This is a genomic window from Cellulomonas pasadenensis (assembly GCF_047229365.1).
In the GTDB taxonomy this organism is placed as follows: domain Bacteria; phylum Actinomycetota; class Actinomycetes; order Actinomycetales; family Cellulomonadaceae; genus Cellulomonas.
On sequence record NZ_JBFTEP010000001.1, the window covers coordinates 54,980 to 99,465 of the forward strand.

The window sequence follows — 44,486 nt, forward strand, 5'->3', positions numbered from 1 at the left end:
TCGCGCCGCGCGGTGGCGCGCGTCGGCGTCGGGGCGTCCGCACGTCAGCCCGTCGGGGGTTCGGCACGCCGGGGCGTCGGGGCGTCGGGGCTTCGGGACGTCGCGGCGTCGGCACGTCAGGATGAGCGGATGGACCTGGCGATCGCGCTGCGGGTGCGCGGCGAGCTGACCGACGCGGAGCTCGAGGCCCTGCACGCCGCGGCGTTCGGGCACCCGGTGACACGCACGCCGTGGCGGCAGCGCCTGGCCGACCGCAGCCTCGCGTGGGTCACCGCGCGCCTCGACGAGCGGCTCGTCGGGTTCGTCAACGTCATCGGCGACGGCGGGGTGCACGCCGTGCTGCTCGACACGTGCGTCGCCGACGACCTGCGAGGACACGGCATCGGGCGTGGCCTGGTCGCCGCCGCGGCCGACGCGGCGCGCGACGCCGGGTGCACGTGGCTGCACGCCGACTACGAGCCGCACCTCGTCGACTTCTACGAGCACGCCTGCGGACTGCGACCGACGGCGGCGGGCCTCCTCCGCCTCACCTGACGCCACCACCGGCCACCCGAACCGGCCGTCGCGCAGCACGCGGACGCCCCCGACCCGCACGACGGCCGCCTCGCCGCCGCCGACGCCCGCCGGCGACGGGCGTCACCGACGACGCGCCGGCGGTGAACCGGCCGTCGTGCAGCATCACGGCCGCCGACCGCTGCACGACGGCCGGTTCGGGCGGCCGGTGGCTACCGTGGGGGCGTGCGCAGGAAGCCCGATACGACGTCCTTCGCGGAGGTGGTGCGGGAGGTGCGGGAGCAGCCGCCCGTCGCCGCGCCCGAGCCGTCGGGCGTCACCGACCCGGACGGCAACCGCTGGCGTCCGGGCACGGGCAGCATCACTCCCGGTCAGGCGCACGCGCTGCTGGAGCAGGGCGCGCGTGCGGCCTGGGACCCGTGCGGCTGCGGGGGCGGCTGCGGGTTCACGTGGTTCGGGCCGCAGGAGACGACACGCCTGATCGCGTCGGGGACGCCGACGGTCCGCAGCACCAAGCGACACCGCGGGAACCTCAGCGTCTGGACGACCGACGACGGCCGGGTCCTCGTCGTGGCGGAGGACGCCGTCCGCTGGGCGGACCTCATGGCGTGAGCGACGCGCGCCCACGGTGAACCGGCCGTCGTGCAGCATCACGGCGACGCGGCGCTGCACGACGGCCGGTTCGACGCGGCGTGTGGGTGGCGGTGCCCGGGTGCCGACGTGGTCGGCGCACCGGCGCGCGTCAGGGCCGTCGGCCGCCGCGCGCCGGCGCGCCGGGCACCACGAGCCCCGCCTCGTAGGCGAGCACCACGAGCTGGGTCCGCGACGTGCAGCCCGTCCGGTGCAGCAGCTCGTGCACGTACGTCTTCGTCGTCGCGAGCGTCAGGCCGAGCGACACGGCGGCCTCCTGGTTCGACAGGCCGCGCGCCACGGCGAGGAGCACGTCCCGTGCGCGCCCGTCGACGGCACCGAGCGCGGCGACGCCGCCCGCCGCCCCGGGCACCGGCCCGGACGACGGCGACGCAGCCGCCGCCGACGACGACGCGACGGACCACCGCCGCCACTGGGACAGCACCAGCGGCGTCACCGCCGGGTCGAGCACGCTGCCGCCCGCGCGCACCCGGTGGACGGCGGCCACGAGCGACGCCGGGTCGGCGTCCTTGAGCAGGAACCCGTCGGCGCCCGCCCGCAGCGCCGCCGTCACGTACTCCTCGTCGTCGAAGGTCGTCAGGACGAGCACGCGGACGTCGGCGAGCGCGGCGTCGGCCCGCAGGCGACGCGTCGCCTCGATGCCGTCGGTGCCGGGCATGCGGACGTCCATGAGGACGACGTGCGGCGACGTGCGCCGCGCGACCTCGACCGCCGCCGCGCCGTCGCTGGCCTCACCGACGGTGACGACGTCCGGCTCGTGGTCGAGGATGAGCCGCAGGCCGAGGCGGATCGTCGGCTGGTCGTCCACGACGACCACGCGCACGTCGTCACCGCTCACGGGACCGGCACCCGGAGGGTCACGGCCCACCCGCCGGCGGCGGTGGGCCCGGCGACGACGTGACCGTCGCACGCGGCCGCCCGCTCGCGCATGTGCACGAGGCCGTGCCCGCCGTCGGGGCCGCGGGTCCCGCCGCGCGCCGGCCCGGGGTCCTCGACGCGCAGCGTGAGCGCGCCGCGCGCGACGGTCAGCGCGACCCGTGCCCGGCCCGCGGCCGAGTGCACCGACACGTTGGTGAGCGCCTCCTGCGCGACGCGCACGACGGCGAGCCCCGTGGCCGGCGGGCAGGGCGGCAGCGCGGCCGGCAGGTCGGCGTCGACGACGAGACCGGCGTCGCGCACCCGGTCGAGCACGCGGGGCAGGTCGGCGAGGTCGGGCAGCGGCGTGCGGGGCGCCCCGGACCCCGGCCCGTCGGCGTCCCGCAGCACGCGGACGACCGAGCGCATGGCCGTCAGCGCCTCCTTGCCGGCGGGCGCGATCCAGCGCACGGCGGCGCGGTACTCCTCGGGGCGGTCCCCGCCGACGCGGTCGGCGGCCTGCGCACGCACGACCATCGCGGTCACGTGGTGCGCGACCACGTCGTGCAGCTCGCGCGCGATCCGGGTGCGCTCGGCACGGACCGCGTCGCGCGTCCGTGCCTCCTGCAGCGCGCGCAGCTCGGCGTTGCTGGCCTCGAGCGAGCGCGCGGTGGCGGACAGCCGCGCGACGACGGACCCGAGCGCCGTCGCCGCCGCCAGCAGCAGGAGCAGCAGCACCGTGCGCGACGGGTCGGGCGGCGGCCACAGCGCCGACGGGGACTGCAGCCGGTACGCGCCGAGCAGCAGGACGCCGAGCGACGCCGCGGCGGCGGCCCCGGCGGGCACGGGCCGGACGGCGCCCCCGCGGGTGGCCGCGTACACGGCGAGCACCACGGGCGCCGCGTGGATCTCCGCCACGAGCGGCGCTCCCCCGGTCAGCGCGACGTAGCCGACCGGGTACAGCGTCGCCGTGAGCCCCAGCGCGACGCCGGGGGCGGACCGGCGGAGCGCGACCGGCACCGCCACCCACAGGCCCGCCCACACGTAGGTGTCGAGCGACCGCGGGTGCCAGTAGCCGGAGCGGACGAGCAGGGCGAGCGCCAGCAGCCACGCGCCGAGCACCGCGAGCGCGACCACACCGTCCCGGGCGGCGTCCCGCGTGGGCACGCCCCGCCCCGCGCCGCCCACCCCGCCCCGCACCGTGGCCGGCGCGGAGCCGTGTCGGCCGTCGGGGGTCGTGAGCATGCCTCGAACCTACGAGCGCCTCCCGTCCCGGGGATCCACCGCTGGGCGGCCGCGCGGGCGGTACCGGTCGTCCCGGGGTCGGACGCCCGCCACCGGACGGTGAGGGCGCGCACCGGGCGGGAAGCGCCCCGGGGGACGACGCCCGCGGCGGTGGCCGCCGCGCACGGTGGACGCATGACGACGACCACCGACCTGCGTCCCCCGCGGACCGGCCACCGCGCGCCCCGACGCGCCGGGCTGGGCGCACTGGCCGTGCTGCTCGCCGGCGCCGCCGGCCTGGCGTACGGGCTCACCGACCTCCCCGGCTCTGCCGCGGACGACCCCGGCCGTGCCGCCGCCGGCGCACCGCCCTCCCCCGCAGAAGCGAGCCGGGAAGGCACGGCGACCGGCCTGCACCCGGAGCTCGAGCGCCGGTTCCTGGCGGCCCAGCGGGCGGCCGCGGCCGACGACGTGCCGCTCACCCTCACGTCGGGACTGCGCACGGCCGCCGAGCAGCAGGAGCTCGTCGACGAGGCCGTCGCCCGGTACGGCGTCCCCGAGGCGTACCGGTGGGTGCTGCCGCCCGAGCACTCCGCGCACGTGCAGGGCCTGGCGGTCGACGTCGGCCCGACCGAGGGTGCGTACTGGCTCCAGCAGCACGGGCCCGACCTCGGCCTCTGCCCCACCTACACCAACGAGGTGTGGCACTTCGAGCTCCTCCCCGAGGGCGCGGCCGCGTGCCCGGAGCCGCGGCCGGACTCGTCCTGGGCGTGGTGAGGCGGCCGCCCCGAGCGTCCGCCGCGGCGTGGCACGCGTCCGTCGTCAGGCGGCGGCCCGCCCGGCCGCGGCGCGGGCGTCCGCCAGGACGAGGTCGACGTTGATCGCCGTGGCGGCGGCCATCCCCTGCGCCGCGGCCGCCATGACCTGCGCCGTGACGTCGCCCGCGTTGCCCGCCACCCAGACCCCCGGCGCGGTCCGGCCCGTGGCGTCGGCGGGCACGCGCGTGCCGCGGACGGCGCCGTGCACCACCTGGTCGACCGGCTCGACGCCGAGACCCAGCAAGAGCTCCGCGTTCGCGCGGAACCGCGGCGCCACGACCAGCGCCTGGCGCGCCACGACCTCCCCGCTCGCCAGCCGGACCCCGGAGAGCGCCCCGTCGGCGACGTCGAGCGCGGCGACCTCGCCCTCGACCACCCGGACGCCGCGCGCGGCGAGCAGCTCGCGCTGCTCCGGTGCCGGCGGCGGACCCGTGTGGGTGAGGAGCACGACGTCGTCGCTCCACTGCCGCCACAGCAGCGCCAGGACCGGACCCTGCGGCCCGGGGCCGAGCACACCGACCGCGCGGTCCCGCACCTCCCAGCCGTGGCAGTACGGGCAGTGCAGGACGCTGCGCCCCCAGAGCTCGGCCACGCCCGGCACGGCGGGGAGCTCGTCGGTCAGGCCCGTCGCCACGAGCAGCCGGCGCGCCCGCACGGTCCGCCCGTCGGTCAGGTCGACGCCGAAGTCGCCCTCCTCGCCGCTCAGCGCGGCGACCCGGCCGTCAACCACCTCGCCCCCGTAGCCCTCGGCCTCGCGCCGGCCCGCCGCCAGGAGGTCTGCGGGCGGAGTGCCCTCGTGCCCGAGCACGTTGTGCACGTGCCCCGCGGGCGCGTTGCGCGGCGTGCCGGCGTCGACCATCAGTACGCGGCGCCGTGCGCGCGCCAGGGCGAGCGCCCCGCTCAGTCCGGCGGCGCCCCCGCCGACCACCACCACGTCGTACCGCTCGTCCGGTGCCATCTCGTGCCGTCCTCTCGTCGCAAGGGGGGAAGGGGCCGCGCACCCTCCGGCGGGAGGGCGCGCGGCCGGGTGCCGTGGGGTCAGGCCGTGGCGCGTGCGGCGTCGTCGATCAGGCGGGCGACGACGTCGGGCCGGGAGACGGTCACCGCGTGCGAGGCGTCCACCTCCACGGCGTGCGACGACGCGCGCTCGGCCATGAAGCGCTGGGCCTCGGCGGGGACGGCCAGGTCCTGGAGCGTGACGAGGGTCCAGGACGGGATCGTCCGCCACGCGGCCTTCGTCGCCTTGTCCGCGAGCGCGTCGCCGATGATCGGCCGCTGGGTGACGGCCATCAGCGCGGCGACGTCCGCCGGCACGTCCGCCGCGAAGACGGGGTGGAACTTCTCCTGCTCGATGTACAGGTCGTCGACTGTCCGGCCGTCCGGGCCGGGGACGGGCACCGGGCGCAGCGCCGAGCCGAGCTCGTTGCCGGGGAAGCGCCCGGCGAGGTCACCCGTGCTCTCCCCCTCCTCGAGCAGGAAGCTCGCGACGTACACCAGGGCCGTCACCCCGGGGTGCCCGTGCGCCGCCTCGCTCATGACGCTGCCGCCGTAGGAGTGCCCGGCGAGGACGATCGGCCCGTCGATGTCGTCGAGGACGGCGCGCAGGAGCTCCGCGTCGCCCTGGAGCGACCGGAGCGGGTTGGCCACCGCCACCACCGGGTAGCCGTGGCGCCGGAGCTCGGCGACCACGCCGTTCCAGCTCGACGAGTCGGCGAAGGCCCCGTGCACGAGCACCACCGTGGGGCGGGCGTCGGTGCGGGGCTCGAGCGTGCTGCTGGTCATCGGTCTGTCCTCTCTGTCGACGGGCGACGCTCTGCCGCCCGGGCCGTGCCGTGCTGCCGTGCTGCCGCTGCAACGCCCGCGGTATGCGATATATTGCATGCAGCGCAGGTACGCTGGCAAGAGTCCTTGTCGCCGGGCACGCTCGGGCCCGGCGACCGCCACCCAGGAGAGGTCCCGCCCGTGCCGATCCCCCCGACCGATCCCGGCGTCGACCGCAGCCTCCTGCGCGACGACGTCTACCGCCGCCTGCGCAACGCGATCGTCGACGGCACGTTCGCCCCCGGTGAGCAGCTGCGGGACCACGAGCTGGCGGCCTGGCTGGGCGTCAGCCGCACGCCGGTCCGCGAGGCGCTGCTGCGCCTCGCGCAGGGCGGGCTCGTCGTGGCCCAGCCGGGCCGGTCGACCGTCGTGAGCCCGCTCGACGTCCGCGGGACCCGGGACGCCCGGGACGTCGTCGCGGCGATGCACGAGCTGGCCGCGCGCGAGGCCGTCCCCGCACTGTCCGACGCGGACGTGACCGCGATGCGCGACGCGAACCGCCGGTTCGCGGCCGCGGTCGCGGCCGACGACGTCGAGGCGGCCCTGCGCGCCGACGACGAGCTGCACGCCGTGCTGGTGCGGCTCGCCGACAACCGCGCGCTCGAGACGGTGCTGGAGCTGTTCACGCCGCTGGTGCGCCGCGCGGAGCGGCTGCGGTTCGGCTCGCAGGACGGCCACGCCTCGGTCACCCAGCACGACGAGCTGATCCGGCTCTGCGCCGCCGGCGACGCCGAGGCGGCGGCCGCCGTCGCCTACGACACCTGGCACAGCCTGCCGAGCGCCGAGGGCTGACGGCCGCCGCCGCCCGGCGTCACGGCGCGATGACGAGCTCCGCGACCAGGTCGCCCGCCATCGTGAAGCGGTAGGCGAGGTCGACGACCCCGCCGGGGAAGTCCCCCTCGAGGCGGTGCGTCGCGACCCAGTGCGTGCCGTCGACGCGCTCGGCGGCGAGGAGCTCGGTCGTGTACCGGTACCCGGTGCCGGCGCGGGAGAGGAACCGGCGGACCTCCTCGGTGCCGCGGTAGGTGGTGCCGTCGTCGACGACCACGGCCGCCGGGGTGAACGCGCGCAGCGCGGCGTCGACGTCCCGGGCCTCGTGCGCGGCGAGGTAGCCGCGGATCGTGGCGGGGAGCTCGGTGGGCGGGATGCTGGTCGGTGCGGTCATGGGTCGACCGTGCGTGCTCCCGTGCGGGGAGGCGCAAGCGCTGGACCCTCTCCCCGGGGGAGGGTGCACGATGGCGTCGTGCTGGCCATCGGCGAGTTCTCCCGCCTCACCCACCTGAGCGTGCGGACGCTGCGCCGCTACCACGACGCGGGCCTGCTCGAGCCGGCGACGGTCGACGACGCGACCGGCTACCGCTGGTACAGCCCCGACCAGATCCCGACCGCGCAGGTCGTCCACCGGCTGCGCGAGCTCGACGTCCCCCTCGCGGACGTGCGGCGCATCCTGCGCACCTCCGACCCGACCGCGCGTGCCCGCCTCGTGGCGGAGCACCTGGAGCGCCTCGAGCACGAGCTCGCCCGGACGCGCGCCGCCGTCGCGTCGCTCCGCCGGCTGCTGGCGCCCGAGCCGCCGCCGCTGCACGTCGAGCTGCGCACCGTGCCCGCGACCACCGTGGCGGCGGTCGAGGGCGACGTCGCGCACGACGACGTCCTCGCCTGGTACTCCGGCGCGATGGCGGAGCTCGACGCCGTCGTCGACGCCCCCACCGGCGCCCCCGGTGGGCTGTACGACGACGCGCTGTTCGCGCACGGGCACGGGCACGTGCTCGTGCACCGGCCGACGGACCGGCCCGCGCACGTGGGCCGCGTGCACCCGGTGACCCTGCCGGCGGTCGAGCTGGCCGTCGCCACCCACGTCGGCGAGCACGACGACATCCAGGTCACGTACGGGGAGCTCGGCGCGTGGGTGGTCGCCAACGCGCTCACCGTGTCCGGCCCGGTGCGGGAGACGTACGCGGTGGGCCCCCGGGACACCGCGGACCCGGCGGCGTGGCGGACGGAGATCGGCTGGCCCGTCTTCCACGTGTCGCCGCGCTGACACGTCCGCCCGTCGGCGCGCCGACCACCGGCGTGACACCGGCGCCGGCCCGCGCCGGCCCTTGACAACATTCGTTGTCAAGGGCCACGGTGGACACATGCACGACGTCGAGGTCATCGAGGACGCCGACGCGGCCGCGGCCGCGCTCGACCCGGTCCGGGCCCGCCTGCTCACGGAGCTGGCGGTCCCGGCGTCGGCCGCCGGGCTCGCCGCACGGGTCGGCATCGCACGGCAGAAGGTCAACTACCACCTGCGCACGCTCGAGGCGCACGGCCTCGTCCGGCTGGCCGAGGAGCGCCGGCACGGCGGCATCACCGAGCGGGTGCTCGAGGCGTCGGCGGCGTCGTACGTCGTGTCGCCGGCCGCCGTCAGCGCGTCCGCCGCCGACCCCGACGCCACAGCGGACCACCTGTCGGCCCGCTACCTCGTCGCGCTCGCCGGCCGGCTCGTCCGCGAGGTCGGCGCCCTGGCCCGCCGCGCGAGCACGTCCGGAGGCCGCCTGCCGACGCTCACGATCGACACGCGGATCGGCTTCCGGTCCGCCGCCGACCGGGCCGCCTTCGCCGACGACCTCACCGCCGCGGTGCTCGACCTGGCCGCGCGCTACCACCACGACGACGGGCGCCCGCACCGGCTCGTCGTCGCCGCCCACCCCGTCCCCGAGGAGGGACCATGAGCACCGCACCGCACGTCCCGTACCGCCTGGAGTTCAGCGTCGAGGTGCCCGGCACCCCCGAGCAGGTGTGGCAGGCCGTCGCCACCGCCGCCGGCATGAGCGCGTGGTTCCTGCCGACGCAGCTGGAGGAGCGCGAGGGCGGGGCCCTGCACTTCTCCATGGGCCCGGACATGGGCTCCGACGGCCACGTCACGCGGTGGGAGCCGCCGCACCGCCTCGTCTACGAGGAGGACTGGGCCGCGCTCATGGGCGTGGACCCGCAGGCGCTCAGCCCGCTCACGTCGGAGTTCGTCGTCGAGGCGCGCTCGGGCGGCACGTGCGTCGTGCGGGTGACCAGCAGCGGGTTCGGCACCGGCGCCGACTGGGAGCAGGAGTGGTGGGACGGCATGGGCCCCGGGTGGCTGCCGTCGTTCGACGTCCTGCGGCTGTACCTCGCGGACTTCGCCGGCCAGGAGGCGACGCAGATGGAGGTCTCCGCCACTCACCCCGGCGACGCCGCGACGCTGTGGTCGACGCTGCGCGACGCGCTCGGCCTGCACGCGGAGGGCGCGACGGTCGAGGCGCGCGGCGTCGCCGGCACGGTCGTGCGGCTCGGCGAGCGGCACGCGCTGGTCCGGCTCACCGCACCGGTGCCGGGCATGCTCACCGCGTCGGTCTACGCCGAGGACGACGGGAAGGCCGCGGCCGGCGTGCGGGCGTTCCTGTTCTCGCCCGACGCCGCGGACGTGGTGCGGCGCGAGGAGCCGGGCTGGCGCGACTGGCTGCAGGGCCTGTCCGTGCCCGTCTGACGCCGCGCACGGCGGCCGTCCCCGGCGCGCGGGGTGCGGGCGGTCACGACGGCCGCCCGCACCCGCGTCCCCCGGGCCGTCAGGCCGGGGCCCGACCGGACCGCGGCCGGGTCACGACCGCGGCGCCGCCGGCACCCACAGCACGCCGCGCTCCGCGAGGAAGTCGCCCGTGACGGTGAGGACGTGCCCCTTCTCGCTGAGGTCGACGACGGTGACGTCGTCCTCGGTGAGCGCGCCGAGCGGCACGAGACGCCCGTCCTGCCACACGAACGGCTGCGCGACCTCGGCCCCGCCGGCCGTCGTCGCGCCCAGCTGGCCGGCGACCTGCCCGCGCTCGTTGACGTCGCTCGCGAGGCTCCACCCCTCCCCGACCACGCCGAGCGGCACGGGCACGCCGTCCCGCCAGACGACGCCCGTGCCCCGCTGACCGGGCGCCGGCGCGCTGACGCCGACCACGAGCCCCGCGTCGTTGAGCGCGAGGGCGAGGGACGTCTCGTGCCCCGGCAGCACGCCCAGGCGCCGGATCGCACCGTCCCGCCAGAGCGCCGCCTCGCGGAACCAGCCGGTCCGGCCCACGGACCCGGCGACGTGCCCGCGGTCGTTGAGGTCGACCCCCCGCAGCCGGGCGCCCGCGTCCCGCAGCTCCGTGAACCGGCCGCGCGACCAGACGTAGACGAGGTCGGAGTCGTCGGTGTACTCGCTGGCCGCGAGCACCTCACCGCGGTCGTTGAGGTCGAGGAGCGACGCGCTGGTGCGCGCGTCGGGGAACGGCGGAGGCGTCAGGTCGGTGCGGGTGCCCGCCGTCCAGACGAAGGGGTTCTCCGACCACGTCGCCGGCTGCGCGACCGAGCCGCCGACCTGCCCGCGCTCGTTCACCGCCAGCCCGTAGCCGTCCTCGGCGAGGACCGTCGTGGTGCCGCCCCGCCACAGGAACGCGTCGGACGCCTCGCCCGGCGCGGGCTGCACGTAGCCGGTCACGTGCCCCCTGGTCGAGATGTCGGTCGCCGTGGCGGACTGCGCGTCGGGGGTCAGGTCGGTCATGACGCCGCGGTCCCACAGGAACGCGTGCCACCGGCCGTCGGCCGTCTCGGACGTGCCGACGACCTGGCCGCGGTCGTTGACGGCCGTGGGCGTCGTGCGGGCGCCGCCGAGCGTGCCGAGCTCGACCGGGGTCCACCCGGCGGGTCCGCGCGGCTCGGCGTGGGCGGGCGTCGTCGACAGCGCGAGCGCGGCGGCGAGGACACCCGCGGCGAGCGCGGGACGGAGTCGTGCGGTCATGTGGGAACCCCCCGTGGACGTCCGGCACCGCGTCGGTCGCGGTGTCCGGTTCGTCCGTCTTATGGGCACCGCCGCGTCGCGGGCAAGGAGACCACGGGGTGAATGCGCGGCGCCGGCGCTCAGGCGCCCTCGACCGGCAGCCAGAGCTCGACCGTCGCGGTGCGGAAGTCGTCGGCGCGGTCGAGCACCGCGACCACCTCCGGACCGGGCCGCAGCCGCCACGGGTTCGACGGGAACCACTCGGTCGCCGTCGCGGCCCACACCGCCTGCAGGGCGTCCGGGTAGGCGCCCGCGGCGCGGAAGACGGCCCACGAGCCGGCGTCGACGGCGACGACGTCGAGGTCCTCGGGCACCTCGACCGCGTCGCTGACGGCCACGCCGTGCAGGTACGTGAGCTCGCTCCCCTCGCGGCGGTCCGGGTCGAGGTCGGTGCTGACGGCGAGCAGGCCGCGCGGCTCCGTGTCACCGAGGGCGCGCAGCCGCACGTGCTCCTGCGGGTCGAGCGCCGCGACGTGCTGCTGGATCGCGGGGTTGACCCCGTGGTGGACGAGGGGGACGCGGGCGGCGTGGCCCACGAGGCGGAAGGCGGGCGTGGTGACGAGGCGGACGTCCATGGCCGATGCTCCTTCGACGGTCAGGCGGAACCTGAGGCGGGGCTGGGTGCGGAGGGGGCCGCCGTCACGCCGGGCCTGTCCCGGGCTGACGCCGTGCACCGCCCGGAACGCCCGCCCGAAGGCCTCGGCCGAGCCGTACCCGTGGCGCACCGCGACGCCGAGCAGGTCCCCGCCGGCGACGACGTCCGCCGCGGCGAGGGTCATGCGCCGGCGGCGCACGTACTCCGACAGCGGCATGCCCGCCAGCGACGAGAACATCCGGCGCAGGTGGTGCTCGGTGGTGCCCGACCTCGCGGCCAGGCCGGCGACGTCGAGCTCCTGCGCGAGGTCCTCCTCGACGACGTCCACGAGCCGGTTGAGCCAGGCGATCACGGTGCTCCCTCCCGCCGACCACCCTGGTACGCCGGCACGTGCCGGCGCCCGACCGTCCCGGACCGGTCCGGTCAGGACGCCGGGCGGACCGGCACCTCGTCCGCCGGGTCGACCGGCGCCCCGTCCGGCGGACCGCCGCGCAGCCCGGCGCGGACCGTCGCGTGCCGCAGCAGGAACGCCCGCTCGTCGAGACGCTTGCGCCGCAGCCACGCGGTCACCTCGGTGTTGCACTTGCTCGCGTTGCACGACGCGCACGCCGGCACCACGTTGTCGACGGTGTAGCGCCCGCCGCGCGAGATCGGGAGCACGCAGTCGCGCTGCAGGGCGCGGTCGGCGGCGCCGCAGTAGGCGCAGCCGCCCCAGGCGTCGACCAGCGCGGCCCACTCCCGGTCGGTCAGGTCGTTCTCGACCCGCCCGAGCCGCCGCGCCCGCCGGCGCGCGGCGCGCTGACGACGGATCCCGGTGGCCACCCGACCAGCGTAGGAGGCGACGCGGCGGCCGGGCGGGCGCCGCGCCCGTGGGCCACCGGTGCGGGCGGACGACGCCGCCGGTCAGCGCCCGACGTCGACGATCCCGTTCTGGTACGCCCACACGACGGCCTGCAGCCGCGAGCGCACGCCCAGCTTCGGCATGACCCGCGCCAGGTGCGACTTCACCGTCGACACCTCGAGGTACAGCTCGCGGGCGATGTCCTCGTTCGACATGCCCTGCGCCAGCAGCAGGAGGATGTCGAGCTCGCGCGGGGTCAGCAGCTCGCTGGCGCGCGCGGCCGTGACGGGCACGGTCCGGCGGCGCGTGACCACCTCCCGCAGGACGCGCCGGGTCAGGGCGTTCGCGAGCATGCCGTGCCCCGCGGCCACCGAGCGGACCGCCTCGACGAGCGTCGCCGGCTCGGCGTCCTTGAGCAGGAACCCGGACGCGCCCGCCTCGAGCGCGCCGAACAGGTACTCGTCGACGTCGAAGGTCGTCAGCACGAGCACCGGGACCGGGTCGGCGACGTCCGGGCCGCAGAGCGCGCGGGTCGCGGTGATGCCGTCCGTGCCGGGCATGCGGATGTCCATGCACACGACGTCGGGACGCAGGGCGCGCGCGAGCTCGACGGCGGTCGTGCCGTCCGCTGCCTCGCCGACGACCTCGATGCCCGGCTCGGTCGCGAGCATGGTGGACAGGCCGGCGCGCACGAGCGGCTGGTCGTCCGCCACGAGGACGCGCACGGGCGGCGCGGCGGGGTCGGCGTCGCTCATCGGTGCTGCTCCTGGGTCGTCGCGGGTGCGGCGGTGGTGGGGACGGACAGCGCGACCTCCCAGCCGCCGTCGTCGGTCGGCCCGTACCGGAGGGTGGCGCCGGTCAGCTCGGCACGCTCCCGCATGCCGACGAGGCCGTAGCCGGGATCGTGCCGGGCGGGCGTGCCGCCGGGTGCCGGCGCGTCGTTGCGGACGACGACCTCGACCCGGCCGTCGGCGCGCGCGTCCAGGGCGACCTCGCAGCGCGCACCGGTCGCGTGCCGGGCCGCGTTGGCCAGCGCCTCCTGCACGACGCGGTACGCCGCGAGCTGCGCGAGCGGGCCGACCGCGCCGGACGCGGCGAGCTCCGCGACGGGGCCGGCGGTGCGCAGGTCGACGGCCAGCCCCGACGCCCGCGCCCGCGCGACGAGGTCGGAGACGCCCGCGAGCGTCTCCATCCGCACCGGCGCGGCCGGGTCCGACGGGGAGTCGACGTCGCGCAGCAGCACGACGAGGTGCCGCAGGTCGCGCAGCATCGCGGTGCTCTGCTCCCGCACCTGCGCGACGGCCCGCTTGGCGCCGTCCGGGTCGACGTCGATCTGCCGGCCGATCGCCGCCGTCATCACCGCGATGCCGGACAGGTGGTGCGCCGCGATGTCGTGCAGCTCGCGCGCCATCGCAGTCCGCTCCCGCTCGACGGCGACCTGCACGAGCGCGTCCCGGGCCCGACCCTGCGCCTCGACCGTGCGGGCGAGGGCCGCCACCGCGTCCCGTCGTGCCCCCACGACGCTGCCCAGCCCGAGCGGCAGGCCCACGGCCGCCACCCCCTGCAGCGCTCCGGCGACGACGGCCGGCCACCCGCCGTTGCCGACCCCGGTCTCCGCGGCCGCCACGCCCACGGCGACCAGCACGCCGGCCGCCAGCAGCGTGGGCGTCAGCCGGCGGGCGGGTCGCGCGAGCACCGCCCGGTACACCGCGACGACCACCGCCAGGAGCCCGACCCCGACCACCTCGCCGAGGCCCAGCAGCGCGGGGACCAGGGCGGCGGTGACCAGCACCGCGGCGCGCGGGCGCGCACGGGCGACGCCGAGCGTCACCGCCTGCAGGGCCAGCACCAGCACCGCCCACCACCAGGCCGCGGTCCCGGACCCCGGCACGCCGACCGCGGGGGCCTGCCCCGCCCCGGTGGCGATCGTCGACCCCGCGAGCAGAGCGGTCGCGAGCAGCCAGCAGGCCGCCGGTACGACCGAGGTCGTCCGGCGGCCGCGCTGAGCGAGTCGCTCGATCACCGTGGTCACGATAGACGCGCCGCCTCGCGCGCGAGCCCGGTCGTGGCGGCCGGCTGCGGCGACGGCTGACCGTGCACGCCGGGCGTGACGTCCGGCCGGTACCCGAGGTCGCCGCGGCTGCGGACGAGCACGACGACCGCGCCGACGCCGGCCGCGACCAGCAGCGCGCTCTGCACCGTGTCGCGTCCCATGCCCGGGAACACGTCGGCCCACGCGACGGACGCGAAGTTGTTGATGCTGACGTGCAGCAGCATCGACATCGGCAGGCTCTGCCCCGTGCGGTTGAACACCCACGTCATCACGACGCTGAACGTGATGCAGAAGGCGACGAAGGCGACCGGCCGGAACCACGGCACCTCCGGGTACCCGCCCCACGAGGTCAGGAACAACGGCAGGTGCCAGACGCCCCACAGGACCCCGACGACGAGGGCCGCGCCGAGCCCGCCGATCCGGCGCTGCACGCGGGGCAGCGCGAAGTCCCGCCAGCCCGGCTCCTCGGCGAGACCCGTGGTGACCATCTGCATGAGGAGCCCCGGGACGAGCGCCGCGAGCACCGCCGCGGACGGCACCTGCACCTCGCCGCCGGAGAACAGCAACCCGGACAGCACCAGCGCGAGGGGGACGCCGGCGAGGATGCCGACGTACCAGCGCCAGCTCACGCGCCACCGCCACAGCCGGCGCGCCCACGCGCGCAGCCCCGCCCGCCCGTCGGCCACGGCGGTGACGAACAGGGCGGCGCCGATGGGGCCGAGGTACGCGCCGGGGAGCATGCCGAGCAGCTGCCCGCCCTCGTCCCCGGGGAAGCGGAGGTCCCACACGCCGAGGCCGTGCAGCGACAGGACGTACGGGATCCACGCGATCCAGCTGGCGGCGATGGCGAGCACGAAGAACGACAGGACCGGACGGCGGCGGACGACGTCGAGCACGCCGCCGCGCCGCGAGGGTGCGGCTGCCTGAGCAGGGAGGACGCTCATCGGAGTTCCCTTTCGTCGGAGTCGGTGTGACGTGACTCGACGCTAGGAACCGGGGACCTCGCACCGCGCCGTGCGGAGGGTGGGACGTGCGCGCTTGCATCGAAGGGTGGAGGCGCGCGCCGGGTGGCGCGCGCACGGCGTCAGCCGCCGACCGCCGGCGGGTCGACCGGGGCGCCGTCGCCGTGCGGCGGCAGGTCGCCGCGCTCCACCGGGGGGCCGACCACGGGGGCGTCGCTGAACAGGTGGCCGAGCTCGCCCGCGCGCGGCACCCGGACCGCCGCGGCGGCCGCGCGCAGCGTCGCGGGGTCGACGCCCTCGCCCTCGAGCACGACGTGCACGTCGTCGTGCACGAGGGAGCACCGCAGGACCTCGTCGGGCGAGCCGGCCAGCTCGCCGCACGGGACGGCGGTCGGGTCGGGGTACCGGTCCGCCCGGAGCAGCACCGTGTCGAGGGTGTCTCCGTCGGTGCGCGTGTACACGGCCGCCATGCCGTCCCCGCCGGAGACCCCCACGGACTGCGTCGCGAGCCCGAACCCGTCGAGCTCCGTGACGCGCACCAGCTCGGGCGCGATCCCGGCCGGCTCGGCGCGGGCCGCGAGCGCGGCGCGGTCCGCCGGCTCCGTGGACGACGCACCGGCCCCGAGGCCCGCGCACGCGGCCAGCACGAGCACCGGGGCGGAGACGGCGACGGCGGTCCGGGTGCGGGTCACAGGGGCAACCTACGTGCGCGGGACGCCGCTCCGTGGGCGTCCGGCCCGGCGTCGACGGAGCTGCTCGCCGCCAGGGCGTGTCTCCCGGTCGGCCGCCTTCGCCTCGCACGTCAGAGCAGCAGCTTGGCCATGAAGAGGCAGGGAGTGCCGGGCCAGAGGTCGGGGAGCTCCTCGAGGCGGACGAAGCCCTGGTCGCCGTAGAACAGCCGAGTTCGGCGGTAGCCCTCGTCGGGGTCGGCCTCCCCGAGTGTCTTCACGGTGAGCATGCGCGTGCCACGCGAGAGGAGATCGCCTTCGACCTCGGTGAGCAGAGCCTTGCCGACGCCCTGGCGGTGCCAGGCGCGCTTCACGGCCATGAGGTGGATCTCCGCCGTCTCGGGAAAGTGCTGCTCGATGAGCACGACGCCGATCTGCTCACCGGCCGGCGTGATGGCGACGTAGTTCGGGAGCGTGTCGGCGGCGGTGACGTAGGCCTCGGTGGCGTCAGGACGGCCGAACCACTGGGGCAGGTCCTCCAGGATCGTCCGGACCGCGTCCCGGTCGCCGGACGCGTGCCGTTCGATCCGTAGGCGGGGCGACTCCATGCGTGGAGGTTAGGGGACGAGGCTCAGCCCCGGAGCCAGGCCAGGACGACGCCGCCGCGGTAGGTCTGGGCGCGCTCGTCGTGACGGGGCGCGGAACCCGAACCGCGTCCGGCACCGGCAGACACATCGGCGTCCCGCCCTGCCCTGGTCCGATCAGGACGGCCGGTGGCCGCCCTGGTCCGTCGACGGCGTGGTGGACCTGCGCCGGGCCGCGGCCGACGTCCCGAGGAGGGCGGCCGTCACGGCGGCCGCCACCGCGGCGAGCCACGCGGCCGCGGCGGCGTCCGCGGCGCTGTCGTACCCGCTGACGCGCACCACGTCGGGATCGGCGACGGCGAGGTCGACGCGGACGTCGCCACCCACCCGCAGGTCCTCGTCGACGTCCTCGAGCGCGGCGTGGTGCGTCCGGCCGTCGACGGCGAAGGTGACGTCGTACGAGTCGGGACCGCGGAACCGCTCGTCGTGGCGGTCGACCGTCGCGGTGGTGGTCACGTACCCCGCCTCGAACGCGGCACGCTCCGCCGCCGCGTCCCGCCACATGACGGCGCCGACGACCGTGACCAGGGCAGCCACCAGCGCCCACCGGAACGCGCGGCCACCCGGGCCCGTCCACGGCAGGCGCCGCACCGCGTCCTGGGCCCGCTGCTCGGCACGGTGCCGCTCGGCGTCACGCCGCTCCCGACGCCGCGCCGCGTGCTCGTCGCAGAGGACGTCGCGGTACTCGGGCAGGCGCACGTGGCACCCGCACGGTCGTGCGCTGCCCGGCACGACGCGGTGCGGCGCGGCGTCACGCCCCACGCCACCGTCGACACCCATGGCGGCACCCTAGGAGACGCGGCCGTCCGCGGGCCGACGTGCAACGCCGCGTACGATCCCCCGGGCCCGCGATCGCGTCGGCCCTCCCCCACGCAGGACGGACGGCGCATGAGCGCGCACACCCCCACGTCGGTCGCCCCCGCCGACGACTCCCTCCACCGCGCCCGCGCGAGCGGCGCGGCACCGGAGCTGCCGGGGGTGAACCCCGCCGACTTCGCGACGTTCCTGCGGGTCGTCGACCAGGTGGCCGTCCTGCCGCAGGACCACCCGCAGCACGCGTCGGCCCGTCGCGCCGCGTCCGGGCTGTTCAAGGCGGCGAAGAAGCACCGCCGTGGCGAGAAGCGGCGCATCATCGCGGCGGCCGACGCGGCCGTCGTCGCCGCGACCGCGACGGGCAGTCCCGGGCGCATCGACGACGAGACCAACGGCCTGCCGCTGACGTCGGCGACGACGGGCGCGACCGCCGGGACGCTGCTGCGCGCGCGGCCCTGCTACGTCTGCAAGCAGGACTACACGGTGGTCGACGCGTTCTACCACCAGCTCTGCCCGCCGTGCGCGGCGCTGCACCACGCCAAGCGGGACGCCCGCACGGACCTGACCGGCCGGCGCGCGCTGCTCACGGGCGGCCGCGCGAAGATCGGCATGTACATCGCGCTGCGCCTGCTGCGCGACGGCGCGGACCTCACGATCACGACCCGGTTCCCGCGGGACGCGGTCCGCCGGTTCCGCGCGATGCCGGACGCCGAGGAGTGGCTGCACCGCCTGCACGTGGTCGGCATCGACCTGCGCGACCCGTCGCAGGTGGTGGCGCTCGCGGACCACGTCGCGGCGGAGGGGCACCTCGACGTGCTCGTCAACAACGCCGCGCAGACCGTGCGCCGCTCCCCCGGGGCGTACGCGCGGATCGCCGACGCGGAGTCGGCGCCGCTGCCCGCCGACGCGGCGCGGATGATCACGACGTTCGGGCAGACGAGCGACGCGCACCCGCGGGCGCTCGCCGGGTCGGTGAGCGATCTGACGAGCCCGGCGCTCGCGATCGAGCGGGCGGCGCGCGCGGCCGCGGACGAGCTGGTCGCGCAGTCCCTGACGGCGGAGGCGGCGAGCCTCGAGCGGCTCGTCGCCGGCACGTCGGTCGACGCGGGCGGGCTGGTCCCGGACGTCGCCGGGACGAACAGCTGGGTCGCGACCGTGGAGCAGGTCGACCCGATGGAGCTGCTCGAGGTGCAGCTGTGCAACCAGACGGCGCCGTTCCTCCTCATCAGCCGCCTGCGACCGGCTCTGGCCGCGTCGCCGGCGCGCCGGACGTACGTCGTCAACGTCTCCGCCATGGAGGGGGTGTTCGCGCGCGGCTACAAGGGCCCGGGGCACCCGCACACGAACATGAGCAAGGCCGCGCTCAACATGCTGACGCGCACGAGCGCGGCGGAGATGCTCACCGACGGCATCCTCATGACCGCCGTCGACACCGGCTGGATCACCGACGAGCGCCCGCACCCCACCAAGGTGCGCCTCGCCGAGGAGGGCTTCCACGCCCCGCTGGACCTGGTGGACGGCGCCGCGCGCGTGTACGACCCGATCGTGCGCGGCGAGGCGGGCGAGGACCTGTACGGCTGCTTCCTCAAGGACTACGTGCGCGCGGCCTGGTGACGCGCGCGGCTGCTCACCAGTCGGCGCGCCGGGCGGTCTCGCGCATCTCCTCCGGGACGGCGACCGCCCGGCCCGGGTCCGGCGGCCAGTCGGCGACGACGCCGGTCGCCCAGTCCGCCCACTCGGCGACGAGCCGGTAGTAGTCGGTGAGGAACCGCCCGACCAGCATCGTCTGCGCGGCGCGCTCCGGGAACGGCCCCGCGTCGGCCTCGTAGGCACGCGCGGCCGCGAGGTTCTCCTCGTTCTGGGCGCGCGCCCACGCCCGTGCCGCGGTGAGCGTGGCGAGCGCGTCGTCCGTGGTGCCGTGCTCGGCGAAGGTGATCTTGAGCAGCTGCTCGAACTCGAGCACGGGGCCCGCGCCCGGCTCCCGGTGCCAGCGCGCGAGGGCCTCGCGGCCTGCGTCGGTGATGGCGTAGACCGTGCGGGCGCGGCGGCCGGTGCTCTCGGCCGTCGCCTCCGCGAGGCCGTGCGCGACGAGCTTCTTGGGCTCCTCGTAGAGCTTGCTCTGCGCGCGCGGCCACATGCGGCCCACGCTGCGGTCCATCTGCCGGGTCAGCTCGTACGTGCTCCAGGGACGCAGCGCGAGGAGGCTGAGCACGGCGTACGACGTCGTCGACAGGGCCGGAGTGCTTGACATGGTCCTCCCTTCGGGACTATTAAGGAATAGTCCCAAAGGGACTATAGCAAGAGGAGGCGGGACCATGAGCGAGGACGTCACGGTGCGGGGCGCCGAGCGCCTGCGCGTCGCCGAGGGGAACGTCGCCCAGCTGCGGGCGTGGGACGGGCCCGAGGGCGACCACTGGGCCCGCCACGCCGACCAGTACGACGCCGCGCTGCAGGAGTACGACGACCCGTTCCTCGTCGCCGCCGGCCTCACCGCCGCCGACCGGGTGCTCGACGTCGGCTGCGGGGCGGGGCGGACGACGCTCGACGCGGCACGCCGGGCGACGTCCGGCTCGGCGCTGGGTCCTTCTGGGTCGGCGTCCCTGGGTTGGTCAACGCCCCGCTGGCGGTCGCCACGCTCGCGGTCCTGCGCCGCGGCCGCCGCCCGCGCACCGTGCGGTGCGCCGTCAGCGGGCCAGCACGGCGGCGCACATCGCGTCGCCGATCCAGGCGGCGTACTCGTCGTGCGACCAGCCGCGACCCGCGACCAGCAGGTGCCACACCTGGACGCTGTTGAGGGTCCAGATGCGGTCGCGCGCCGCCTCGGCCGTGAGGCCGGGCGCCAGGGCGCCGAGCTCCTCGACGCGCCGGGCGACCATGAGGGTGCCGACGGCCCGCTCGCCGTCGGTGACGCGCACGTGCTCGACGAGGTCGGGGTCGCCGGCGGCCGCGCCGTTCGCGAGCCGCAGCATGAGCGGCCCGACGCGCTCGAGCAGCTGCCGGCCGAGCTCGGCGTAGCCGTGCAGGAACGCCGCCGGGTCGGTGAGGGCGTACAGGCGCCGCACCTCGGGGCGCTCCGCCATCGGCACGGGCTCGTCGTCGCCCGCGAGCGCGACGTCGTAGGCCGCCTTGAGCAGCTGCGGCTTGCCGCTGACGGTGTTGTAGACGGTCTGCGTCGACACCCCGGCGCGCGCGGCGACGGCGGCGACGCTCGTCGCGGCGTACCCCTGCTCGGCGAACAGGTCGGCCGCCGCGGCGAGCACCGCCGCGCGGGTGGCGCGCGCCTGCTCGGCTCGTCCCGACCCGATCCGCCACGCGCGCGCTGACGTGGCGCGACTGGACGCTCGGCGCCACCGCCGCGCTCACCGTGTACTCCACGGGCGTCGCCTGGCAGGCCCAGGCCGTGTCGTACCCGCTGTTCGGGGACGTCGGTGCCGCGGAGTTCGCCGCCTACCACCTGGCGTACGGGGCGGCGATCCCGTGGGTCGTGGTCGTGCCGGGCTTCGTCGGCTTCCTCGCCGCGGCGGCGCTGCCGTGGACGCGCCCGGCCGACGTCCCGCGCCCGCTCGCCGCGGTCGCCGCCGCCGGTGGGCTCGTCTCGATCGGCGTCACCGTGCTCTGGGCGATCCCGATGCACGACCGCCTCGACGCGGCCGGGTTCTCCCCCGACGTGCTCGACAGCCTCCTGCGGGCGAACGCCGTGCGCACCGGCGCGCTCACGGTCGCGGCGGTCGCGCTCGTCGGGGCGCTGCTGCGTCGCCGGGCGGCCTGAGGCGGTCCGGCGGCGACGGCCCGCACACCGCGGCGCACCGCCGCCGTTCGAGATGCTCAGCATGCTGAGCACTGGCACGCTGGGGGCATGGAGACCATGACCGCGGCCGTCGGCCGCCCCGCCACGTCCCGCGACCGGGTCCGTCAGGTCACGGTCCTCGTCGGCGCCGCCGTCGCGATCGTCGGCGCCGCGATCGGCTCCGGCGCGTTCGGCGGCCAGCCGGTCGCGGAGGCCGCCGGCGGCGCCCTGTCCGCCACCGCCACGCCGCTCGCACCGGACGGCCCCGCGTTCTCCATCTGGTCGGTCATCTACACCGGCCTCGCGGTGTTCGCCGTCGTGCAGGCGCTGCCGCGGCAGGCCACCGACCGTCGGCTGCGCGCCGTCGCGTGGTGGGTGCTCGCGTCGATGCTGCTCAACGCGCTGTGGATCGCCGTGGTGCAGGCGGACTCGGTCGGCGGCAGCGTGCTCGTCATCGTGGCCCTGCTGGCCGTGCTCGCGACGACCTACGTGAAGCTCGTCCGGCTGCCGCACACGGGCCGCGCCACGTCGCTCGTCACCGACCTGACCGTCGGGCTGTACACGGGCTGGGTCAGCGTCGCCACGCTCGCCAACACCGCGGCGTTCCTCGCCGACGCCGAGGTCGGCGAGCTCGGCCTCGGCGCGACCGGGTGGTCCGTCGTCGTGCTCGCGGCCGCCGCCGCGCTGTCGGTCGCGTACGCGGTGTTCGGGCGCCGCCGACCGACCGTCGTCGTGCCGATCGGGCTCGCCATGGGCTGGGGCCTGCTGTGGATCGGCCTCGGCCGCTCGAACGGCCCGCTGCTCGACGGGACCGTCGCCACGGCGGCGTTCGTGGCCGCCGGGATCGCGGTGCTCGCCCCCGTCGTCGCGACGGTCACCGCGCGCCGGCGCTGAGGCGGCCGCCCGGTCCGGGCGACGGTCAGCCGGCGGACGCGCCGGCCGCCGCCCCGCCGGCCACCACGGCGGCGACGACCGCCGCCTCGACCGCCTCGACCGCCTTGCGCGCCGCCTCGCCGCCGACGTCGCCCGCGGCGACGGCCTTCGCGCGGGCCCTGAGCTCGCGGTTCGGCACGCCTGTGCCCCGCAGGACCTTCGGCACCGCGTCGACGGCGGACAGCAGCGCGACGAGCGACGCCTCACGCGCGGTGGGCGCGCGTCCCGCGACCAGCACCTCGTGCAGGCCGCGGCGCACCGCGGCCTCGTGCGACGCGTCGACGGCCGGCCACGACGTCGTCGGGAAGATGCCCAACACACGGCCGTGGTCGGCGCGGAGCAGCCCGCGCGCGACGAGCCGCTCGTAGAGGCGCTCGCGCAGGCCCTTGCGGATGTGGTCGAGCACCGCCGTCGGCGACGCTGCGCCGCGGGCCGCCGCGCGGCGCAGCGCCTCGTCGAGGACCTCCTCGCCGAGCGGCGTCGGGTCGACGACCTCGAGGGTCGTGCGGCCGAACAGGCCCGGCGACCTCTGCGCGGCCAGCCGGCCCTCCGTCGCGAGCTCCGCGATGACGGCGCCCGCGACGGCGATGTCACGTCGCGTGCCGTCCAGGACCGCCTTCCCGGTCACGTCGTCGGTCAGCAGCAGCAGGACGTCCTCGGCCACGATCATGAGGTCACCGTAGGAGCCGGCGGTCCCCGCGGGGATCGGTCCAGGGGACGACGCGTGCCGCGGCCGGGGCGCGCCCGCGGCACCCGGCGGGCGGGACGTCGGCTACCTTCTGCGCCGGAGGGCCCGGCGACGGGCCCCGGACGGGAGGACTGCGCGTGCCCCGCTCCCCCGCCGGTGGCGACGCGCTCGTCCTCCTGGTCCTCGACGCCGCATCGGGGGGCGAGGTCGCGGGCACCCTCGACGTGGCCGGCGGCCTGCTCACCCCCGCGCGCCGCACGTGGACCGTCCGCCCGGTCGTCGCGGAACGGCGCGCCTACGTCGACCTCGAGGTGCACCGCACGGGCGTCGACCTCTCGCTCGAGCGCCTCAACGGCTGGCACCGGGCCGTCGTGCCGCTGATCCGCGTGCAGAAGGGCCACGACGCGAGCCAGTCGGCCGAGCTGTTCCGGGCCCTGGCCGCCGTGCTGGAGCGGCACGGCCCGCGCGATCCCGGGCGTGCGATCCCCCGGCTCGCGGCGCAGGGCCGCCACCTGGCCGAGGGCGGAGCGGTGCGGTCCTCGCCGCTGACCGCCCTCCCGCGCGGTGGCGCGTTCGGGTTCCTGGCGACCGACTGGTCGTGAGAGGCCGCCGGCTCCTCGCCGCGTCGCACCACCGCGCCGCGGCGACGGGTCCGCCGCCCCGGCCGTCGGCGACGACGTGGGACGACGGACCCGCGGGCCGTCAGGGGGTGCTCACTCCGTCGGCGGCTCGTCCTCGCCGGACTCCTCGGCGGCGTCCGCCTCCTCCTTCGTGGCGTGCACGGCGCCGTCGGCGTGCTCCGGCGGGCCGTAGACCGTGTAGAGGATCAGCGGGTTCTCGCCCGTGTTGACGAAGTTGTGCTTCTTGCCCGCCGGGACGACGACGAGGTCGCCCTGCGCGACGTTCTTCTCCCGCCCGGAGACGATCGCCTTCCCCGTCCCGGAGACGAACGTGAGGATCTGGTCGATGTCCTCGTGGACCTCCTCGCCGATCTCACCGCCCGGCGGGATCGTCATGACGACGAGCTGCGTGTGCTGCCCGGTCCACAGCACCCGCCGGAAGTCCGCGCTCTGCTCGGCGACGGTCGCGATCGTCCAGTGCTCCATGGGTGTGCTCACCTCTCGGTCGGGGTCGACGTCCTGGTCATCCTGCTGCGCACCGGCCGGATCCGCCTGCGGACACCTCGCCGCACCCGACGGCTACCGGCAGCCGACCCGCTCGGTGTCGAACGTGATGTCGTCCATCCACACGTCGAACCGCTCCGGCGTCGTCCCGCCCTGGTAGAGCTGCCAGCCGACCTTGATCGTGTCCGCGACGGGCAGGACGAAGTCCGTGTCCGCCCCGCCGTGGTCCGTGCCGGTGACCGTCAGGTCGGGCTGCGCGACGCCGTCGAACCACACCGAGACGCGGTCGTCCGGCGCGGACCACTCGAACTCGACGCACTGCCACCGGTCCTCGACGGTCGGCGCGGACTCCTGCCAGCGCGTCCAGTCGCCGGTCGGTCCGCCGTCCGCGCCGACGCCCCAGAACGTCGCGTCCGGGCCGACGGTCGGCGCGAACTGCCCGCCCAGCGGCCGGACGATCTCGGGGCTGCCCGAGCCCGTCACCTCGACGAGCGTGAAGTGCGCCCAGTCCGGCGCGGTCGGGAAGTCGTCGACCTTCAGCCGCAGCCGTCCCCAGAAGCTCTCGCCCGGTGCCGCGAAGTCGTGCACCTGGAGGAACGCCATGCCGTTGTCCTCGGTGTGCACGTGCAGCGCCCTGCCGGTGCGGCCGGCGCGCTCCACCTGCAGCGTGCCGTGGCGGGTGACGACGCCCCAGTCGAGGCTCGACGCGCCGCCGAGCGGCTGCCCCTCGAAGTCCTCGCAGAAGAGCGCGTCGAGGCGGTCGCACGGGCCGCGCTGCCCGTGGTGGCCGGGGCCGCCGGGGTGGCCGAACCGGCCGTCCGGCGACGCCGCCGTCGCGGCCGGCACCGCGGCCAGCACCGACGCGGCCAGCAGGCCCGCCGTGAGAGTCGTCCTGATCCTGTTCATGCGCTGCCCCCTGGGACGTGACGTGACGTGCGAGGCCTCGCAACCTACGCAGCACCGCGGGCGCCGGGAGCGACCTGAAACGATTGGTGGCCAGGCCGGCGGCGCGGACGCCCCCGCACCGTCCCGCCGGAGCGCGCGACCGCCCCGCTACGGTGAGGCGATGGGACCCGACCGGTACGCGGGCCTGGTCCGTCCGCCCTCCGTCCGCCCACCCGTGTCCTCGTCCGTCTGGCGGTGGGACGACGTGGACGTGCACCTGCTGCGCCTCGGCGATCCCGACGCGCGCGTCCGGGTCGTCCTGCTCCACGGTGCGGGCGGCAACGCCGCCGCGCTGCGCCCCGTCGCCGAGCACGTGTCCGCGCTCGGCGTGCACGTCACCGTCCCCGACCTGCCCGGGTACGGGAAGACGCGGGCACGCGACAGCCGTGTCCGGTACGGGCACTGGCAGCGGATGACGGCGGACCTGCTCCGCGCCGAGGACGACGACCGGCCGCTCGTCCTCATGGGCGCCAGCATGGGCGGACTGCTCGCCTACGAGGCGGCGGAGGTGACCGGCCTCGCCGCGGCGGTCGTCGCCACGTGCCTGCTCGACCCGGGGGACGCGGCGGTCCGGGCGCGCCTGACGTGGCACCCGCTCATGGGGCGGGTCGCCGGCCCGGCGCTGCGGCTGCTGGCCGGGCCGCTCGCGTCCGTCCGAGTGCCCGTGCGCTGGGTCGCCGACATGGGGCACGTCGCCAACGACCCGTCCGTGGTCCGCGCCGTCCTGGGCGACCCGCGGGGCGGGGGCGGCCGGGTGCCGCTCGGGTGGATGCGGTCGTTCCTCGAGCTGAGGCTCGCGGTGGAGCCGGAGCGGGCGCGGACGCCGCTGGTCCTGACGCACCCCGCGGAGGACCGCTGGACCCCGGTCGCGCTGAGCCGGCGCTTCCTGGACCGGGTGGCGGCGCCGACCGAGGTCGTGCTGCTGGACCGGTGCGGCCACTTCCCCGTCGAGGAGCCCGGCCTCGGCCAGCTCCTCGCGGCGGTCCGGCGGACCGTTGCCGCCGTCGCGGGGCGGGACGTCGGTGACGGCGGGGACGAAGCGACGGCGGACGCCGCACGCTGACGCGCCGCGGGTGGCGTCAACCCACGGCCCCCGCCTCGATCGCGTCCAGGTCGCGCAGCGCGTAGCGCAGGTGCTCCCACTCCTCCTCGAGGATCGTGCGGACGCAGGACAGCGTCGTCTCCTGCACCTGCGGGGCCCACGGGTTGCGACGCGGCGCGGCGAGCTCCTCGGGGGTGACGCTCGTGAGGAAGTCGCCGACCATCGCGACGCGTCCCGCCCGCACCGCCAGCACGTCGGCGTACGCGGGCGTGCCGGGCGCGAACACCGACGGGTCGTACCCGTCGAGCGCGTACTCGTCGTTCGGCTGCCCGATCGGGTGGTACGGCGCCTCGACCTCGAGGACCGCCCCGCGCAGCCACGTGTCGGTGGCCATGACGAGGTGCCGCAGCGTCTGCGCGAACGACCACTCCCCGCCGACGGAGACGTCCACGGTGCCGGCCGGCATCGCGGCCGCGCGCGCGACGGCGGCGTCCCACGCCGCCTGCAGCGCGGCCCAGGCGGAGCGCAACCCCTCCGGGTCGTCGGCCCGCCGCAGGGCACGGCCGGGGAACCGGCGGTCCAGCTCCGCGTCGACCAGCGGGGCGACGTCGACGCCGTCGACCAGCAGCGTGCCGCCCTCCAGGAGCCACGGGGACTCGATCTCGGCGCCGGCGATGTCGACGCCGCGCATCACGACGCCCGACAGGTCCGCCCCACGGAACCGGGCACCGCGCAGGTCGACGCCGACGAACTCCGCACCGCGCAGGTCGTCCGACCGTCCGAACGTGGTCACGAGGCCTCCTCCGACGAGCGCCCGGCGACGGCCCGGACCCGATGCGGCGACCGTAGACCCGGGCACCGACACCCCGGCACCCCCAGCCGACGGCCCTCGCCGGCGGCTCCCGACCGACCCGGCCGCCGACCCGGCCGTCGCCGGGTCGGCGGCGACGCACCGGCGGCTGTCACCGCGTCCACCGACCGCTCCACCGGGTGAGACACATTGGTCCGATCGGGTGAACGTGCGGTCTCCTGTGGGACGCGACGACGACCCCGCCCCACCCGGGCGGCCCGCTCGGCGCGCGCCCGGCACCGGGCGCCGATCCTCGTCGCCGCCCTGACCGTCGGACGTGGAGAACACCGTGCCCGCACACCGCCTCGCCCCGCGCCCGGCCCGCCGGCCGCGGCTCCCCCGTCGGCTCGCCGCCGTTGCCGCGGCGCTCACCGCCGTCGTCCTGGCGGGCACCTCCGCAGTCGCGGCCGCCCCGCACGACACGACGACGGCCGCCGGGACGACCGCGCCGACGCCCGCACCGACGGGCACCGCCGACCCGACGGCCACCCTCGCACCGCCCGCGGCGCCGGACCCCGCGGCCACCACCGCCGCGCCCCCCACGGCCGCACCCACGGCGTCGTCCCCCGCCGGCCCCGCTACCCTCCCCGACCCCCTCGCCGACCGCTCCCTCGACGGCGCCCCCGACGGCAGCACCGACGCCCCCGGGATCGACGCCACCACCGGCGCCACCACGACCGGCGCCGAGTCCCGCCTCGTCGCGCGCGGCACCACGATGCTCGGCCAGTTCGTGAGCCGCGGCGACCGGCCCAGCACGGAGCAGGCCACGCAGGCCGCCGAGGACCGGCTCGACCGCCGGCTCGACGCCCAGCGGGTGTACGTCCGCTGGGACGAGGACCTGCAGGCGCCGGGCACCACGACCACGGTCCAGCGCGGGCGCGTGCCGATGCTGTCGGTGCTGCCCCGCCGGGGCGACGGGTCGGTGGTGCGCTGGTCGACCATCGCGAGCGGCGGCGTCGACGAGCGCATCCGGTCGCACGCGCGCCAGGTGAAGCAGCTCGGCCCGGCGGTCTACCTGACGCTGCACCACGAGCCCGACCTCGCGGGCTCCGCGTGGGGCACGCCGGCCGAGTACGTCGCCGCGTGGCGCCACTACGTGGAGGTGTTCCGCGACGAGGGCGTCACCACCGTGCTGTGGACGTGGCTGCCGTCGGCGGGCGCCCTGACGAAGCCGAACGGCGACCCGACCGCCAAGGGCTTCTACCCGGGCGACGACGTGGTCGACCGCATCGGGTCCGCGATCTACAACTGGTTCGGCTGCCGCGAGGGCAGCACGACGCAGTGGCGTCCGCTGGAACGGGTCGCGTCGGGGCTGCGGACGTTCGCGGCGAACCACGGCAAGCCCGTGGTGCTCGCCGAGTGGGGCTCCGTCGAGGACCCGGACGACCCCGGACGCCGGGCCCGGTGGCTGCGGGACGCCTTCGCGTACTTCGCCACGTGGACGGACCTCGAGGTCGTCTCCTACTTCGACACCGCCGGCACGTGCGACTGGCGGCTCGGGTCGGGCGCCGCCGCCGACGCGTACCGCGAGCTCGCGGCGGCCCCCGAGCTGCGGCCGCGCCCGTCCGCGTGGCTCGAGGCGTCGCGCACGCAGGGCGCGGGCTCGCTCACGGTCGAGCTCTCGGGCGACCGCAGCGCCGGCGCCCGGTCCGCGACGGGACGCGGCGTGCAGTCGTGGTCGCTCGACCTCGGCGACGGCACGAGGCGCTCCGGCACGGGTCGTCCGCCGGCGTCGCTCACGCACACGTACGGCGTCGGCACGTTCACGCCCACGCTGCGCGTCACGGACTCGGGCGGCCGGACGGCCACCGACGTCCGCACCGTCTCCGTCGCGGCGGCCCCCGTGGTCACCGGCGTGCAGGAGCGGGACGTCACGACGACGGCGGCCGACCTGTACGCGTGGGTCGACACGCGCGGCGTCGCCGGGTCCGTGCGCTTCCAGTGGTTCGCCGGCTCGGCCCGCGTGGGCAGCAGCACGCTCCAGGCCGTCGCGAAGGACGGGCCGCAGGAGATCCGCACGGTCCGCCCGCGCGGCCTGCGGCCCGGCACGGCGTACCGCTGGACCGTCACCGTCACCACGAAGGCGGGCTCCGCGACGCGCGAGGACTCCTGGGTGGCGCCCGGGCCCCCGACGGTCCGCTCCGTCGGGCCGGCGTCGGTCTCCGCGACGTCCGCGGACCTCAAGCTGCGCGTCCACCCGAACGGGGTCGCGACGACCGCCTGGATCGAGTGGGGGCAGTCGGGCACCGGCCGCCGCACGCCGACGCTGTCGCTCGGCGCCGCCGGGTACGAGCGCGGCGAGGAGCAGACCGTGTCCGGCCTGTCGCGCCGCACGACGTACCGCTACCGCGTCGTCGCGGAGAACGCGCACGGTCGCACGGTGGGTCCCGTGCGCACGTTCACCACGGGCGGCTGACCGGGTGCCGGCCGCCCCTTGACGTCCGTCCCACCCGGAGGACGATCGGCAGGATGGACGTCCTCGCGTGGCTGCTCGACTCCGACCCGGCACTGCGCTGGCAGGTGCTGCGGGACCTGACCGACGCCCCCGCCGACGAGGTCGCGCGCGAGCGCGCCCGCGTCGCGCACGAGGGCTGGGGCGCGCAGCTGCTCGCCGCCCAGGACCCCGACGGGCGGTGGAGCGGCGGCACGTTCTTCCCCGAGTGGGTGTCGACCGAGGCGACGCTCCGGCTGCTGCGCGACCTCGGCCTCGACCCGGCGAGCCCCGAGGCGCGGCGCGCCCTCGCGCCCGTGCACGAGGCGGCCCGGTGGGAGTACGACCCGACCCTGCGGTTCTTCGAGGGGGAGGTCGAGCCGTGCATCAACGGCCGCACGGTCGCGATCGGCGCGTACTTCGGGCAGGACGTGCGCGGCGTCGTCGACCGGCTGCTCGGGGAGCAGATGGCGGACGGCGGGTGGAACTGCGAGCAGGAGGACGGGTCGACGCGGGGGTCGTTCGACACGACCATCAACGTCCTCGAGGGCCTGTGGGAGCACGAGCGGTCGGTCGGGCCCGACGCCGCGGTGACCGACGCGCGCGTCCGCGGGGAGGAGTACCTGCTGGACCGCCACCTGTTCCGGCGCCGCTCCGACGGGACGGTCGGCCAGGACCGCTGGCTGCGGCTCGCCTGGCCGAACGGCTGGCGCTACGACGTCGGCCGCGCGCTCGACCACCTGCGCCTGACCCGGCCCGCCCCGGACGAGCGCGCGCAGGAGGCGCTCGACGTCCTCGTCGCCCGCCGGGGGTCGGACGGCCGGTGGGCGCCCGACGTCGCCCACCACGACCGCCTCCTCGTCGACCTCGGCGAGCGCGTCGGCGCGCCGAGCCGGTGGCTGACGCTGCGCGCTCTGCGGGTGCTCCGCTGGGCGGGCGTGCCGGCCGACGGGTCCGCGTGAGGCGCGCGCACCGGGACCGCGCCTCGCCGGGCCCCACCACGGGCCCCGACCTAGCGTGGTCGCCCCCGGCAGCAGGAGGAGCCATGCACGCGTCCATCGCCGACCAGAGCGTCGCGGAGCTCGGCGGGCGGCTCAGCGTCCTGTCCCGGCAGCGCGCGGACCACGTCCACCTCGACCGGCTGCTGCACGACCTCGACGGCGCCACCGGCGAGCGCCAGCAGCAGGTGCTGCTGCGCCTGTACCGCCTGGTGTTCCCCCACGCGTTCGCCGAGGAGTCGGTGCTGTGGCCGCTCATGCGGCGCGTCCTGCCCGACGGTGAGGCCCTCACGCTCGAGGTCGAGCGCGAGCACCAGGAGGTCAACGAGATCGTCACGCGCCTGGAGCGGACGCCCCCGGACGACCCCGCGCGCGGCCCGCTGCTCGACCGGCTCGCCGCCGTGCTGCGCGAGGACGTCCGCGACGAGGAGGACGAGCTGTTCCCCCGGCTGCAGGCCGTCACCGACCGGGGGCAGCTGGTGCGGCTCGGGTTGCTGTGGGAGGTCGTGCGGCGGGTCGCGCCGACCCGCGCGCACCCGGTCGTGGCGCGCCGTCCACCCGGCAACGTCATCTCGGCGCTGCCCCTGTCGGTCGTCGACCGGCTGCGGGACGTCGCCGACGCGGTCGTGCCGTACGCGCCGCAGCGCGTGCGCCCGGCCCTGCGGGCGACGAGCCGGGGCCTGGGGTCGGTCGGGCACCTGGTCGAGCGCGTCCCGTTGCTGCGGATCGGCGAGGACCCGTCGACGCGCGTGGCGGCGTCGGCGGCCTGACGTCGCCGCGGGTGCCCGCCCTGCCGCCGGCACCCGGTCAGGCGTCCCGTGGCCCCCCGCGCCGCCGCCGCAGCCGCCGCTGCTGCGCGACGACGTACTCGCGCGCCCGGCGTTGCCCGCCACGCTCCGCGATGGCCCGCGCGAGCGCGTCCAGCGACCGCTCGACCGCGCCGACGTCGGGCGACCAGCCGCGCCGCTCGCACTCCTCGAGCCACTCGACGACCGCGCGGTGCCCCCGCTGCCCGTTGCACCGCCGGCACGCGGGCACCTCGTTCTCGAGCCACGACGGCCCGCCCCTGGCGCGCGGGACGAGGTGCTCGCGCGTCGGCGGGACCAGGCCGCCGAAGGCGCGCCCGCACCACACGCAGCGCGCGCCGTCCCGCTCGACGGCGAGCCGCAGCCGCTCGGCGCGGTGCGCCTGGCGCGGCTCGCCGGGGGTCATCCGTCGACGCTACGTCGCCCGCCCGGCACCGGCACTGGCACCGGCACCGCGATGGCTCACGCGTGCGCGGCGGCCGGCGCGGGGACGGCGGCCGGCAGGTCCCGCGCGGTCCTGCGGCCCGCCCGCAGCAGGTGCACGGCCAGGCTCATCTCCCACACGAGGACCGGGACGGCGGCGAGGAAGCCGGGCACCGACGCGTGGGGGTACGCGCCGACGAAGATCGCGGTCGACGACGCCAGCACCAGCGGTCCACCGACGAGGCCGGTCGCGGAGATCCACCGCGGCGCGAGGCCCGCACGGCGGACGGCCCAGGCGAGCAGGGCGGTGTTGACGCCGATGGCGAGCCCGGGGCCGGCGAGGAACGTCCAGTCGTGCACCGCGACGAGGGCACGCGCGACCGCGCCGGCACCGGCGGGGTCGAGGCCCGCGGCGATCTCCTGGCGCAGGGTGACGAGGGCGAGCGTGGCGACCATGCCGACGGCGATCATCGCGGCCTCGAGCACGCGTCCGGCGAGGTACCCGGCCGCGGCGGCGGGCGTGGCGCGGCGCAGCAGCGGGTACAGCGCGACGCCGGTGCCGACGACGGCCGCGGCGGTGACCGCCTCGAGGAGCCCGCCGAGCAGGATCTGCCCGTCGGCGCCGGCACCGAGGACGTAGTCCGGGTCGGCGAGCGCCGGCTGGTACAGCGCCAGCGCGGGGATGGACGCCGCGGCGGCGACGAGGAGGAGGACGCCTGCGGAGACGGCGTGCGGCCGGATCGAGGACATGGGTGCTCCCGAGACCGAGGGTGTACGGCGTACACCTGATGCTGAGGAGGCTAGATGTACGGTGTACACCCGTCACGATGTCGGGTGGCCGGAGCGCGGAGGTGACCCGGATGGCCCAGCAGGACGAGCGCGCCGCACGCGCACCCCTCAGCCGCGAGCGCGTGCTGCGCACCGCCGTCGACCTCGCCGACGAGCAGGGCCTCGACGCCGTGAGCATGCGCCGGCTGGCCGAGCGGCTCGGGGTCGTGCCGATGGCCCTCTACAAGCACGTCGCCAACAAGGACCAGCTCCTCGACGGGATGGTCGACCTCGTCGTCGCCGGCATCGCGCCACCCCCCAAGGACGCCGGGTGGAAGGACGCGCTGCGGGCGTGCGTGCTCGCGGCCCGCGAGGCGATGCTGCGGCACCCGTGGGCCCGTCGCGTGCTGGAGGCGCAGGCCGCTCCCACGCCCGTCCTGCTCGCGTACACCGACGCGACGATCGCCGTGCTGCTGCGCGGCGGGCTGTCCGTCGACCTCGTGCACCACGCGATGCACGCGCTCGGCAGCGGTGCGTTCGGCTTCTCGCAGGAGCTGCACCAGCCGGGGCCCGGCCCCGCACCCGCGCCGAGCCCGTCCGTCGCGGCACAGCTCGCGGCGGCGTTCCCGCACGTGGTCGCCGTCGCGACGAGCCGGCCGCACGACGCCGGGTCGGTCGTCGGCGCGGGGTGCGACGACCGGTTCGAGTTCGAGTTCGGGCTGGACCTGCTGCTCGACGGGGTCGAGCGGCTGCACGCGGCGGGCTGGAGCTCGTCCGCGGACGCGGGCTGACGAGGCGACCAGCGGCCACCGCGGCGTCGATACTTTCGGGCGCGACGGGGTCGCCGGGCGTGGTCACGCTCCCGCACGACTCGTTGTGCAGCATCGCGGTGACTTAAACCTTTCGTCACCGTAACGAGGTGTTCACACCGGTCGCGCAGGTCTGCACACTCGCTGCGATATCGATTTCGACGCGGCTGCACGCCCCGACGGGATCGTGTCGGCGCCGCCCGACTCGCCGCCCGCGAGCCGGTGCGCCGCGGCAGACGTCCGTCCCTCCGTCGGCACGAAGGAGTGCACGATGACCGACACTTTCGCCCGCCCCCGCACCCGGTGGCGCCGATCCGGCCCCCTGCGCGCCGTGCTCGGCACCGCCGCCGCCGCCGCGGTGCTGGCCGGCGGGCTCGCCGCGGCCCCCGCCGCGACCGCCATCACCGGGTCCACCTGCTCCGCCGGCTACGTCGGCCTGACGTTCGACGACGGCCCCACCGCCGGGACGACGAACCAGATCATCAGCACGCTGCGCCAGTACGGCGCCACGGCGACCGTCTTCCCGACCGGGCAGAACGCGCAGAACAACGCGTCCCTCATGCAGGCGTACAAGAACGCCGGCCTGCAGATCGGCAACCACAGCTGGGACCACCCGCACCTCGTCCAGCAGTCGCAGTCGCAGGTGCAGTCCCAGCTCTCCCGCACGCAGCAGGCGATCCAGCAGACCGCCGGCGTCACGCCGACCGTCTTCCGGCCGCCGTACGGCGAGTCCAACGGCACCGTCAGCTCGGTCGCGTCGTCCCTCGGTCTGCGCGTCGTCACCTGGGACGTCGACTCCAACGACTGGAACAACGCGAGCGCCGCGTCGATCCGCCAGGCCGCCACGCGCCTGACCAACGGCCAGACGATCCTCATGCACGACTGGCCGTCCGCGACGGTCCAGGCGCTGCCCGGCATCCTCCAGGACCTGCGCTCGCGCAACCTCTGCACCGGGCACATCTCGTCGAGCACCGGCCGGGTCGTCGCCCCCGCCGGCGGCGGCACCACCACGCCGCCCCCGACCACACCCCCGCCCACCAACGGCGGTGGCGGCAGCTGCACAGCGACGGCCACGAAGACGCAGGAGTGGGGCGACCGCTTCAACGTCACCTACAACGTCTCCGCGCCGGGCAACTGGAGCGTCACGGTGTACCCGAACTCCGGCCAGTCGATCCAGAGCGCCTGGGGCGCCACCCGCAACGGCACCACCTTCACCGGCAGCGGCAGCTCGTCGTTCGGCGTCACCTACTACAAGGGCAGCCAGAACCTGAGCTGGACGCCGACGGGCGTCTGCTCGCCCCGCTGACCCGCCCGTCGGCCGACGCCCCCGCAGACCGGGCGCCGGGACGGGGCGCGCACGGCCGCCCCCGTCCCGGCTCCCCTCCACCGGTCCCCACCACCGGTCACCCGACATGCAGATCCGCACCACCTACGCACTAAGGAGTGCACACGCATGAGCACGACACTCACCGCGCCCCGGGCGCGCACCCGACGGCCCCTGCGCGCGGTCCTCGCCGGCGCCGCCGCCACCGCCCTCGTGGCCGCGGGCCTCGCCGCCTCGGCCACCCCGGCCGCCGCCCAGACGATCAACACCAACGGGGAGGGCACCCACAACGGGTTCTTCTACTCGTACTGGAAGGACCGCGGGAACGTCTCGATGACCCTCGGCAGCGCCGGGAACTACAGCACGTCGTGGAACAGCATCAACAACTGGGTCGGCGGCAAGGGCTGGAACCCCGGCGGTCGCAAGACCGTGTCGTACTCCGGCACGTTCAACCCCGGCGGCAACTCCTACCTGACCCTCTACGGGTGGACCCGCGGCCCGCTCGTCGAGTACTACATCGTCGAGAACTGGGGCACCTACCGCCCGACCGGCACGTTCATGGGCACCGTCACCTCGGACGGCGGCACCTACGACATCTACCGCACGCAGCGCGTCAACCAGCCGTCGATCGACGGGACGCAGACCTTCTACCAGTACTGGTCGGTCCGTCAGCAGAAGCGCACGGGCGGCACCATCACCACCGGCAACCACTTCGACGCGTGGGCCCGGGCCGGCATGAACCTCGGCAGCCACTACTACATGATCATGGCGACCGAGGGGTACCAGTCCTCCGGCTCGTCGAACATCACGGTGTGGGAGGGCACGTCGTCCGGCGGCGGCGGCAACACCGGCGGTGGCGGCAACACCGGCGGCGGCGGTGGCGGCAACACCGGCGGCGGCTGCACCGCGACCGCCACGAAGACGCAGGAGTGGGGCGACCGCTTCAACGTCACCTACAACGTCTCCGCGCCCGGCAACTGGAGCGTCACGGTGTACCCGAACTCCGGCCAGTCGATCCAGAGCGCCTGGGGCGCCACCCGCAACGGCAACACCTTCACCGGCAGCGGCAGCTCGTCGTTCGGCGTCACCTACTACAAGGGCAGCCAGAACCTGAACTGGACGCCGACGGGCATCTGCTCTCCCCGCTGACGCCCCGACACGGGCCGCCGGTCGCCCCCCTCACTCGCACCGGCAGCCCGCCCCTCCCGACCGCCCGGTCCGCACCTCCTCGCGGACCGGGCGGTCGCACGTCCCGCCCACGCCGGCCGCCCGACCCCGCCACCCGCTCGCCGACCTCGTCAGATGCAGGCCGACCTCGTCAGGGTTTCCTGACGAGGTCGGCGCAGACGTGACGAGGTCGCGGGCGTGTGCGGGCGGTCGTCCACAGGGGTCCGCGGGGAAGAGGGCTGGTGCGGGAGCCTCGGCGCATGCCTCGCCGTCCCGGACCGCCGTCACCCGTGCAGCTCGACGCGACCGCGCCGCCCGCCGTCCACCTCGCCGGGCAGCATCCCCGGACCGACGTCGAGCGGCTGGTGCGGCACGGGACGTGGGTACGGATCCGGCACGGCGTCTACGTCGACGCGGCGTGGCTCTCCGACGGCCCGGATGCGGACCGACGTCGGGCGCTGGCGCGGCTGGAGGCGCTGCGCCGCACCTCGCCGCGGCCACCCTTGCTGCTGCGCGAGTCGGCCGCGCTCGCGTGGGGTCTCCCGCTCGTCGTGGTGCCGGAGGTCAGCCACACGGCCGGCAGGAGCAACCCCACGTCGCACGGTGCGCGTGACGTCGTGCGGCACGTCGTCGACGTGCCGGTGAGGCACACGACGGAGCACCGGGGCTACCGCGTCACCACGTTGGAGCGGACGGCGGTCGACTGCGCCACCGTGCTGCACCCGTACGCAGCGCTGGTGGTGGCGGACGCGGCCCTCCACGTCGGCGCCGACCGCGACGTGATGCTGGCGCTGCTCGACGCCGCCCGTGGCCGCCGCGGCGTCCGGCGCGCGCGTGCGGTGCTCGAAGTGGCCGACGGCGGTGCCGAGTCGCCCGGGGAGACGTGGACCCGCTGGACGGTCCTTCGCCTCGGCTACCCCGTGCCCGAGACGCAGGTCCCCGTCGACACGGGCGGCGGTCGGTACTGGGCGGACATCGGGTACCCCGCGTGGCGGCTGCTGATCGAGTACGACGGCGCCGAGAAGTACGGCACCGACGGCCGGGACGCGGTCGCTGCACTGCGCCGGGAACGGCGGCGCCAGCTCGCCGTCGAGGACGCCGGATGGCGGGTCGTGCGGGTCACGGCCCACGACCGCCGGCACGTCGACGCGTTCGAGGCCCGGCTCCGCACCGCGCTCCCGGACGCCCCGCGGACAGCCCGCCCCCACCTCCACCCACCTCCGGCCTGACCCACCGGGCCGGAGGAGCGCGGCGGCGACGTCGTCACCTCTGCCTCGACCTCGTCAGGTAGTCGTGACGAGGTCGGCACCGGAGTGACGAGGTCGCGGAGCCGGCACGCAGGCGGATCGACCGGAGCGTTGACATGCGATAGGTTTCTATCGTTTCTCGATAGGAGGAGGGGTCATGGTCGGGTTGGGGAAGGTCGCCGTGTGGGCGTCGCGGGCGGTCGTCGTGGTGGTGCTCGCCGGGACGCTGCTGCTGCAGACGTTCATGCTGCCGAGCGTGCTGGCCGACGTCCCCGAGGAGGAGGGTGCGCTCGAGCACCTGCGCGTGCCCGTGCTGGTGATCAGCATCCTCATGGTCGCGTGCGTCCAGGTGGCGCTCGTGTGCGTGTGGCAGCTGCTGACGATGGTGCGGCGCGACACCGTCTTCTCGCGGGGCGCGTTCCGGTGGGTCGACGTCGTCATCGGGGCCGCCGTCGCCGAGTGCCTGCTGTTCCTGCTCCTCGGCGTGCTGCTCGCGCCCGGCGAGGCCGTGCCGCCGGGCGTCGTGCTCATGCTCGGCGTCGTCGGCGCGGGGTTCCTCGGCATCGGCCTGCTCGTGCTGATCCTGCGGACGCTGCTCGCCAAGGCCGTCGCGCTGGACACCGCCGCCACCACGCTGCGCGCCGAGCTCGACGAGGTGATCTGATGCCGATCGTCGTCGACATCGACGTCATGCTGGCGCGCCGGAAGATGTCGGTCGGCGAGCTCGCGGACCGCGTCGGCATCACGCCCGCCAACCTCGCGGTGCTGAAGAACGGACGCGCCAAGGCGGTCCGGTTCACCACCCTCGAGGCGCTCTGCGACGCGCTGGCCTGCCAGCCCGGCGACCTGCTGCGGCACGAGCCCGACGGCGCGCCCCGCTCGGACGACCCCGGTCGCTGACCGTCCGGTCGGGCGCGGGCGCTCAGGCCCCGGCCGCCCCCGCCGCGCGCACGCCCTCGGACCGGGCCAGCGCCTGCGGGCTCGTCGCGTCGTCCGCCGCCTCCGCGGGGCGTCCGTGCGTCGCGGCCAGCCGCTCGGCGAGCGCGTGCACGGCGGGGTCGTCCGCCGGCACGGCGAGCCGCAGGTGCCCCTCGCACGGCACGTCCGGGTCGTCGCCGCCCCACACGACGAGCCCGTCGCAGTCCGCGAGCACCGCGCGCAGGGCGGTGGTCTCGTGCGGGTGCAGCGTGCCGCCGACGCCCACGGGGTACGCGGACGGGTCGACGTGCACCGCCGTGCCCGCGGCGTGGTGCAGCGCGCGCGCCGAGTCGTCCCCCTCCGGCGCAGGGCGGTGCCCCTCGAAAGACGTCACCGGCCGCACCTCGTAGTGGAAGCGCCGTGCGACGTGCGTGAGGACGGTCGCGGCGTCCCCGCCGAGCAGCCGGACGCGGAGCCCGCTGCCCTCCACGGGGACGGTGCGCAGCGCACCCGCGAGCGGCTCCGCCAGCGGCTCGACCGGCGCGGCGGCGGCGCGCTCGAGCGGCAGGGCGACGGCCAGGCCGATGCCGGCGCCGACCTGCAGGACGGTGCGTCGTGCGATCACGTGACTCCCCCTCGTCCGGGCGGGCGCGCTCACCGCTCGGCCTCCGCCCGCAGCGCGAGCACGTCCGCGAACGCGCGCGCGACCGCCGCCAGCCGCGACCGGCGGTCCGGGTGGAGCACGTCGTCCCACGGCGTGCCCGGCGCGAGCGCGGCGCGCGCCGGCGCGAGAGCGCGGTCGGTCAGCACGGACAGGGCGGCCCCCTCGACGGTCTCCGTGCGGGAGCGGAACCGCTCGGCGAGCAGGTCGCCGTACCGCCGCTCGGCGCCCGCGGTGCCCGGTCCGCCGGTCCAGTGCGCGCGCACCGCGGTCAGCAGGTCGGCGCCGGCGCGTACGCGGGCGGCCACCAGCGGCCCGTCGACGTGCGCGACGAGCGTGCGGTTGTCGAGCGGCCCGGGGACGTCGACGCGGCCGACGTGCTCGGCGGTCCACCGGTCGGCGTCGGGGTTCTCCTCGGCGACGCGCCACCACGCCGCCACCAGCGCGACCAGGCCGCCGCCCCACCCGACGAGGTCCCCGGCGTGCGCCTGACCGCGGCGCAGGCCGGGCGGGCGGTCGAGCGCGGACTCGGCCGCGGCGGCCCAGGTCGCGAGCGGGACGTCGTCGAACGTCACGGGGTCGGTGAGCGTCGGGACGCGGCCGGGCAGCCCGGCCGCGCGCAGCGCCGCGTCGGCCACCGCCGTGAACGGGCCGTCCGCGGGGCCGAGCCACCCACGCACGAACGCCGTCTCGTCGGGCAGCCGCAGGTAGCGCAGGACGAGCCGCGCGGCGACCTCGTGCGCGCGCCCCAGCCCGCCGCCCGCGACGTGCGCGACCGCGGCGTCGTGCAGCACCGTCAGGTACGCGAGCACGGGATCGGTCACCGCTCCCGCGGTCGACAGCCGCGACACCCCCGGGTCCCGCCCGGAGGCCGCGTTCTTGTCGATCTGGATCACGCCGTCGCCGGTGCCGACGGTGATCGTCTGCACCTGCGTGAAGGCCCAGCTGCCCGGCATCGGCACGCCGGCGTTGCCGCTCCACCCCGTCGACATGCCGGCGACGAACGCGTGCCGCGCGAGCACCTCGCGCGTCACCGTGGTGCACACCTCGCGGGAGCCGTAGACGCCGACGGCGTACACGCGGCCCGCGTCCCGCAGCGCTGCGGCGACGCCGCGGAAGTACGGCAGCACGGCCGAGCGGACCTCGGCCGGGACGGCGTCGTAGTCGACCGCGAAGTAGATCGTCGTGCCCGGCGGCAGCCCCTGGTCCCACGCGGCGGCGTGCGCGCGGGCGCCCTGCGTCCGGCCGATCGCCTCGGTGAAGCTCGACAGGCTCGCGCCGTTCTCCTGGTAGATCGGGAAGAGCGTCAGGCCGGAGCCGACGATCGTCGCCCCCTCCCCCGGCTGCAGCCGCTTGTCCAGCGCGTTCGGCACGTCCGCGTTGGTGAGGTACCGGCCGACCGTGCGGTAGCCCGCCGCGAGGAGCGTCGCCGCGCGCGCCGGCGTGATCTCGGTGATGCAGTCGACCGCCGTGCCGGGCCGGTTCACGTCGCCGGTGCTGACGAGCAGCTGCGCCCACGTCGGGTAGTCGCCGTCGCCCGTGGCGGGCAGCGCGGAGAAGGCCTGGAACGTCGCGACCTCGTCGGCGAGCGCCGCCGTGAACTCCCCGGCGAACGCGACCGGGCGCCGGTTGACCAGCATCGCCGCGGTGAACAGGCGCACCCAGCGGGTCCCGGTGTCGACGTCCCCCCGCCGGACCACCGCCTGCTCGGCCAGGCGCGCGCGCGTCGTCGGCCCGAACGTGCCGGTGGCGTCGGCGTCGGAGAGGCCGAACTCGTACTGCGCGGCCACCACCAGCGCCCGCGCCACCGCCCGCGTCACGCGCCCGTCGCACGGGAGGAGGTCGAGCGCACGCGCGAACCACGTGTCGTTCACCCACTGCTGCACGGCCCGGACGGCGGACGTGCCGCCCGCGCGGAACTCGTACCGGTCGAGCGTCAGCAGGCTCTTGACGACCTTCGGCGGCATGCCGCCGGTGAACCGGGACGCGAGCCCGAGGTCCGTCGTCATGCGGCGCGCCGCCTCGCCGGTGCTCCCGCCCCACACGCCGTCGAGGGCGGCCGGGTCGTAGCCCTTGCAGATCAGCCCGGCCTGCACCAGCGCCACCAGGCGCGGCGCGGACGACGCCCCGACGTCGCCGTGCGCGGCGAGCCGCGCGGTCGTCGTCGGCCCGAAGGCGTCCGACAGCGCCGTGATGCCGAGCTCGACCTGCAGCGCGCGGACCAGCGCGCCGACCGTCGCCGGCCCGACGGAGCCGTCGACGGCGACGGGGTTCCACCCCGCCACGCCCGTGTACGTGGCGTTCAGCCACGCCTGGACCGCCCGCACCCTCGCGTCCGCCAACGGGTCCCCCTGCCCTGGAGCGGTATGAGCCGGTCGGGACGCTACCCGCGGCCGGTCCACGCGGCCCAGGGGTGGCGCGGGTGAGATCGTCCCGGTTCGTCCGGGCGGGCGCCGGCGCACGACGCCCCGGCCGCGGAAGGGGTGCGGCCGGGGCGTCGCATCGGGCTGTCGGCCGCCGAGGGGTGCGGCCGCCGCCGCGTCAGCAGCGGGAGACGGGCCCGCTGACGTTCCGCACGACGAGGTTGTCGGCGCACGGGTTCTCGACGACGCGGGCGCCGTTCGTGAGCGTGAGGTTCTGCAGCGTGATGTCGCGGTTGCCGGGGAACTCGGACCGCTCCGCGAGGCGGACGTCGCCGCGGGAGACGGTGCCGCCGGACGTGGCGAGGCTGACGTTGGTGCAGTTCTCGATGAGCACCGGGTTGTTGCCCGTGCTCGTCAGCTCCACCCGGCCGACGCGCAGGCCGCCGCTCTCGGACACGCAGAAGATGCCGCGGCCGCCGCCGCTGGCGCGGACCGTGCCGACCTCGATGTTCGTCGGGTACGCGCTGCCGACGCGTCCCGCCCGGTTGGCGATGCGGAACGCCGCGTAGCCCGTGCCGGCGCCGGCGTTCACGGCGTCGACGGTGCCGATGCGCGCGTTGATCGTCTGGTTGAGCAGCAGGCCCGACTCGCGGACGTCCCGCGCGGTGAGGGTGCCGAGCGTGAAGCCGTCGACGCCGTAGGTCTCGACCGCGTGCGACCCGGCGCCGGACACGTACGCCCGGTCGATGCTGATGTTGCGCACGAACCGGCTGCGGTCTCCGTGGTTGTCGACGCGCACGCCGATGCCGCCGCCGGACAGCCGCATGTCGACGTCGCGCAGGCGCAGGTCGTCGACGTTCCGCGCGAAGATGCCGTAGACCGGCGTGCCCGTCATCGCGACGCGAGCGACCTCGATGTCGCGGACGCCGCGCATGTAGATGCCGGCGACGTTGCCGGAACCGGACCCGCTGACGTGGATCGTGCCGCAGGACTCGAACGCGGTGTGGCTCGGCAGCGTGATGCGGGCGTTCGCGCTCATGGTGCCGCTGCCGTTGACGACGACGCGCTGCTTGCTGGTGCGGCCGGCGTCGAGGCCGTCGATCGCGCGCTGGATCGCCGTGAGCATGTCGGAGCCGGACCACAGCTCGCGCGTGCCGCGGTAGGCGCGCCACGTGCCGCCGTCCTGGACGGCGGAGCCGTGCACGGTCGACCCCGTGCAGCTGGTGCCCGGTGCGGCGTGGGCCGCCGGGGCGAGGACGAGCGACGACGCGGCGGTCGCGAGGGCGGCGAGCGCGGCGAGGGACGCGGTGCGCAGGCGGCGGGCGGGTCGGGCGAGCGGGGCGGACGGCATGCGGTCACCTCTCGTCGGGGCCGGCGGTACGGGGCGGGACGCGCGTCGGTGGGCGTCCGCGACCGGTCGGCCGGGACGACGGTAGGGCGGGGCGCGGGCGGGCACAGGGGCTTGAATCGTTTCGGAGTGCGCTTTCCGACGGTCGCCCCCCTGGCTCGTCGCCGCCCGTCGATCCGTGCCGGCCGCCCGCACCCACCCGCACGCGGCGCCCCGGTCGCTACCGTGACCACCGGCCCCATCGGCACTTCCTGTTATCCCGCTCCCGCCCGCCCGTCTCCCTGTCGTGGCGTCCGCGCCGCTGATCCCCCACGGAGAGGTCCACAGGCTCATGGCGAACCCCTCGGGCACCGCGACGGTGCTCGCCGCGCGCGCCGGCGACCCGGCGGCGGTCGACCGCCTCGTCGCCGACCACCTGCCGCTCGTCTACTCGGTGGCCGGCCGGGCGCTCGGCGGGCACGCCGACGTCGACGACGTCGTGCAGGAGACGATGCTGCGGGCGCTGCGCGGGCTCGGCGACCTGCGCGACCCCGCCTCGTTCCGGTCCTGGCTCGTCGCGATCACCGTGCGGCTGGTGCGCGACCGGCACCGTGCGCTGCGCCACGCGCCCGACGGGCCGCTGCCCGACGACGTCCGCGACCCCGGACCGGACTTCACCGACGTCACGGTCGCCCGGCTGGAGCTGACCGGGCAGCGCCGGGAGACCGCGGAGGCCACGCGGTGGCTCGACGCCGGCGACCGCGAGGTGCTCGCGCTGTGGTGGCTCGAGGCGTCCGGCGACCTCACGCGCGACGACGTCGTGCGCGCGCTCGGGGTGTCGCGCCCGCACGCCGCCGTCCGGGTGCAGCGGACGAAGGGCCAGCTCGAGACCGCCCGCGTCGTCGTGCGGGCGCTCGCCGCGGCGCCGGCCTGCGCCGCGCTCGCCGAGGTCACCGCCACGTGGGACGGGCAGCCGTCGGTGCTGTGGCGCAAGCGGGTCGCCCGGCACGCCCGCGGCTGCCCGCAGTGCGGCGTGGTCCGGGTCGGCCTCGTCGCGCCCGAGCGGCTGCTGAGCGGCATGGCGCTCGTCCCCGTCGGGCCGGTGCTCGCCGCGCTCCGCGCGCGGCTCGCGGAGAGCGGCGCGGTGCACGCCGCGGCGGGTGCGGCGGCGGGCGGCGGGGCGGTCGCGGGCGGGGCGTCGGGAGGTGCCGTCGCGGGCGGGACGACGGGCGGGGCGACGGGTGGCGCGGCGGCTGGCGCGACAGGCGCCGCCACGGGCGCCGCGACCGGCGGGTCCGGCGGGCTCCTCGGCGTGCTGGCCGGTGTCGGCACGGTGGGACGCGTCGTGGCGGCGGTGCTGGTGACGGGAGCGGTGGCCGGCGGCACCGCGGTCGCGTCGGGACGGGTGACGCCCGACGTGCCCGTCGCGGCGGCCGTCGCGCCGACGGCCACGACCGCGCCTCCCCCGGTCACGGCGTCGCCCGCGCCGGCGGCCACCCCCGACCCCGTCGGCACGCCCACGCCCCCGCCCGCACCCGCCGCACCGCCGCCGCCCGCGCCGCCCGCCGGGCGCTCGCCGCGGCCGACGAGGTCCGCCCCACCGACGACCTCACCGCACGCCTGCTCTCCCTGTGCCCGCAGGTGCCGCCCGCGCCGTCGCCGCAGGACCCCTTCGCGGTGCCGACGTCCGGCGTGCGCGGACCGGCCCTCCCGCGGGACGCGGTGCACGCGCTGCGCGGCGACGTCGTCGCACGGCGCTCCTCGCGCCGGCTGCTGCTCGGGTCCGTGGCGGGCGTCGGCGCCGTCGCGGCCGTGCTCTTCTCGCTCGGCGCGCGCCCCGTCGTCGCGCCCTCGTCGCACCCCGCGGCCGTGCTGGGTCTGCTCGCGGTCGACGGCCGCGCGGCGGAGGCCGACGCCGTCCCGGTGTCGCAGGACACGGTCACGTGGCTGCGTGCGCACGGCTGGACGTTCCCGCAGGAGCTGCCCGCCGACTGGCGCGTGCGCGCGATCCGCTGGTCCGGCGACGACCGGCGCGTGCTCGAGGTCGAGCTCGCCGCGCCGTCCGGCACGGTGGTGGTGACCGAGCAGCAGGGCCGCCTCGACACCGACGCGCTCGCGGGCGCCCCGGTCCGCACGGTCGGCGGCCGGCAGGTGCACGTGCTGTCGACCGAGCCGTGGCTCGTGGCGTGGCAGTCCGAGGCGACGGTCGTGCAGGTCGTCGGCACGGACGGCGACGAGGACGTCGACGCGATCGTCGGCGCGTTCCCGTCGGGCGGCTACGACGACACGGTCGCGGGCCGCATCGGACGCGGGTGGCAGACGGTGACGAGCACGCTGGAGACCCCGTGACGACCGACGAGCGCGAGCCCGGGGAGCCGACGTCGGGGACGCCGACGGCTGCGGAGCCGGTGGCCGCGGAGCGCGCGGCTGCCGAGCACGTGGCTGCCGAGCACGTGGTTGCCGGACCTGCACCGACGCCCCCGCCGGCAGACCTCGTGCCACCCGCCCCCGCGGCACCGGCGCTCTTCGCCCCGCCGTCGTCCTACCGCCGCGCGCAGCCGTCCGCGGCCCCCGCGGCGGGCACCGCACCGGCGC

General features: G+C 76.8%; 47 protein-coding genes and 2 pseudogenes. 24 read left to right on the forward strand and 25 right to left on the reverse strand.

Translation table 11 applies throughout. The annotated features are described in order from the left end of the window. Positions 1-129 precede the first annotated feature (129 nt). A complete protein-coding gene (locus tag AB6N23_RS00305) occupies positions 130-534 on the forward strand; it encodes a GNAT family N-acetyltransferase (protein ID WP_412863660.1) in 405 nt (134 codons plus the stop codon). Between the two features lie 204 nt (positions 535-738). Further along, positions 739-1,125 (forward strand): hypothetical protein, encoded by a 387-nt coding sequence (locus tag AB6N23_RS00310; RefSeq protein ID WP_412863662.1) that lies wholly within the window; start codon positions 739-741, stop codon positions 1,123-1,125. Positions 1,126-1,255: 130 nt separating this feature from the next. Here AB6N23_RS00310 and AB6N23_RS00315 read toward each other — a convergent pair whose 3' ends face one another. Further along, positions 1,256-2,002, reverse strand: a complete 747-nt coding sequence (locus tag AB6N23_RS00315; protein ID WP_412863664.1) for a response regulator — start codon at positions 2,000-2,002, stop codon at positions 1,256-1,258. Further along, positions 1,999-3,264 carry a sensor histidine kinase gene (locus AB6N23_RS00320; protein WP_412863666.1) on the reverse strand — a complete coding sequence of 422 codons (1,266 nt, stop codon included), beginning with the start codon at positions 3,262-3,264 and terminating at the stop codon, positions 1,999-2,001. Before AB6N23_RS00320 ends, AB6N23_RS00315 begins: the two co-directional genes overlap by 4 nt. Positions 3,265-3,438: 174 nt before the next feature. On the opposite strand from AB6N23_RS00320, the gene AB6N23_RS00325 reads away from it, so the two are divergent. Continuing rightward, complete coding sequence (locus tag AB6N23_RS00325) at positions 3,439-4,020, forward strand: D-alanyl-D-alanine carboxypeptidase family protein (RefSeq protein WP_412863668.1); 582 nt, start codon at positions 3,439-3,441, stop codon at positions 4,018-4,020. Positions 4,021-4,065: 45 nt separating this feature from the next. On the opposite strand, the gene AB6N23_RS00330 is transcribed toward AB6N23_RS00325, so the two are convergent. Next, positions 4,066-5,019, reverse strand: a complete 954-nt coding sequence (locus AB6N23_RS00330; protein WP_412863670.1) for an NAD(P)/FAD-dependent oxidoreductase — start codon at positions 5,017-5,019, stop codon at positions 4,066-4,068. Between the two features lie 80 nt (positions 5,020-5,099). Further along, the gene (locus tag AB6N23_RS00335) at positions 5,100-5,843 is read right to left on the reverse strand and encodes an alpha/beta fold hydrolase (RefSeq protein ID WP_412863672.1); all 744 of its coding nucleotides are present in this window, start codon (positions 5,841-5,843) and stop codon (positions 5,100-5,102) included. A gap of 180 nt (positions 5,844-6,023) precedes the next feature. Between AB6N23_RS00335 and AB6N23_RS00340 the strand changes: the two genes are divergently transcribed. Next, the gene (locus tag AB6N23_RS00340; RefSeq protein ID WP_412863674.1) at positions 6,024-6,674 is read left to right on the forward strand and encodes a GntR family transcriptional regulator; all 651 of its coding nucleotides are present in this window, start codon (positions 6,024-6,026) and stop codon (positions 6,672-6,674) included. A 19-nt stretch (positions 6,675-6,693) separates the two neighbouring features. Here the strand turns inward: AB6N23_RS00340 and AB6N23_RS00345 are convergent, their stop codons facing one another. After that, entirely contained in the window at positions 6,694-7,047 is a 354-nt protein-coding gene (locus AB6N23_RS00345; protein WP_412863676.1) for a nuclear transport factor 2 family protein, read from the reverse strand. Positions 7,048-7,125: 78 nt separating this feature from the next. On the opposite strand from AB6N23_RS00345, the gene AB6N23_RS00350 reads away from it, so the two are divergent. The 3 genes from AB6N23_RS00350 to AB6N23_RS00360 all read left to right on the forward strand — a co-directional run bounded on the left by AB6N23_RS00350 (position 7,126) and on the right by AB6N23_RS00360 (position 9,387). Beyond that, positions 7,126-7,923 carry a MerR family transcriptional regulator gene (locus AB6N23_RS00350; protein WP_412863678.1) on the forward strand — a complete coding sequence of 266 codons (798 nt, stop codon included), beginning with the start codon at positions 7,126-7,128 and terminating at the stop codon, positions 7,921-7,923. Positions 7,924-8,020: 97 nt separating this feature from the next. Beyond that, entirely contained in the window at positions 8,021-8,599 is a 579-nt protein-coding gene (locus AB6N23_RS00355) for an ArsR/SmtB family transcription factor (protein ID WP_378208798.1), read from the forward strand. After that, positions 8,596-9,387: an SRPBCC family protein gene (locus tag AB6N23_RS00360; RefSeq protein WP_412863681.1), complete on the forward strand. Its 792-nt coding sequence runs from the start codon at positions 8,596-8,598 to the stop codon at positions 9,385-9,387. Before AB6N23_RS00355 ends, AB6N23_RS00360 begins: the two co-directional genes overlap by 4 nt. A gap of 111 nt (positions 9,388-9,498) precedes the next feature. Here the strand turns inward: AB6N23_RS00360 and AB6N23_RS00365 are convergent, their stop codons facing one another. The 9 genes from AB6N23_RS00365 to AB6N23_RS00405 form a co-directional block, all read right to left on the reverse strand. After that, complete coding sequence (locus tag AB6N23_RS00365) at positions 9,499-10,665, reverse strand: hypothetical protein (protein WP_412863683.1); 1,167 nt, start codon at positions 10,663-10,665, stop codon at positions 9,499-9,501. A gap of 119 nt (positions 10,666-10,784) precedes the next feature. Continuing rightward, positions 10,785-11,651, reverse strand: coding sequence for an AraC family transcriptional regulator (locus AB6N23_RS00370; protein ID WP_412863685.1), 867 nt, complete (start codon positions 11,649-11,651; stop codon positions 10,785-10,787). A gap of 71 nt (positions 11,652-11,722) precedes the next feature. Next, positions 11,723-12,121, reverse strand: a complete 399-nt coding sequence (locus AB6N23_RS00375) for an HNH endonuclease (protein WP_412863687.1) — start codon at positions 12,119-12,121, stop codon at positions 11,723-11,725. Positions 12,122-12,202: 81 nt separating this feature from the next. Beyond that, the gene (locus AB6N23_RS00380; protein WP_412863689.1) at positions 12,203-12,895 is read right to left on the reverse strand and encodes a response regulator; all 693 of its coding nucleotides are present in this window, start codon (positions 12,893-12,895) and stop codon (positions 12,203-12,205) included. Further along, on the reverse strand, positions 12,892-14,163 hold the full coding sequence (locus tag AB6N23_RS00385; protein ID WP_412863691.1) for a sensor histidine kinase: 1,272 nt from the start codon (positions 14,161-14,163) through the stop codon (positions 12,892-12,894). Before AB6N23_RS00385 ends, AB6N23_RS00380 begins: the two co-directional genes overlap by 4 nt. 5 nt (positions 14,164-14,168) lie before the next feature. Then, entirely contained in the window at positions 14,169-15,137 is a 969-nt protein-coding gene (locus AB6N23_RS00390; protein WP_412863693.1) for a CPBP family intramembrane glutamic endopeptidase, read from the reverse strand. Positions 15,138-15,277: 140 nt separating this feature from the next. Further along, positions 15,278-15,847: a hypothetical protein gene (locus tag AB6N23_RS00395; protein ID WP_412863695.1), complete on the reverse strand. Its 570-nt coding sequence runs from the start codon at positions 15,845-15,847 to the stop codon at positions 15,278-15,280. A gap of 110 nt (positions 15,848-15,957) precedes the next feature. Continuing rightward, entirely contained in the window at positions 15,958-16,431 is a 474-nt protein-coding gene (locus AB6N23_RS00400; RefSeq protein ID WP_412863697.1) for a GNAT family N-acetyltransferase, read from the reverse strand. 153 nt (positions 16,432-16,584) lie between these two features. Next, complete coding sequence (locus AB6N23_RS00405; protein WP_412863699.1) at positions 16,585-17,247, reverse strand: hypothetical protein; 663 nt, start codon at positions 17,245-17,247, stop codon at positions 16,585-16,587. Between the two features lie 108 nt (positions 17,248-17,355). On the opposite strand from AB6N23_RS00405, the gene AB6N23_RS00410 reads away from it, so the two are divergent. Further along, positions 17,356-18,894 carry an SDR family NAD(P)-dependent oxidoreductase gene (locus tag AB6N23_RS00410; protein WP_412863701.1) on the forward strand — a complete coding sequence of 513 codons (1,539 nt, stop codon included), beginning with the start codon at positions 17,356-17,358 and terminating at the stop codon, positions 18,892-18,894. A gap of 13 nt (positions 18,895-18,907) precedes the next feature. Here the strand turns inward: AB6N23_RS00410 and AB6N23_RS00415 are convergent, their stop codons facing one another. Together AB6N23_RS00415 and AB6N23_RS00420 are read right to left on the reverse strand one after the other, a co-directional pair. Beyond that, positions 18,908-19,531, reverse strand: a complete 624-nt coding sequence (locus tag AB6N23_RS00415) for a PadR family transcriptional regulator (RefSeq protein ID WP_412863703.1) — start codon at positions 19,529-19,531, stop codon at positions 18,908-18,910. Between the two features lie 433 nt (positions 19,532-19,964). Further along, positions 19,965-20,540 carry a TetR family transcriptional regulator gene (locus AB6N23_RS00420; protein WP_412863705.1) on the reverse strand — a complete coding sequence of 192 codons (576 nt, stop codon included), beginning with the start codon at positions 20,538-20,540 and terminating at the stop codon, positions 19,965-19,967. Positions 20,541-20,644: 104 nt separating this feature from the next. On the opposite strand from AB6N23_RS00420, the gene AB6N23_RS00425 reads away from it, so the two are divergent. Beyond that, positions 20,645-21,049, forward strand: a complete 405-nt coding sequence (locus AB6N23_RS00425) for a hypothetical protein (protein ID WP_412863707.1) — start codon at positions 20,645-20,647, stop codon at positions 21,047-21,049. An 87-nt stretch (positions 21,050-21,136) separates the two neighbouring features. Then, positions 21,137-21,961: a TspO/MBR family protein gene (locus tag AB6N23_RS00430; protein WP_412863709.1), complete on the forward strand. Its 825-nt coding sequence runs from the start codon at positions 21,137-21,139 to the stop codon at positions 21,959-21,961. Positions 21,962-21,986: 25 nt separating this feature from the next. Here the strand turns inward: AB6N23_RS00430 and AB6N23_RS00435 are convergent, their stop codons facing one another. Next, a complete protein-coding gene (locus AB6N23_RS00435) occupies positions 21,987-22,670 on the reverse strand; it encodes a GOLPH3/VPS74 family protein (RefSeq protein ID WP_412863711.1) in 684 nt (227 codons plus the stop codon). A gap of 155 nt (positions 22,671-22,825) precedes the next feature. Between AB6N23_RS00435 and AB6N23_RS00440 the strand changes: the two genes are divergently transcribed. Next, positions 22,826-23,290 (forward strand): hypothetical protein, encoded by a 465-nt coding sequence (locus tag AB6N23_RS00440; RefSeq protein WP_412863713.1) that lies wholly within the window; start codon positions 22,826-22,828, stop codon positions 23,288-23,290. Between the two features lie 111 nt (positions 23,291-23,401). On the opposite strand, the gene AB6N23_RS00445 is transcribed toward AB6N23_RS00440, so the two are convergent. Both AB6N23_RS00445 and AB6N23_RS00450 read right to left on the reverse strand, forming a co-directional pair. Continuing rightward, a complete protein-coding gene (locus tag AB6N23_RS00445; protein WP_378202688.1) occupies positions 23,402-23,794 on the reverse strand; it encodes a cupin domain-containing protein in 393 nt (130 codons plus the stop codon). A gap of 93 nt (positions 23,795-23,887) precedes the next feature. Further along, complete coding sequence (locus AB6N23_RS00450) at positions 23,888-24,718, reverse strand: hypothetical protein (RefSeq protein WP_412863715.1); 831 nt, start codon at positions 24,716-24,718, stop codon at positions 23,888-23,890. 160 nt (positions 24,719-24,878) lie between these two features. On the opposite strand from AB6N23_RS00450, the gene AB6N23_RS00455 reads away from it, so the two are divergent. Continuing rightward, complete coding sequence (locus tag AB6N23_RS00455) at positions 24,879-25,820, forward strand: alpha/beta hydrolase (RefSeq protein ID WP_412863717.1); 942 nt, start codon at positions 24,879-24,881, stop codon at positions 25,818-25,820. Between the two features lie 16 nt (positions 25,821-25,836). On the opposite strand, the gene AB6N23_RS00460 is transcribed toward AB6N23_RS00455, so the two are convergent. Further along, positions 25,837-26,592 carry a DinB family protein gene (locus AB6N23_RS00460; RefSeq protein ID WP_412863719.1) on the reverse strand — a complete coding sequence of 252 codons (756 nt, stop codon included), beginning with the start codon at positions 26,590-26,592 and terminating at the stop codon, positions 25,837-25,839. 346 nt (positions 26,593-26,938) lie between these two features. On the opposite strand from AB6N23_RS00460, the gene AB6N23_RS00465 reads away from it, so the two are divergent. The 3 genes from AB6N23_RS00465 to AB6N23_RS00475 all read left to right on the forward strand — a co-directional run bounded on the left by AB6N23_RS00465 (position 26,939) and on the right by AB6N23_RS00475 (position 30,848). Then, positions 26,939-29,065 carry a hypothetical protein gene (locus AB6N23_RS00465; protein ID WP_412863721.1) on the forward strand — a complete coding sequence of 709 codons (2,127 nt, stop codon included), beginning with the start codon at positions 26,939-26,941 and terminating at the stop codon, positions 29,063-29,065. A 53-nt stretch (positions 29,066-29,118) separates the two neighbouring features. Next, positions 29,119-30,042 carry a hypothetical protein gene (locus tag AB6N23_RS00470; protein WP_412863723.1) on the forward strand — a complete coding sequence of 308 codons (924 nt, stop codon included), beginning with the start codon at positions 29,119-29,121 and terminating at the stop codon, positions 30,040-30,042. 83 nt (positions 30,043-30,125) lie between these two features. Then, positions 30,126-30,848, forward strand: a complete 723-nt coding sequence (locus AB6N23_RS00475; protein ID WP_412863725.1) for a hemerythrin domain-containing protein — start codon at positions 30,126-30,128, stop codon at positions 30,846-30,848. 37 nt (positions 30,849-30,885) lie between these two features. On the opposite strand, the gene AB6N23_RS00480 is transcribed toward AB6N23_RS00475, so the two are convergent. Both AB6N23_RS00480 and AB6N23_RS00485 read right to left on the reverse strand, forming a co-directional pair. Beyond that, positions 30,886-31,290 carry an HNH endonuclease gene (locus AB6N23_RS00480; RefSeq protein WP_412863727.1) on the reverse strand — a complete coding sequence of 135 codons (405 nt, stop codon included), beginning with the start codon at positions 31,288-31,290 and terminating at the stop codon, positions 30,886-30,888. Between the two features lie 56 nt (positions 31,291-31,346). Next, a complete protein-coding gene (locus tag AB6N23_RS00485; RefSeq protein WP_412863729.1) occupies positions 31,347-32,057 on the reverse strand; it encodes a DUF4386 domain-containing protein in 711 nt (236 codons plus the stop codon). Between the two features lie 110 nt (positions 32,058-32,167). On the opposite strand from AB6N23_RS00485, the gene AB6N23_RS00490 reads away from it, so the two are divergent. The 6 genes from AB6N23_RS00490 to AB6N23_RS00515 all read left to right on the forward strand — a co-directional run bounded on the left by AB6N23_RS00490 (position 32,168) and on the right by AB6N23_RS00515 (position 37,522). Further along, the gene (locus AB6N23_RS00490) at positions 32,168-32,866 is read left to right on the forward strand and encodes a TetR/AcrR family transcriptional regulator (protein WP_412863731.1); all 699 of its coding nucleotides are present in this window, start codon (positions 32,168-32,170) and stop codon (positions 32,864-32,866) included. Between the two features lie 289 nt (positions 32,867-33,155). Further along, positions 33,156-34,190: a polysaccharide deacetylase family protein gene (locus tag AB6N23_RS00495; protein ID WP_412863733.1), complete on the forward strand. Its 1,035-nt coding sequence runs from the start codon at positions 33,156-33,158 to the stop codon at positions 34,188-34,190. A 147-nt stretch (positions 34,191-34,337) separates the two neighbouring features. Then, complete coding sequence (locus AB6N23_RS00500; protein WP_412863735.1) at positions 34,338-35,357, forward strand: glycoside hydrolase family 11 protein; 1,020 nt, start codon at positions 34,338-34,340, stop codon at positions 35,355-35,357. Positions 35,358-35,635: 278 nt separating this feature from the next. Then, positions 35,636-36,604: a hypothetical protein gene (locus AB6N23_RS00505; RefSeq protein WP_412863737.1), complete on the forward strand. Its 969-nt coding sequence runs from the start codon at positions 35,636-35,638 to the stop codon at positions 36,602-36,604. Between the two features lie 175 nt (positions 36,605-36,779). Continuing rightward, the gene (locus tag AB6N23_RS00510; RefSeq protein ID WP_412863738.1) at positions 36,780-37,286 is read left to right on the forward strand and encodes a DUF2975 domain-containing protein; all 507 of its coding nucleotides are present in this window, start codon (positions 36,780-36,782) and stop codon (positions 37,284-37,286) included. Continuing rightward, positions 37,286-37,522 (forward strand): helix-turn-helix domain-containing protein, encoded by a 237-nt coding sequence (locus AB6N23_RS00515; protein ID WP_412863740.1) that lies wholly within the window; start codon positions 37,286-37,288, stop codon positions 37,520-37,522. Before AB6N23_RS00510 ends, AB6N23_RS00515 begins: the two co-directional genes overlap by 1 nt. A gap of 22 nt (positions 37,523-37,544) precedes the next feature. On the opposite strand, the gene AB6N23_RS00520 is transcribed toward AB6N23_RS00515, so the two are convergent. The 3 genes from AB6N23_RS00520 to AB6N23_RS00530 form a co-directional block, all read right to left on the reverse strand. Next, positions 37,545-38,165 carry a hypothetical protein gene (locus AB6N23_RS00520; RefSeq protein ID WP_412863742.1) on the reverse strand — a complete coding sequence of 207 codons (621 nt, stop codon included), beginning with the start codon at positions 38,163-38,165 and terminating at the stop codon, positions 37,545-37,547. 29 nt (positions 38,166-38,194) lie between these two features. Then, positions 38,195-40,543, reverse strand: coding sequence for a glycoside hydrolase domain-containing protein (locus AB6N23_RS00525; RefSeq protein WP_412863744.1), 2,349 nt, complete (start codon positions 40,541-40,543; stop codon positions 38,195-38,197). Between the two features lie 199 nt (positions 40,544-40,742). After that, positions 40,743-41,915 carry a hypothetical protein gene (locus tag AB6N23_RS00530; protein WP_412863746.1) on the reverse strand — a complete coding sequence of 391 codons (1,173 nt, stop codon included), beginning with the start codon at positions 41,913-41,915 and terminating at the stop codon, positions 40,743-40,745. Positions 41,916-42,243: 328 nt separating this feature from the next. Here AB6N23_RS00530 and AB6N23_RS00535 point away from each other — a divergent pair. The 3 genes and pseudogenes from AB6N23_RS00535 to AB6N23_RS00545 form a co-directional block, all read left to right on the forward strand. Continuing rightward, positions 42,244-42,771 (forward strand): annotated as a pseudogene (locus AB6N23_RS00535) (RNA polymerase sigma factor); the annotation flags it as partial. A 797-nt stretch (positions 42,772-43,568) separates the two neighbouring features. Then, positions 43,569-44,240: a zf-HC2 domain-containing protein gene (locus AB6N23_RS00540; protein WP_412863750.1), complete on the forward strand. Its 672-nt coding sequence runs from the start codon at positions 43,569-43,571 to the stop codon at positions 44,238-44,240. Further along, a pseudogene (locus tag AB6N23_RS00545) lies at positions 44,237-44,486 on the forward strand (dihydrolipoamide succinyltransferase); the annotation flags it as partial. The gene AB6N23_RS00540 and the pseudogene AB6N23_RS00545, both read left to right, overlap by 4 nt.

What these genes read in the sequence shown, in the direction of transcription:
- AB6N23_RS00500 (WP_412863735.1), top strand. Translation starts at nt 34,338, where the DNA reads ATGAGCACGACACTCACCGCGCCCCGGGCGCGCACCCGACGGCCCCTG.
- AB6N23_RS00325 (WP_412863668.1), top strand. Translation starts at nt 3,439, where the DNA reads ATGACGACGACCACCGACCTGCGTCCCCCGCGGACCGGCCACCGCGCG.
- AB6N23_RS00480 (WP_412863727.1), bottom strand. Translation starts at nt 31,290, where the DNA reads ATGACCCCCGGCGAGCCGCGCCAGGCGCACCGCGCCGAGCGGCTGCGG.
- AB6N23_RS00345 (WP_412863676.1), bottom strand. Translation starts at nt 7,047, where the DNA reads ATGACCGCACCGACCAGCATCCCGCCCACCGAGCTCCCCGCCACGATC.
- AB6N23_RS00470 (WP_412863723.1), top strand. Translation starts at nt 29,119, where the DNA reads ATGGACGTCCTCGCGTGGCTGCTCGACTCCGACCCGGCACTGCGCTGG.
- AB6N23_RS00360 (WP_412863681.1), top strand. Translation starts at nt 8,596, where the DNA reads ATGAGCACCGCACCGCACGTCCCGTACCGCCTGGAGTTCAGCGTCGAG.
- AB6N23_RS00430 (WP_412863709.1), top strand. Translation starts at nt 21,137, where the DNA reads ATGGAGACCATGACCGCGGCCGTCGGCCGCCCCGCCACGTCCCGCGAC.
- AB6N23_RS00495 (WP_412863733.1), top strand. Translation starts at nt 33,156, where the DNA reads ATGACCGACACTTTCGCCCGCCCCCGCACCCGGTGGCGCCGATCCGGC.
- AB6N23_RS00510 (WP_412863738.1), top strand. Translation starts at nt 36,780, where the DNA reads ATGGTCGGGTTGGGGAAGGTCGCCGTGTGGGCGTCGCGGGCGGTCGTC.
- AB6N23_RS00455 (WP_412863717.1), top strand. Translation starts at nt 24,879, where the DNA reads ATGGGACCCGACCGGTACGCGGGCCTGGTCCGTCCGCCCTCCGTCCGC.
- AB6N23_RS00450 (WP_412863715.1), bottom strand. Translation starts at nt 24,718, where the DNA reads ATGAACAGGATCAGGACGACTCTCACGGCGGGCCTGCTGGCCGCGTCG.
- AB6N23_RS00305 (WP_412863660.1), top strand. Translation starts at nt 130, where the DNA reads ATGGACCTGGCGATCGCGCTGCGGGTGCGCGGCGAGCTGACCGACGCG.
- AB6N23_RS00320 (WP_412863666.1), bottom strand. Translation starts at nt 3,264, where the DNA reads ATGCTCACGACCCCCGACGGCCGACACGGCTCCGCGCCGGCCACGGTG.
- AB6N23_RS00530 (WP_412863746.1), bottom strand. Translation starts at nt 41,915, where the DNA reads ATGCCGTCCGCCCCGCTCGCCCGACCCGCCCGCCGCCTGCGCACCGCG.
- AB6N23_RS00415 (WP_412863703.1), bottom strand. Translation starts at nt 19,531, where the DNA reads ATGTCAAGCACTCCGGCCCTGTCGACGACGTCGTACGCCGTGCTCAGC.
- AB6N23_RS00445 (WP_378202688.1), bottom strand. Translation starts at nt 23,794, where the DNA reads ATGGAGCACTGGACGATCGCGACCGTCGCCGAGCAGAGCGCGGACTTC.
- AB6N23_RS00355 (WP_378208798.1), top strand. Translation starts at nt 8,021, where the DNA reads ATGCACGACGTCGAGGTCATCGAGGACGCCGACGCGGCCGCGGCCGCG.
- AB6N23_RS00405 (WP_412863699.1), bottom strand. Translation starts at nt 17,247, where the DNA reads ATGGGTGTCGACGGTGGCGTGGGGCGTGACGCCGCGCCGCACCGCGTC.
- AB6N23_RS00330 (WP_412863670.1), bottom strand. Translation starts at nt 5,019, where the DNA reads ATGGCACCGGACGAGCGGTACGACGTGGTGGTGGTCGGCGGGGGCGCC.
- AB6N23_RS00490 (WP_412863731.1), top strand. Translation starts at nt 32,168, where the DNA reads ATGGCCCAGCAGGACGAGCGCGCCGCACGCGCACCCCTCAGCCGCGAG.
- AB6N23_RS00435 (WP_412863711.1), bottom strand. Translation starts at nt 22,670, where the DNA reads ATGATCGTGGCCGAGGACGTCCTGCTGCTGCTGACCGACGACGTGACC.
- AB6N23_RS00380 (WP_412863689.1), bottom strand. Translation starts at nt 12,895, where the DNA reads ATGAGCGACGCCGACCCCGCCGCGCCGCCCGTGCGCGTCCTCGTGGCG.
- AB6N23_RS00335 (WP_412863672.1), bottom strand. Translation starts at nt 5,843, where the DNA reads ATGACCAGCAGCACGCTCGAGCCCCGCACCGACGCCCGCCCCACGGTG.
- AB6N23_RS00400 (WP_412863697.1), bottom strand. Translation starts at nt 16,431, where the DNA reads ATGGAGTCGCCCCGCCTACGGATCGAACGGCACGCGTCCGGCGACCGG.
- AB6N23_RS00410 (WP_412863701.1), top strand. Translation starts at nt 17,356, where the DNA reads ATGAGCGCGCACACCCCCACGTCGGTCGCCCCCGCCGACGACTCCCTC.
- AB6N23_RS00365 (WP_412863683.1), bottom strand. Translation starts at nt 10,665, where the DNA reads ATGACCGCACGACTCCGTCCCGCGCTCGCCGCGGGTGTCCTCGCCGCC.
- AB6N23_RS00390 (WP_412863693.1), bottom strand. Translation starts at nt 15,137, where the DNA reads ATGAGCGTCCTCCCTGCTCAGGCAGCCGCACCCTCGCGGCGCGGCGGC.
- AB6N23_RS00515 (WP_412863740.1), top strand. Translation starts at nt 37,286, where the DNA reads ATGCCGATCGTCGTCGACATCGACGTCATGCTGGCGCGCCGGAAGATG.
- AB6N23_RS00485 (WP_412863729.1), bottom strand. Translation starts at nt 32,057, where the DNA reads ATGTCCTCGATCCGGCCGCACGCCGTCTCCGCAGGCGTCCTCCTCCTC.
- AB6N23_RS00475 (WP_412863725.1), top strand. Translation starts at nt 30,126, where the DNA reads ATGCACGCGTCCATCGCCGACCAGAGCGTCGCGGAGCTCGGCGGGCGG.
- AB6N23_RS00505 (WP_412863737.1), top strand. Translation starts at nt 35,636, where the DNA reads ATGCCTCGCCGTCCCGGACCGCCGTCACCCGTGCAGCTCGACGCGACC.